This is a genomic window from Streptomyces sp. NPDC051776, from assembly GCF_040681345.1.
In the GTDB taxonomy this organism is placed as follows: domain Bacteria; phylum Actinomycetota; class Actinomycetes; order Streptomycetales; family Streptomycetaceae; genus Streptomyces.
Map to the genome: position 1 here is coordinate 1 of NZ_JBFAYQ010000044.1, position 54,736 is coordinate 54,736.

A 54,736-nucleotide genomic window follows, 5' to 3' on the forward strand; every position below is an offset into this window, starting at 1 on the left:
AACACCTCCACCGGCACCGACACCCACACCGTGCTCCCCGCAGGGACCACCACGACCGTCACCTCCGACCCCGACCCCACCGCCTTCGGACAGCCGCTGACGTTCACTGCGACAGTGGCCTCGGACATTCCCGGACCGGCTGTGCCAACCGGGACGGTCACGTTCGTCTTCGACGATGCAGCTGTCGTCACCGTGCCGGTGGTCACCGTGCCGGTCGACACCACAGGCGCGGCGGTGCTGACGCTCAACTCCCTACCGGTCGGCACGTATTCGGTGACCGCCACCTACAGCGGCGACTCCGACCACGCTGGTTCCTCCGGCACCGACACCCACACCGTGGGTCGGGCCCCCACGACGACCACCGTCGTCAGCGACCCGGACCCGACGAGCTTCGGCCAAACGGTCGTCTTCGCCACGGTGAGTTCCCCACTGGCGCCGGGAGGGGGATCACCCTCCGGTACCGTCACCTTCGCCATCAGCGGCGGCCCCACACTGACCGGAACCCTCGACGCGTCCGGCGTCGCGGTCGTCAGCGCCAGCTCACTCCCCGCCGGCGACTACACCATCGTCGCCACCTACAACGGCGACACCAACTTCGCCCCGTCCGGCGGTACCGACACCCACACCGTGGGCCGCGCCGCAACCACAACCGTGCTGGCGTCCGCCCCCGACCCGTCGGTCTTCGGGCAGGAAGTCGGATTCACCATCACGGTGACACCCGTGGCGCCGGGGGCCGGCGTTCCCACAGGCACCGTCACCATCAGCGGAAACGACGGCGGCTCCGTCACGTTCCCCCTGGACGCGGACGGGGTCGTCACCGGGACCCTCCCTCCCTTCGCACCCGGGTCCTACGTCGCCACCGCCACCTACAACGGCGATGCCAACTTCCTCCCCTCCAGCGGCACCGACACCCATGTCATCAACCGCACCGCGACCTCCACCGTGCTCGCCACGGCCCCCGACCCCTCCGTATTCGGCCAGGAAATCCTTCTCACCGCGACCGTCACCCCCATCGCTCCCGGCGCGGGCGTCCCCACCGGAACCGTCACGATCACGGAAAGCGGAGGCGGATCGATCGTCCTCCCCCTGGGCCCGGGCGGCGTCGCCTCCCTCACCGTCCCCGCTCTGCCCCCTCGTGCGTACGCGGCCACCGCGACCTACAACGGCGACAGCAACTTCGCCGGTTCGACGGGCGCGGACACCCACGTCATCCAACCCGCCGCCACAACCACCACCGTCGACTCCTCGCCCGATCCGACCGTGTTCGGCCAGCCCGCGACCTTCACCGCAACGGTCGCGCCCGTCGCGCCGGGAGCCGGAACCCCCATCGGCACCGTCACCTTCACCTTCGACGACACCACCACCCTCACCGGAACCCTCGACACGACGGGCACCGCGACCGTCAGCACCGACACCCTGACGCCCGGCACCCACACCGTCGAAGCCTCCTATGCCGGAGATACGGGCTACCTCGCATCCGACGGCACCGGCACCCACACCGTGGGTCAGGCAGCGACCAACACATCGGTCACCTCGGCACCTGATCCGTCCGTGTTCAGGCAGCCGATCACTTTCACCGCCCTTGTGACGTCCGTCGCCCCTGGGGCCGGGGTGCCCACGGGAACGGTGACGTTCATCATCAGCGGGGGCGGGGGCACGACCACCGTTCCGCTCGACATGGACGGAAGCGCCCGGCTCACCCTCGACTCCCTGCCCGCAGGCGGCTATTCCGTCACCGCCACCTACAACGGCGACGGCAACCATGCCGGATCCACCGGCAGCGACACTCACACCGTCAACCAGGCAGCGACCACGGTCAGCGTCACGGACGCGCCCGATCCCTCCAGGTCGGGGCAACCGGTCACCATCAGCGCGACGGTGGCCGCGGTGGCCCCGGGGAACGGTACGCCTTCGGGCACGGTCACCTTCGTCATCGGCGGCAGCGGCGGCGGCACCTTCACCGAAACCCTCGACGCGACCGGTACCGCCCAACTCGCCCTCAACACACTCGGGTTGGGCGGCCACACCATCACCGCTACCTACAATGGCGCTCCCGACTACGCCGTCGCCACCGGCACGGAGACCCACACCGTCGAGGTGGAGCCCTCCAACACCACCACTCTGACGTCCGGTCCCGACCCGTCCGTCTTCGGACAGCCCGTCACCTTCACCGCGACCGTGATCCCGGCACAGCCCGGCCCCGTCCCCACGGGGGTCACCACGTTCGTCGTAGCCGGTGCGGGCGGGGGCACCTTCACCGCGCCGCTCGATGCGTCCGGCAGCGCCCAACTCACCCTGGCTTCCCTCAGCGTCGCCACCCACGCCGCGACGGCCACCTACGGCGGCGACACCGACTACAGTTCCTCCACCGGCGCCGACACGCACACCGTCACCGTCGCGGACACGACCACCTCCGTGGGCTCCTCGCCCGACCCGACGGTGTCCGGACAGACGGCCACTTTCACCGCCACCGTCGCGCCCGTCGCGCCGGGAGCCGGAACCCCGGCCGGCACGGTCACCTTCACCATCGACGGCACCATCACTCTCACCGGAACCCTCGACGTAACCGGCACCGCCACCGTCGGCACCGACGCACTCACGACGGGCGCCCACACCGTCCAAGCGACATACAACGCCGCGGGGGACCCCAGCTTCAACACCTCCACCGGCACTGACACCCACACCGTGCTCCCCGCGGGGACCACCACGAGCGTCACGTCCGCCTCGGACCCCATGGTCTACGGCCGGCCGGCCACGTTCATCGCCCAAGTGACTCCCGTGGCACCGGGCGCCGGTGCACCCACCGGGACCGTCACCTTCACCATCAGCAACGGAGGAGGAACCGCCACGGTCCCGCTGGCCGTCGACGGTACAGCGACGCTGAGTCTCAACTCCCTTCCGGTCGGCACCTATTCGGTGACCGCCACCTACAGCGGCGACACCGCCTTCACAGGCTCCTCGGGCACCGACACCCACACCGTGGTTCAGGCCACCACGACGACCACCGTCGTCAGCAGCCCGGACCCGACGAGCTTCGGCCAGACGGTCGTCTTCGCCACGGTGAGTGCCCCACTGGCGCCCGGAGGGGGGCCGCCCACCGGTACTGTCACCTTCTCCGTCAGCGGCGGCCCCACACTGACCGGAACCCTCGACGCGTCCGGCATCGCGGTCGTCAGCGCCAGTTCACTCCCCGCCGGCACCTACACCATCGTCGCCACCTACAACGGCGACAACAACTTCGCCCCGTCCAGCGGAACCGACACCCACACCGTCAACCGCGCATCAACCACAACCGTGCTGGCGTCCGCCCCCGACCCGTCGGTCTTCGGGCAGGAAGTCGGCTTCACCATCACGGTGACACCCGTGGCACCGGGTGCGGGCGTTCCCACGGGCACCGTCACCATCAGCGGCAACCAGGGCGACTCCGTCACGCTGCCCCTGGACGCGGACGGGGTCGTCACGGGCACCATTCCCCCCTTCGCACCCGGGTCCTACGCCGCGACCGCCACCTACAACGGCGATGCCAACTTCCTCCCCTCCAGCGGGACGGACACTCAGGTCGTCAACCGCTCCGCGACGACAACGACGGTGACGTCCTCGCCCGACCCGTCGGTGTTCGGGCAGACGGTCACCTTCACCGCCACCGTCACGCCCGTCGCTCCGGGTGCGGGCACGCCCACGGGAACCGTCACTTTCACCGAGAGCGGCGGCGGCACCGTCACCGTCCCGCTGGACGCCGGCGGCGTCGCCACCTTCACCAGCGACGCCCTCGCCGTCGGCACGTACAGCGGCACCGCCACGTACAACGGCGACACCAACTTCATGCCGTCCACCGGTGCCGACAGCCACAACGTCGAACCGGCGGACACGACCACGACCGTCACTTCAGCACCCGACCCCACGGTCGTCGGGCAGAGGGCCACCTTCACCGCCACCGTCGCGCCGGTCGCGCCGGGAGCCGGAACCCCGGCCGGAACCGTCACTTTCACCATCGACGGCACCACCACGCTCACGGGTACGCTCGCGGGCGGCATCGCCACCGTCAGCACGGACACGCTCACACCGGGCGCACATGACGTCCAGGCCACCTATGTGGGCGCGGGCGACCCCAACTTCCACACCGCCACCGGCAGCGACACCCACACCGTGCTCCCCGCGGGAACCACCACGACCGTCACCTCCGACCCGGACCCCACCGCCTTCGGACAGCCGGTCACCTTCACCGCGCAGGTGACCCCCATGGCACCGGGAGCCGGAACGCCCACAGGCACCGTCACCTTCACCATCAGCGGCGGGGGAGGAACCGCGACCGTGCCCGTGGCTGCGGACAGCACGGCCCAGCTCACCCTGGACTCGCTGCCGGCGGGCAGCTATTCGGTGACCGCCGCGTACAACGGCGACGACGAATTCACGGCCTCAACCGGATCCGGCGTTCACGCCGTCAACCGGGCAGCGACGACGACCACCGTCTCCGGCACACCCGATCCGTCCGCCGTGGGGCAGCCCGTCACCGTCAGCGCGACGGTCTCACCGGTCGGCCCCGGAGCCGGAACCCCGACCGGAACCGTCACCTTCACCATCTCCGGCACCGGCGGTGGCACCTTCACCGAAACGCTCGACGCCGCTGGGAACGCCCAACTCATCACGAGCACACTCGGTTTGGGCTCGCACACCATCACCGCCGCCTACAACGGCGACACCGACCACCTCTCGTCGACCGGATCCGACACCCACTCGGTCGAGGTGGAACCCTCCAACACCACCACGCTCACCTCCGGTCCCGACCCCTCGGTCTTCGGACAACCCGTCACCTTCACCGCGACCGTGACCTCCGCCCAGCCCGGTCCCGTCCCGACCGGAACCGTCACCTTCACCATCGCCGGAACCGGCGGAGGCTCCTTCACCCGGCCCCTCGACGCCGCCGGAACCGCTCAACTCACCCTCGACACCCTCAGTGTCAGCACCCATGCCGCCACCGCCACTTACAACGGCGACACCACATACAACCGCTCGACCGGCACCGACACCCACACCGTCAACCCCGCCGACACATCCACCACCGTCACCTCTTCAACCGATCCGACGGTGTTCGGGCAGACGGCCACCTTCACCGCCACCGTCGCGCCTGTCGCGCCGGGAGCCGGAACCCCGTCCGGCACCGTCACCTTCACCATCGACGGCACCACCACCCTCACCGGTACGCTTGCGGGCGGCGTCGCCACCGTCAGCGTCAGCACTCTCACCACCGGCGGCCACACCGTCCAAGCGACCTACAACGCCGCGGGCGACCCCAGCTTCAACACATCCACCGGCAGCGACACCCACACCGTGGGGCGCGCCGCGACCACCACCACCGTCACCTCTTCACCCGACCCCACCGTCTTCGGACAACCCGTCACCTTCACCGCCCACGTGACCCCGGTGGCGCCGGGAGCCGGAACGCCCACAGGCACCGTCACCTTCGCCATCAGCGGCGGCGGGGGGACCACTACCGTGCCCGTGGCCCAGGACGGCAGGGCGCAGCTCACCCTCAACTCCCTTCCAACGGGCAGCCGTTCCGTCACCGCCACCTACAACGGCGACACCGACTTCACAGGTTCGTCCGGCACCGACACCCACACCGTGGGCCGGGGCGCAACCACCACCACCGTCATCTCCGCCCCCGATCCCTCGTCCTTCGGTCAGGCGGTCACCTTCACCGCCACTGTCGCTCCCATCGCTCCGGGCGCGGGTACCCCGACCGGTACCGTCACCTTCGCCATCAGCGGCGGCCCCACACTGACCGGGACCCTCGACGCGTCCGGCATCGCGGTCGTCAGCGCCGGCACCCTTTCCGTCGGCAACCACACCGCCACCGCCACTTACAACGGCGACGCCAACTTCAGCACCTCCACCGGCACCGACACCCACACGGTGGTTCGCGCCGCAACCACCACTACCGTCACCTCCAACCCCGACCCGTCCACCTTCGGCCAGACGGTCACCTACACCGCCACCGTCGCATCGAACGTGCCGGCGGCGGGGACCCCCACGGGCACCGTGACGTTCCTCTTCGACGGCGCCTCGCCCGTCACGGCCCCGCTCGTCGGCGGTGTGGCCACAGTCACCAATAGCGGTCTGGGTACCGGTCCACACACGGTCACGGCCAACTACGGCGGCGCCTCCGACTTCGCCGCTTCGAGCGCCACGGATACCCAGACGGTGAACCGAGCCGCGACCACCACCACGGTCGTCTCCTCACCCGACCCCTCTCTTCCCGGCCGGGTCGTCACCTTCACGGCGACCGTGACGCCGACGCCTCCCGCGACGGGAACGCCCACCGGAACGGTCACCTTCGTGATCGGAGGAAGCGGCGGTGGCACGTTCACCGCCGCCCTCGTCAACGGCGTGGCCAAGGTCACCAACCAAGGACTGTCCATCGGCGCCCACGCCATCACCACCACCTACAACGGCAACGCCCAATTCGCCCCCTCCACCGGCACCGACACCCACACGGTCAGCCCTTGACCGTATGGGAGTGGCTTGTTCGTAGCCGCCCCGTCCGCGCTTCGCGTGGGCGGGGCGGAGTGGTCCGCAAGCAATTGGGCTCTGCCAAAGGGCCGACTGCTCATGCGCTCGGAGGACTCGGAAGGCCCCAGGTTCGGTGGGCGCCCCGGGGAAGAGGCTGGGCCGTCAGGGTGAGGAACTAAGGAGGGAGGCCGCAGTGGCCGCGTACGACGGTGAGCCGTACGGCGACGGCCCGGTCGCCGGCGCCTGGATCCTGAAGGCGACGGCCTGTCCCACGGCAAGCCGGGAGGCGATGCGCTTGGGCCCCGGGGAACCGTCGGCGTCGGCCGACGGGCGGATGGTCGTTGCAGCACTGCTGGGCAGCCGGATAGGTCCAGCAGCTTGGCGAGGCGCTCGGCTGGGTTTCCCAGCCGAGCGTTTTGCGTGGCTGCTTTGAGTTCGGTCGGCCGCGGCCCGCCACGTGCTCGGGTGCGCGACTGCCCGGGTCGGTCAGTGACACCCCGGCATGGCGTGTTTGCTGGACGGATTCCTTACAACTCCCCGAACACCCCTCCCTTTTGGAGGGATGTTCGGGGAGGACCGCGCCTTATGGGGTGCGTCGGCGGAGCAGCCAGAAGGCGGCGGCAGTGGTCAGGGCGGTGATGGCCAGGACGATTCCGGTCGCCAGGAGGTTCAGCGGCCAGAAGTCGGCCGGCGGGTGGGCCTTGGCGCTGGTGGTGTGCGAGTTGGCCGGCCAGATGGATGTCCAGATGTCGTACAGGTACAGGCGGAAGGCCAGCATGAAGCCGCCGGCCACGCCCAGGGCGGGCAGCGTGCGGCGCAGCATCAGGCCGGCCAGGGCGCCGGCGGCCAGCCCGCACAGGACGAGGGACACCGCTACCGGCCCGCGGGGGATGAAGACCCGGTCCCAGTACCACGCGGTGACCAGAAGGTCGTTGTCGGCAGTCCAGACCCAGTTGAAGACCAGGACGAGGACAGCCGTTCCGGCGGCCAGCACTGCGGCAGGCACGGCGAGTTTCGCCGCCAGCCAACGGGTCGGCGAGAGCGATTGGGTCCAGGCGAGCCGCGCGGTGCCCGTCTCCAGTTCGCGGCCGATCAGCGCGGCGCCCGCCCAGGCGGCGACGGCGCAGGGGAGATAGGTAATGACCTCGCCGATGAGGTTCATGAGGTTGTTGACGCGGGTGATGAAGGGACCGGTATCGGGCCCCGGGCCGCACACATCGGCCGGCACGGCGAGGCATGCCGCGATCGCCTGCCGTTCCGAGTCCGCCTTGAACCCGTGCAGCCAGAGGAGGACGCCGATGGTGAGCACGAGCAAGACGCCCCAGACCAGCAGCGCCGGGCGGTGCAGGCGCAGTATCGCGCGCCCTGTGGCGGAGGGTTGGTGGCCCGGTGCCGGGGCCTGGGCGGTGAGGGCGGTCATTTTGGTGGTCTCCTTCGGGGTGCGGACTGCGGGACTACGGCGTCCCAGCAGGTGGGACGCGGCCGGGACCGGCAGGGCGGTGGGGGCGGTCACGGGGACCTCTTCCGGCCGGTGGTCGGCGTGCGTGCGGCCTGGGAGGCCGGTACGGGGGAGTGGGGGCTGCGCAGATGGGCGAGGAGCAGTTCCTCCAGGGACGGTTCGCTGCTCTGCCAGCCCTCGCGCAGAGGTCCGGCGGGGCGGATGAGGGCGGTGAACTGGCGTCCGGTGGTACGGGACTCCACGACGGTGTGCGGGGCCAGGTCGCGGACCGCGTCGGTGACCCCTTCCCGGGCGGGCCCGGTGACCAGGGTGTGGGCGGCCAGCAGGGCGTCGATGTCGCCCGCCAGGCGCACGCGGCCGCCGCCGATCAGCAACAGGTGGTCGCAGGAGCCTTCCAACTCGGAGATCACATGTGAGGACATCACGATGGTGGTGCCGTGCTCGGCGACCGTGGCCATCAGGACGCCCATCAGCTCGTGGCGGGAGAGCGGGTCGAGGTCGGCCATCGGCTCGTCCAGGAGCAGCAGTTCGGGCCGCTTGCCCAGTGCGAGGGCGAGCGCGACGCGGGTGCGCTGGCCGCCGGAGAGCGCGCGGATCCGCGTCCCGGGGTCGAGGTCGCCGCCGGCCGCGATCCGCCCGGCGGTGGCCGCGTCCCAGTGGCCGGGGTTGAGATCGGCGCCCATGCGCAGCGTCTCGGCGATCGTCAGCTGCGGGTAGAGCGGTTTGTCCTGGGCGACGAACCCGATGCGTGAGCGGGCCGCGGCCGGGTTGATGCCGAGTACGGTGACCGTGCCCTTGGTGGGTACGGCCAGTCCGGCCGCATGGGCGAGCAGCGTCGACTTGCCCGCGCCGTTGGGCCCGACAACGGCGCAGACGCGCCCGGCAGGGAGCTGGAAGGTGCCGTCGCGCAGCGCCCAGTCTCCGCGCCGGCCGAACCTCTTGCCGAGCGCGGCCGCCTCGATGGCGGTGTTGGTCATCCCTGTTGCCTTTCGGTGGTCGTGAAGTGTTCGCTGAGGACAGCGGCGAAGAGTGCCGCCACGTCCTCCCGCTCCAGCCCGGCGGCGCGGGCGCGCACCGCCCAGTCGGAGAGCTCGGCCCGCAGCGGGGAGTCCGTCGGGGCGGCGCCGAGCGCCTTGCGTACGAAGGTGCCCAGGCCGCGGCGGGCCTCGACCAGTCCTTCGCGCTCCAGCTCGCGGTACGCCTTCAGAACGGTGTTCGGGTTGACGGCGGTGGCCTCCACGACCTCACGTGCCGTGGGCAGCTGGTCGCCGGGCTGCAGCACGCCCAGCCGCAGGGCCTGCTTGGTCTGCTGGACGATCTGTACATAGGTGGCGACGCCGCTGCGCCGGTCGATACGGAATTCGACCACCCGGACAACCCCCCTTTCACTAATTGAGTAGTGAAAGGGTGGTGCGAGTGGGCGCGGCTGTCAAGGGGTGCGCCCGCTGGAGGCACCCGCTCGCGTCCTTGCGATTCCAGGCCACCGACGCCAACGGCGGATGGACCCGATCCGGAGATCCGGCGACGCCGCTTCAGCCGGCGCCGGCCGACCGCACCGCGGGTTACGAGCGGGTGTCCCCGCCCGAGGCCCGTCCCACCGAGAGCCGTTGCTGAGCTGCGCCGGGCACGGCAGCCAGGACGGCGCGGGCACACCCATGCAATGCGCTCGCGGCACGCACGGTCGTGTGCGCGGCGAGCGTGCTACCGGAGCCCGGCACCAAGGCCCGTACCGAACCTCAAGTGCGGGTCCTTGGTGGGGGATGCATGAAATGACGGCAGCGGTGCAGGCGGGAGACATGAGGTGCGTGGTCTACAACGAGCGGACGGGTGGCCCGGAGCACGTGGACTGCTGGCAGGGCGGTGGTCATGCAGCCGCTTTGGGTCGCCTGAAGGAGCTGGCCGAGGGGGAGTTCGCGTGGGTGCACTTGGACGGGCCGGACCCGCGTGAGCTCGAGGAGCTGGCCGGTTATCTCGGGCTGCACCCCCTTGCCGTCGAGGATGCCGTCCAGGCGTATCAGCGCCCGAAGCGGGAGCGGTACGGCGATGTGCTGGCGGTGGCACTGAAGACGCTCTGGTATCTCCCGGGCGGCCCGGAGGTGGAGACCGGTGATGTCATGGTCTTCACCGGGCCGCGTTTCGCGCTCACTGTCCGGCACGGTCCGGCCGACCCCACCGCTGAAGCGGCTCGACGACTCGAGGACGATCCCAGGATGCTGCGGTTCGGGCCGCACGCGGTACTGCACGCGGTCCTGGACACCGTGGTGGACTCCTACTCGGAGGTCGCTGTCCGGATCCGAGCGGATCTGACGCGGTTGGAGTGCCGCGTGTTCGCCCCGGGCCGCGAGGACTTCACCGAGGCGATCTACACCCTCAAACGGGAAGTCGTGGAGTTCCGGGACGCGGTGGAGCCTCTGGTCCCGGTGGTGCAGGACTTCGCCGGTCCCCGGGAGGGATGGCCCGAAGAGGCCCGGCCCTACTTCCGGGACGTCGCGGACCACATGCAGCGCACCGACACTGAGGTGCACTCGCTCGACGAGCTGTTGAACTCTGCCCTCGACGCCCATCTCGCACGCGTGGGTGCCTGGCAGAACGACGACATGCGGCGCATGTCCTCGTGGGCCGCGATCCTCGCCACCCCGACGCTGATCGCCGGCGTGTACGGGATGAACTTCGCCCACATGCCGGAGCTCGGCTGGGTGTACGGATACCCACTGGCGATCACCCTGATGGTCGTGCCCGCGGGCCTGCTGTACCGGGCATTTCGCCGTAACAACTGGCTGTGAATCACCGGGAGAGGACCCGCCGCCTCACGGGGCGGAAGCCGCATCGGACGAAGGTCCGGCTGCTTCGTCGTCGAGCCGGTCGAGGATGAGCATCGCCACGTCATCCACCAGGCGGCCATTGGTGTGGTGGATCAATTCCTGATGCAGTTGTTCCAGGAACTCCGATGGGGGGGAGGGGCGTACGGCTTCCATGGTCTCCGCGAGGTCGAAGAAATCGTTGGCAGGGTTGCGGGCCTCGATCACGCCATCGGTGTGCAGAAGCAGCCGGTCGCCTGGCGCAAACGGGTAGCTCTCCGCCTTGGCGGGGGGACCGGTGATGAAGTCTTCCAGGCCGAGGGGCGGCAGCGTTGTCGTTGGCACCAAGGCCTGCGCCTTTCCTTGGCGAAGCAGCATCGGAGGCGGATGGCCTCGGTTGACCAGGAGCACCTGGGGTGCGTCCGGTACCTCCGCCACGAGCACCGTGACGAAGGACTCCGCCACGTCTTCCCAGTTGGTGTCGTTGTCCGTGTCCGTGTCCGTGCCCGTGCCCGGCATCGTGCTTTCGCGTCGCAGGGCGGCGGCACAGTGGTCGATGACCCCGAGCAATTCATCCTCGTAGTGGGCGGCCTCCCGGAAGGCGCCCAGGACCACTGCGGCTGACCGGACGGCGGGCAGCCCCTTGCCGCGCACATCTCCCATGATCACCCGGATCCCGTAGCGGGTCTGCACCGCTTCGTACAGATCACCGCCGATCTGTGCCCCTGCCTCAGCTGCCAGATACATGCTTGCCGCCTGCAGGGGGCCCAGCCGCGCGGGTACGGGCCGCAGCAGGACCTCCTGTGCCGTCGTGGCGATCCGTCGGAGCTGGTTGAGCTCACGCTGTCGTTGCGTGCGCACGGCATTACTGGTCGTGACGCTGGCCACCGACACCACGAGCAGCCCCAGCAGGTTGCTGTAGATCTGCTGGCCGTCCCAGGCGTCGTGCAACGTGGCGGTTGTCACGCTGACGGCCAGGGCGCCGGCTGCTGCCGAGAGGGTGCCCTTGGGGCCCATCGTCAGGGAGGCCAATGCCGGCATGGCAGTGAGAAGAGGGCCCGTATACACCCAGTGTGCAGCCGAGAGCTCGACGCCGAGGCCGAGCAATATGATCACGAACGGCACATACTGTGCCAGTCGGAAGAGGACCCGGCTTGGTCCGCCCGCACCTGGTTGACGATCTGAGCGGAACAGAGACCGCATGGGTCCAGCCTGCCTCGCTGAAGTGGAGCGTTCCAGTCAGCGCTCTGCGGGGGCCCCGCAATCGACAGGTGCAGCTCTGGGTGACCCTTGGAAGGATCCGGAGAATCTTCGGGCACTCGGAGAACCCGTGGTTGATCACCCTGGGCAACCCTGTGACTTCGGGCGGCTCGTCGAACTTGCCCGTCGGTCCGAACCGGGGCCCGCCGCACATGCCGCTAGTGACCGATCAACGCCGCCGCGCCGCCAGCGGTGGCCCGCGCCACGCGGGAGGTGAGGCCGCGTTCGCCGAGGGTGCTCGAGGCAAGCGATGCTCCCCGGCCCCGCGCCGATGTGACCGAGGCGCTCCACGTCCTCGAGCGGGAGGTCGTCGTGCTCCGTGACGCCCGAAGCGCGGACAAACCCCTCCAAGCCAACGGACGGCGCGGCTCCGCCCAACTCCAGCCTCCGGTTTCGGCCGCGGCGTCGGCACCACGTATTCGACGAGGCCCGAACACCGCTGGTGAAGGGGGATTTTCGCCATGTGCCGAAGTCCTCGGCGGGGGCCGAATAATCGCCGTTCCCAACGTGACCGGTTCTGCCCTGATGCCGACCCACCGGCCAAGCCAAGCTGCGATGCGAATAGACCAGGTGAAACATTTGGGGGGCACATGACAGATTCCATGCATCGCGTCGTGGTCATCGGCGCGGGACACATGGGCACCGCCATCATCGCCGGACTCCGGGAGAAGGCCGGAGACTTACCACTCGAGGTCGTGGAGATCGCGCAGTCCCGAATGCGTGCGGTGCGCGAGGAATTCGGCATCATCGCCCGATCCCACTACACGTCCAGGCCTGGCGACACCGTCGTCCTGGCCATCCAGCCGCAGCAGTTCGAGGAGTTCGCGGCAGCGCAGGGGAGAGGCGCATTCGAGGGTGTCCTCGTCATCTCGGTCATGGCCGGGGTGAGCACGGCAGTGGTTGGGTCCCGCCTCGACACCGGGGGAATCGTGCGGGCCATACCGAACACCCCCTCCGAGGTTTCCCAGGGGATGACGGTGATGTGTCCGGGACCCGCCGTTACCCCGGGCGAGACCGGGCGCGCCGAGCGCGTACTGTCCGCGATCGGGCAAGTCCTCACTGTCGCCGACGAGGCGCTGATCGACGATGCCACCGCGCTGTGCGGCGGCGGCCCCGCCTTCGTCGCGCACATTGCCGGCGCCTTCATCGAATTCGCGGTGAAGGCCGGATTCCGGCCTGCCGAAGCGCGGCTGATGTCCTGTCAGGTCCTGCGTGGCACCGCTGACCTGCTTGGGTCGACCGGTCGTGAACCGGATCAACTGTGCCGGGAGGTGATGACGCCCGGCGGGACGACGGAGCGAGGAGTCTTCCACCTGCTCGAGCAGGGACTGCGGGATGTGCTGGTCGAGGCCCTGCGCCTGTCGGCGAACCGCTCCCGGCAACTCGGTGACCTTGCTCGAACCGACCCACCGGGCACCGTCCGCCCCGGCGGGTCGGACGCGTAGGGGGTGGGTTCCATGCTGGGTGTGAGAAACAGTCGGCGCATCGATGCTCCATCCCCGGTCATCGCCACCGAGGCGTTCTCACAGGAGTCCTGCAACGCGTCCTCGGAAGAGTCCTATTACGAGGCGTACTTCGGCCTGGGACATGTGCTGCGGCTGGTCGACCGCCCCGGGGTGTTCAAGCTCAGCCCGGCGGGGCTGGCCCTGGGCGACTACCTGGTCCGCAGCGTGGACCCGCGCGGCCTGCGGGGCCCCGTACTGGACATGGGCACGGGCAGCGGCGCACTGGCCCTGCTGCTCCGCAATATCGGTGTGCGATCCATTGTGGCCATGGATATTTCGGCCGCCGCCGTGAAAGCGGCCATGGAGAACGAACTGCTGAACTTCCCCGACAGCCGCATCGCCTTCCACGAGGGAAGTCTCTTCGAAGGTCCTGCTACGAACGGCCCGTTCGACCTCATCGTCTTCAATCCGCCGGGCTGGCGCACCCCCTCCGCCACCTGCCGCCGGGACCTGGCAGCCGACCGAGCAGCGGGCCTGGACCTGTCTGCGATGTTCTCGGGGGAGAAGGTCCTGCTGGAATTCCTTCTCGCGCTGCCGCGGCATCTGGCACCTGCCGGGCGCGCCGTGATCGGCCTGAACTCCCTGACCGGGATCCGCAGCGTCATGTCCGAGCTCATGGACCGCAGCGGAGGCAACACGGCCGTTGACCTTCGACTGATCGAGCGCCACTCATTCCCCCTGTTCCTGTACACCCGTCAGTGGCAGGCCTCGCGCGACATCCTGCTGGCGGAGTTCCAGCGCTGGAGGGAGAAGGCGGGGGCAGCATTCAGCATCACGGCCGACGGAACCCTCTACTGGTCGTACGAGATCGTCGAGTGCCGGCTGAAGCATCCCTACGAGGGGGCCCGTACATGCCTGCCCCGGCCCGAATGAGCGGCAGCGGCGGTCCCCGCGGGCAGGCCGCAGCCGGCATGGCCGCGATGGCTGCCGCGAATGTGATCCTCGGGGCGTCCTCCCTGTACTGGCACGGGCTGGCCGCGATCTCGCCGGCAACGCTGCTCGGGTACCGCATCCTGGCCTCACTGGTGGCCCTGATCGCGGCTCTCGCGCTGCTCGGCCGGATCCGGGCAGCGCTGGACGCTGCATCCGACGGCCGCCTGATGCTGGTGCACGTCACCGCCGCCGTTCTGGTCAGCGCCAACTGGCTCACGTTCATCTGGGGTTCGATTCACGGGCGGGTCATCGAGACCGGAGTGGGATATCTGATCGCCCCGGCGGTGACCATCGGCATGGGAAGCCTCGTCCTGCGTGAACGGCTCGGCCCCGTACGGGCGTTGTCGCTCGGCGTATGCCTCATGGGTGTCGGGCTGCTCATGCTGCGCAGCAGCGAGCTCGTCTGGTGGGTGTATGTCACGATCGGGGTGACCTGGGGGTTGTACACCTTCCTGAAGAAGTTGACGACAGCGGATCCGGTGACCGGGCTCACCCTGGAGACCGCTGTGCTCGCCGTCGCCACCGTCGGTGCCGTGGCCGCCACTTCCTACTCCCTCGCCCCGGGGGCGGCGGCCGATGGGGCGGACATCGGACTGCTGGCGGTCTGCGGTCTGGTCTCCGTCACTCCGCTGTGGCTGATCTCGTTCGGATCGAAGAAGATCATGCTGACCGTGGCCGGCTTCCTTCAATACCTGCTGCCGACAACGCAGTTCGTCATCGCCTTCACCTTCTATGGCCAGCGACCGTCCGGCAATTCCGTGATGTGCTTCGCCATCGTCTGGCTCGCCTTGATCTCCCTGGTCGTCGACTCCGTTCTGCGCGGCCGCAGAGCGGCGAACGGGCCGGAACGGCGCCTGGCCGCACCGGCCGGAGAGGAAACGCGCCTGTGAGCACGACCCGCTGTGACGTCCTGGTCGTCGGGCTGGGCGTCTTCGGTTCCGCCACCACCTGGGCCGTGGCGGAAAAAGGAGCGACGGTCCTCGCCGTCGACACCCACGGTCCCACCCACCGCTACGGTTCCTCGCACGGTGAGAGCCGAATTTTCCGCCGTGCCTACCGGGAAGGCGCGCACTACCTGCCGCTGCTGAATCGGGCGCACGAGCTGTGGTCCGAACTGGAACAGATGCACGGCGACCCCCTGCTCGTCCGCAGCGGGGGAGTCTTTATCGGCACCACCTCCAGCGGAGTGGTCGAAAACAGCCGCCGGACCGCGGAGGCCGGCGGGGTCCCCTACGAACTCTGGGCCGCGCCGGAACTCGCCGAACACTTCCCCTGGTTCACCGTCGACTCCGGGATGTCGGCCCTCTACGAGCCCGGCGCCTACGGCATTCTCGCCACCCGAGCCCGCCTCGCCATGCTCGATGCCGCCGTCCGCCGCAATGCCGTACTGCGTTTCGGCACGGAGGTCGCGGACGTACGGCCGGACCGGAGCGGAGCGACCGTCCGGCTGAGCTCGGGTGAAGAGATCTCGTGCGGGTCCGTGGTCATGGCCGCGGGACCCATGATGCGCGGGCCCCTGCCCACGGGCCTCGGAGGGTTGCTGGAGCCCGTACGGGTGCCGGTCTACTGGTTCCGCCCCGCCCCGAGCGTGACCACGCGGGGGTTCCCCGTCTTCCTGTACGAAGCACCCGAGGGCGGAGTCGTCTACGGACTCCCGGAATGGGGGGAGGAGGGGCCGCTGGTCAAGATCGGATTCCATGACCTCCAGCACCTTCCCGGTGAGGCAACGGAGTCGGCCGCGCCGGAGGTGCCGCGACATTTCCGTAAGGAGATCGAGGTCGCCGTGGCACGCATGCTGACCGGTATCCAGCCCGAAGCGGTGCGCTGGCGTACCTGTTTCTACACAATGACCCCGGACGAGGATTTCGTGATCGACCGAGTGCCCGGTTCTCCAGCCCTCGTCCGGATCTCGGCGTGTTCCGGACACGGCTTCAAATTTGCACCGTCCGTGGGGGAATGTGCAGCCGAGCTCGCGCTGGGTGAGACGCCCGGAATCGATCCGGCCCGCTTCTCCGCTGCCCGATTCGCCGCAACTCCACAAGTCGGCTGACGGCCCCATCTCGGCTCGGCGAGCCCGAACGTCCCCGGCGGCCGACCAGAACGCCCCCGGCGGCCGACTGGTCCCGGGCCACCTGGCCGCGCGCGCAGGGCCGCGCGTGTGTGGCCGCCGAGGAGGAGCCGTGTGCCCGCCACTGGACGCTTGCAGCCCCCGCTGACGTGCGCCAGCTGCACGCGGGACCGACCTCGGGTCCCGTGCAGGCGGGTGCTGCCAGTTCAATGGATCAAGCTTGCGATGATCCCGAGGAGATCGAGGTGCTGGGGCGTGGCCGGGGCCGGCGTCTCGGTCTCGGGCGGCGGTTGGCTCGGGCTGGGGGAGGCCGGCGGCGAGGTGGCAGTCCCTGTGGCCGTCGGGACGGGGGGACCCGAGGTCGCCGGATCCCCGGATCCGGCAGCAGCCTTCCGCATCTCGATGGCGGAGGGCCCATCGGACTGCACGCTGTTGTGGCGAGAACGCGTCAGCTCGTTTCTCTGCTGCCTGTCGTCCTTGAGGAGTATGGGTGGGGCGGGGCTCGGCATTCCCTGAGGGCCGTCGGTGAGGCGAGGGCTGCTGCTCGGTTCGCTCACGCCAGGAATGTCCGGTGATGGCGTGCCGTCGCTGGTCAGCATCCAACCGATGACAACGAGACCTACTGCCGCGGCAATCCAACAGGCTGCGAGCCTGCCGGCTTTTCCCACCAGGCGTGTTGATCTCCCGCGCGGGCGCTCGGTCCGTGGCCGTTCGGCCTGCGAGCGCGGGGGTTCGGGGGACGCGTGGGTCCCCCTCCTCGCCGCGGGGCTCGGTGCTACCCGCGGTCGAAACGGGTCCCAGGTCTCGACATCGGGGGAGGACGCGCGCGACGGCCCGTCGCGAGCAGTCTCCGCTACTGGTGCAGCGGGGCCGCTGGAGTTGCCTTGGCCCTGCTCGTCGCGGGCCCGGCGTAGTGGCCGCAGGTTTGTGGCCACGGCGGGATCGTGGGTGCTCGGTCGCGGCAGGGAGCCGGCTGCACGCAGTTCGGTTCGCGCGGCCTGCAGGGCATCCAGAATCCTCTGGAAGGAGTCCGCAGTCGAGCGTTCAGGGGGGTCGGATCCCGAATGACCTCCCCGAGGGTCCATGTGTTCGGTGGTGTGCAACGCAGTCCTCCACAACCGACACCCCCGAGTGGAACGAAGTCGGGCCACAGGGGGCGCCTATCGGCGGATGAGCGAGCACCAGCACGATGACTCGTACGCCTTGCACGGTGCCTCGGCGGGGCCAGGGCCGAGAGAATCATGTGGTTGTGAGCCGTGCGCAGCCGGTCGGAATGGGACCGTGCGCTACTCCGTCACTGAGGGTGGCGGGCATTGTGCGGGTGTGCAATCCGCAGACGCTGTTGCTTATAGGGTATTTTCCCGGCCCAGCCGGTGAGCCTTGGATCACGCGGAAATGCCTCAACGATCGCCGAGCTGCCGAGCCGTCAGATTTCGGGCTGGAAATACTGCCCGTGCCTGGAAAGAGCTGTCAAGGGAAAGGTTGCCCTGCCCCGGGGCCTTTAGTGCAATCATTGCGGAATCGAGCTGCCGGGCGTAGTCATGCAGTCGCCTACGGTCATTCCGTCCCACCCCCTGCAAATTGAACGGACGGTCGCCGGTGATCGCGAGAATCGCCGGTACTGCGGCCACCGCCCACGGGTGATCTGCAATGTGTCGAACCGAATCGTTCACAGCCACACCGAAGCGGGGGTCGAGGCGCTGCTGGGCACTCGCAAGGAACTCTCGGGCGATCATGGAGTCCGCCGCCATGACCAGGATGGCGTCCTCGCCATCCACCGCCGGCAGCACCCGGGCCAGGGCCTCCTGCCTGCGAGCCGCAACCCCGCCGGTGCCCGGGCGGGGTTCCTCGCCTGCAGGCTGCCGCGCCGCATCGTGTCCAGACGGTCAGGGTCCGTGACACGGTACGTCAGGGGGCACCAGTGGGTTGCCGGCTGCGTGGGCTCGGCCCGTTCGGCGTCCCGTGCGTTGGTGGGGCGTGCCGCCCCAGGCCTGGGGCGGGGGCATAAGTGGTGGCCAGGTAGTTCTGGAGCTCCACTGCTCGGAAGCTGTAGAGGGGCCCTTCCTGCCGGAGGATCTCGCACTCGTGCAGGAGGTTGAGAAAGCGGATGAAGCGCCAGGGGAGTCTCATCCGGAGTGCGAACCAGGTACTGCACAGGATGTAGTTGGGCCATGCCGTGTTGTAGGCGGCGACGACGATGCCGATGGTCATGCCGAACAGCAGGCCGTGAATCGGCCGCGCGGTGAAGGAGGAGTCGCCCACCCGGTCGATCCAGGGTTGGACCAGCCCGTCCAGGGCGATGAGTGCCACGGTGGCCGTCGAGGCGACACCGAAGAAGCAGAGCCAGGCCAGCGCTCGGTCGTGCTCATAGGTGCGCAGCGTGCTGGCGCTGGGCAGACGACCCGGCTGGTTGAGCCATGCGATCACTCCGGTCGGCAGCCCGATGGCCGGGCCGAGAATGAGGGCGAAGACAATGCCGACATGCACGCCGTGTCGGATGCCGTGGGTGGCCGCTCCCACGAAGGCCCCGCCCATCCCCGCCGCGGTGGCCGCGCACGTCGCGGCGAGCACGGGGCGCAGCGGTATGCCCAGGTTCTGGCGGATGTGCAGGCTCGCTGTCGAGGGCCGCAACGGTCCGCCGGGCCTCGTCAGGAGTCGCGCCGCAATGGTGGCAACGGCGGTGCCGGTGACCACAGCCAGGAGGACACCGGCCGGGGTCCTGCCGGGCGCGGAGCCGGGGGGAAGGACGGCTTTCACCGCGTAGACGGCGAATGCGCTGACGCTGCCGGTGAGGACGACGGCGGCGATGCAGGCGGGCAGGCGGCCGCACAACTGGGACTTGAAGAAGAAGACGAGGCCGATCGCCGCACCGATCTCGGCGGCGTCGACGATTGCTTTCTGGACGTCGAGCAGCCAGGTGCCGACCGCGAGCACGCTGATGGCGCTCGAGACGGCCGCGACGAGTGTGGCCGGGCGGGTGTTGACTCCTCTGCAGGCACCCAGGACGAAGCTCGTTACGGTGCCGATGGCGAAGCCCCGCGTCAGGCCGGGAGGCATGAGCAGACACAAACGGTAGGCGGGGGCGACGGCCAGGGCCGTCGCGGCGCCGAACACCACTGTCGGCACGCGTTCGTAGATGCGCCACCATGCCAGCGTGCGACTGGCTCCGGGTGCTCTGGACATCTCGAAGGCCACACAGGCGGCCCAGCGCTTGGCCCTGCGCAGCCTTCGGCTGCTCGTCCCGAGCCGGGACCGCAGAGCCTGATCGACGAAGGTGCGGTACAGCAGTCGCTTGCCGGCGTCCGTGCCCTGCCGCGTGACCTCGGTGAGGAATTTGCCGGGGACGTCCACGTCGCGCTCAGCGGCGCGGCACAGCAGATCCAGGTAGAGGGGTGTCGTGAGCATCGCGGTCAGCTCGGGATCCGCGTCGGTGCGCAGCGCAGAGCACAGGGCCCGCAACGGGGTCCGTACGGTGGGCGGAGCGCTGTTCAGCCGGGTGGTGAGATACGCGGCGGCATCCGTTCCGGTGAGACGTTCGAGGAGCAGGACGTGCGCCCCCCTGAGGGATGGCAGACGCGCCGATGAGCGGGTCAGGACGATCAGCGACTGCGCCCGGTCCACCGCTTCGTCGATCTTCATCAGCGCATCGGAACGCACAGGGCCGCGGATCTCGTCAAGTCCGTCCAGAATCAGGACGATCCGGTCGATGGCCAGGCGCTCCAGGAGCGTGTCGTTCCTGGGGTGCAGCGCACGCAGGGAGGGGTACGCGGCGGCGACCTGGCGGTCGAACCAGTCGCCGAACCTTTCCTCTTCGGGACTCCAGGAGGCGAGCGAGAGGTAGAGCGGGATTCGCGCGGGCTCCGTCTCCCCGCGCACGACCCCGGTGGTGAGCATGATGGCGAAGGTCGTCTTGCCGACGCCGGGGGGACCGTGGACCACGGCCCTGCTGAGGGTGCCGCCGACCAGCAGTCCAGCCACGTCCTTTGCGTACTTCTCCGAGGGCCAGACGGGGTGTCCGTCGGCTGGACTGGCCAGATAGCCGGAACCTGCGGCATCCCGCAACCGGATGGGCATCAGCTCCGGGCCGTCCAGCCCGCGGGCCCTGCGCTCCTTCCGCCAGAAGTCGTCGATGTCCGTGCGCAGATCGGGCAGGATCCCCTCCACGCTGGGGCCGGGGCCACGTACGGGGAAGAGCTGGAAGCCGCTGAGCAGCAGGACGAGGCCACAGACAAGGGAGGACAGTTGGTCCGACTTGTCCAGGCCATAGGTGAGGCTGTAGAGCAGCAGGCCGGCACCCGACAACGTGACGGCCCACTTGAGGCGGTTCTTCCATCGCTTGGCCCTGGTGGAGCGAGTGAACATTCGCATGCGGTGCCTTTCCGTCCTCCCCGGGAGTGCCGTTCACCGGCGAGGCTGATGCGTCTGCGGTCATGCGGCTGTTGGCCGTGGTTCGCGACCGCAGGATGGGGATTTTCCGGACCCCCTTCGAACAGGCGTCACGAAGACCGACGGTCGACCCGTTCGGCATGTTCCGTCCCTTACGGCGCTCTCGAGGCGTTGAGGGGGCGCACAGATGCATCCATCGGGACGGGGGCGTGCGCCGAGCGCCATTCGCCGAGTCGGCGTCAGCGCGGGCGCGCGGCACCTGCTTCGGCGCTGAACTGGGAGAACGAAACGGTTCCGTGGACAGGCGGGTCGGATCACCATGGGTCGGCAGCGACGTCCGTGACGATGACGCGGTCGCTGTCCGGCTGACGGTGGGCTGTCGCCGCCGGGGTGGGGGCCCACGCGAAGCCGCAGAAAGCACTCGCCGCGGCCGTACGTGTTGGGCTGCCCTGGGCTGTGTCGAGGTGCGCAGCCGTCAGTGGGTCCTGGCCGCCGCCATGCGCTCGGTATCGATCGACGACATGCGCACGGGCCGTGAACGCTCGCCGTACGACCACTGCCGCCTCGGCTCCATCACCGAGACCGTCGTCGACACCGTCGTGCTCCAGCTCGAGGCCGAGGGCGGCTCAGTCTCGATGACACCGTCGAGAAAAGGCTGCCGAGCGCGGTGCACGGCAACGGACATGGCGGCGGCCATGTCACGCTGCGACAGGGCGGCTCTGCACGTTGCGCACTTCGCCCGGCGCTCTCACCCGGAAGACTTGAGCGGGGTGGCGGCATTGACGCCGGGCAGGCGGCGCCATGCGCTGACACGGGCGCGTTCCAGCAGCGTCGGGTCCTCGCCCACGACCACGGGATGCCCGACCTGGCTCAGCAGGTCCAGGTCGGAGGCATGGTCTCCGTACGCGTGACAGTCCCCGGCAAGCAGCCCCCGATCACGCAGCACCGCCGTCACCGCCGCGGCCTTGCCCGCCCCGATCCGCACCTCGCGTACCTCTCCGGTGTAGCGACCGCCGGCGGTTTCCGGGACCGTGCCGAGCGCTACGTCCGCGTCGACGTACGCGGCGACCGGGTCCAGGCAGGCGGAAAAGGACCCGGAGACCAGCACGATCAGGTCCCCGCCCGCGCGGTGCCGGCGCAGCGCCCGCAGCACCGGCTCGTGGAACAGGCCGCCGGCGCGCAGCCCGTCGTCGAACCACCGCTGCCCGGCCGCCGCCACCTCTGCCACCCGGTGGCCCGCGAACAACCGGTAGTACGCGCGGTTGGACGCCGCCCGGCCGCCCGGCCCGGCGGCGGTGGCCCTCAGGGCGGACACCGCTTCCTCCGCCGCCAGGTCGGGGTGGCCGAGCCATCCGTAGTAGGAGCGCAGGAACGACAGCATGCTCTTGCGCGTAATCAGCGTTTCGTCGACGTCGAAGAAGGCCGCGCGGCCCCCCGGTCCCGCGGCACCCGTTTTCCGGTCCGACCGTTCGGCTGTCACCGGATTTGTCCCCTCCGTGTGATGTGTGCGCGTACGTCAGTAGCGCGAGCCGACTGCTTCCGGTACGCCGTCCAGCTCGGCCAGGTCTTCCTCGCCGAGCCGGAGGGCGGCTGCCTCGGCGTTCTCCCGCAGGTATCGGGAGTTCTTGGTGCCGGGGACGGGGATGACGTGCTCGCCCTGGGCGAGCGTCCAGGCCAGGGCAATCTGGGCCGGCGTGGCACCGTGCCGCCCGGCGACCGCGCGTACGACGTCGACGATGCGGCCGTTGGCCGTCAGCGCCTCGTCCTGGAAGCGCGGGCTTGAGGCCCGGAAGTCGCTCTGTTCGAACTGGTCGGGACTTGTGTATGCGCCGGTGAGGAAGCCCCTCCCGAGGGGCGCGAACGGAATGAAGGCGACATCGTTCCGCGCGCACCAGCCGACCATGTTCTCCGCCACGGGTAGCCCCTCCAGTTCGTCACCGGGTCGGCCCAGCGGTTCACGCGTCCACAGCGACAGCTCCGACTGCACGGCCGCGACCGGGTGTTGGCGGTGCGCCTCGGCGGCCTGCGCGATGCTCACCTCGGACAGGCCGAGCCGCCCGACCTTGCCCGCCTCGACGAGTCCGGCCATTGCGCCCCAGGTCTCGGCGAGCGGCACATCGGGATCGACGCGGTGCAGATACAGCAGGTCGACCACGTCGGTGTCCAGACGGCGCAGGCTTGCCTCGGCCGCCGCCCGTACGCGCTCGGGCCGGCCGTCCCGGTGCATGGCCCGGGTGGCCAGATCGTCCACCACGAGCCCGCACTTGGTGGCGAGCACCACCTCGTCGCGGCGCCCGGCGAGGCCCTTGCCGAGCAGCCGCTCGTTATGGCCGTCGCCGTAGACGTCCGAGGTGTCGAAGAACGTGACACCGAGGTCGACGGCTTCGGCGATGATCTGTACGGACGATTCGTCGTTCCGCTGCCCCTCGGCGTAGCCCCAACTCATGCCCATGCAGCCGAGGCCCAGGGCACTGACGAGGGGGCCGGAGGCGCCGAGCCTGCGCTGTTCCATGCTTTTCCTCACTCCTTCTCCGGTCGGTCCCGGTAGGCATCCGGGATGCGGCCCGGTCAGCCGGTCTCAGACCTTCCGGCCTCGGCCTCGGCCTCGGCCGCGTCCGACGCGCCGACGCGGGCGAGGGTCCGGCGCAGCCGTACGGGGTCCAGGTGCGGCTCGATGGCGGCGATGTGTCCGTCGGGCCGTACCACGACCGCGCGCGGGGCCGGACCGAGGAGCCTCCTGAGGGCCGCCCATGCCGAGACGTCCCGCACCGGATGATCCGGGGCCAGTGCCGCGCGCAGTGTCTCGCAGCGCTCCTCCCACCGGACGCCCCGGGCGCCGCCCGCCCAGGCCAGGATGGTCAGGCGATCGTCGGCGATGGTGGGCCACGGGCTGTGGTCCACGTCCTCGTCGCCGTCGGGCACGAAAACGGGCAGCCGCTCGCCGACGCCCAGGGGGCGCAGCCGCCAGCTGATGTCGGCCTTGACGTTCTCCCTGTCCGAGGCGTAGTTGACGGTCAGTTGGCTCATCAATGGCGCCACCAGGCGCTGGAACGCACCGATGACGCCCGCCCCGCGCACGAGGGTGTCGCGCAGCGCGACCTTCGCGGGCTGCTGGACGAGGCCCCAGGATGTCTGCTTGGCGGTCACGAGGGAGACGCGTTCGGCGGAGTGGCGGCGCTCGGGATCGTAGGAGTCCAGGACCCGTGCATCGAGGGTGCCGTGCACCACACCGCCCAGTTTCCAACCGAGGTTGACGGCGTCCTGGATCCCGGTGTTCATACCTTGTGAACCGGCAGCACTGAAGATGTGCGCCGCGTCGCCGACGAGGAAGCAGCGGCCCGAGCGAAAGGAGGCAGCGGTCCGGCGACGCGCACGGAAGACCGTCGTCCACTTCAGCTCGCCCAGCTTCGCCGGGAAGGGCACGACGCGGTCCAGGTTCTCCTGGAACAGCTCGCGTGGCGGCTCGTCCTCGTCGTTCCACACCGGGACGCTGCACGCGACGCGGAACGTGCCGTCGCCGAAGGGGGCGAGCCCCATGGCGCCACCCGCGTTGTAGCAGTACACCATCTCGTCGGGCGGCAACGGGCCCTCCAGCGGACCGTCGCCGATGGCGAACAGCACATCGGCGCCCTGCCCCTGGAACTCGATGCCCAGCAGCCTGCGCACGGCGCTGTGCGATCCGTCGGCGCCGATCAGCCACGAGGCACGCACCCCCTCCGTGGTGCCGTCCGCGTGCCGCAACGTCGCCACCGGCAGATCGCCGGAGTTGTCGAGCCCCACCAAGGAGGTCTCCGACTCCACGTGGCCGCCGAGTTCGACGAGCCGTTTGCGGAGGACATCCTCGGTCTTCCACTGAGGGGTGCACAGCCCGAACGGGTACGGGGTGTCGTCAAGCCGGCTCATCTCGATGGCGCCGATGCGGCGGCTGCCGGAGTAGTAGGAGACGGCGTCGATGTGCTTGCCGGTACGGGAGAGTTCGTCCGCAACACCGATCCGGCGCACCAGCTCCAGGCTGCGCGGCCACATGATGACGGCGCGGGAGTGGACGGTCGTACTGGGCGCGGCGTCGACGATCCGCACCGGGATCTGCTGGCGCAGCAGGTCGCAGGCGACGATCATGCCGACGGGTCCTGCGCCGACGACCAGGACGGGCTCGGAGTCTGTCACGCGGTGCTGTCCGGGGCTCATCGCCCTCCCCTTCCACTGGGGTCCGCTGTGTCGATGTGAGTGGGGCGGGTACGGGGTCGCCGGGCAACCGCGCAGGACCAGGTGAATCCGCCGCCGGCGCTGAGGACCACGGCCGTCTCGCCGGGAGCGAGTTCGTGCCCGGCCCCGGTGCCGGCCCCGTCTCCGGCCAGCAGGGCGAGGTTGGCTAGCATGTCGCCGGCTCCCAAGTGGCCGGTGTCGTGGCCGACATCCAGGGCGGGGGCGTCGGTGACCTGGGCGACGGCGGGTAGGTACGCGGCCTCCAGCGCCGTCCGGCCGAGCCGCGGCAGCAAGACCGCACGGAGACCGGACTCCAGGTCCACGCCCGCTTCGTGCAGGGCCTGCCGGATGACGGACGGGACGCGCTGCTGCACAGTCTTCGCGAAGTGCTCCTTGCCGTTGTCCTGCAGGAACGCCTTCTTGGTACGGCGAATGTCGATCATGTCGCTGTGCTCGCGTGGCGCCGGGCTGAAGGGATCCCTGCCGCGGTGCATGGTCTCCATGACGGGCGAGGCCGCAGTGACGAGGGAGAGCAGCTCCAGTGCGTGGCCACTCTTCGGCGGGGCGGAGTGCAGCACGGCGGCGGTCCCGGCGTCGCCGTACCAGAGGCCGTAGTCGCCGCGCCAGCGGTCGAAGCCGGGCGCGCAGAAACGGTCGCCCGTGGTGACCACGGCCGTGCCGGTCGATGGGTCGGCCTGGAGCCGTGCTGCGGCCAACTCCAGTCCGCAGGCGCCGCCGTTGCACATCTGCTGCACCCCGACCGGCAGCGCGCCGAGTGCGCCGGTGCGGTGCGCGATGTAGTGCGCCGGCGACCAGAAGTCGTGGCCCTGGTGGTAGGTCCAGGCGTGCACGAGCAAGCCGACCTCCCCAGGATCCTCGCCCGTCGCCGCCAACGCGCGGTGTGCCGCGAGGACCGCCATGTCCGGCGGGGCGCACGCGTGCGAAACGGGCAGTTGCCGGTATCCGGTCACCGGCACGTCGTCTTGGGCGAGCCGCCCGGAAGACACGGCCTCCGTAGCTGTCTCGACGGTTTCGGGGAGCCAGGTGGCGACGGCGCCGACGTACAGCGGTCGGTGGAGTTTCACCGGTCTGTGTCCCGATGTGCGCCCGGTTCGGTCGGGGTGAGAGTGAACTCGGCCGTGGCGAGCGTCTCTTCTCGCTGCTCGAAGGTGACCCGCAGGCGCTGCCCCGCCCCCTCCGCACCGGAGTCCGCACCGGTGCCCGGCCGGTGGGCGGTCAAAAGGAGCGGACTGTCGAGTTCCGCGTAGGCGTGAAAGGAAGCGTCCAGGCCGGTCAGCGTCCACCACGTGCCCGGCCTGTGGCCCCATTCGCCCGCGGCGAGCAGGCTCAGTTGCCGACCTGCCTCCATGAGGACCATGCCGGGGATGTGGTCCAGCGGATGGTCGAAGAAACTGGGGTGTTCACCGGCGGGACGCAGTCGCGCGCTGACGCTGTCGCGGTCGACCACCGGGTCGAGCAGGATCACGTTCTCCTCCCGGGCCCGTCCGACGCGGAGCGGGGGGACGGGTGTTCCGTCCCGGTGGTGCCGGAAGGCGTCCGAGGTGGGCGGCGTGCTGCCGCGGCGCCGGCTGCGCATGGCCGCGTAGGTGCCGCCGGGCAGATAGGCCACGCGCAGCCGAACCTCCCCGCTGTGTCTGCCGGCGACGTACAGGCCCATGACGTACGTCGTCGCCAGCAGCGAGTCCTCCCGCCACCGCGAGTCATGCGTGGTGACGTCCATCGTGACCTCGACGGGACCGGATCCGGGCCTCGGCCATATGCCGCCGGGGGACGCGCGGTCGCCCGAAGCGTCACCGGACAGCTCCATCGACCAGGACTGGAGGACGAACACCGTGTCGCGTGGCGCCCCGAAGTGCGCGTGGACGGCGTGGGTCTCCGCCTGCCGGCAGCATTCGAGCAGCAGCAGCGGGTCGACGGGGCCGACGGCCCCGGGCGCGATGTGATCGGTCCAGTAGGCGTGCGACGGGGGGAGTTGGGCCGCTGCCACGAAATGTTCGCCCGTCACCTTCCTGCTGTCCGTCAGAAACAGCTCGGACAACGCCTCCCGGTGCACCAGATCTTTCGGGACGGTGCGCGAGAAATCGAGGCCGGAGAGCAGGTCTCGCACATCGGCCGACTCAGCGGCGACTGTCACTCCTTCTCCCTTCCCTTGAGGGTGTGAACGTGGTGTCTGGCTTGCGATGACGATGCTGACGGACGGCGCTGTTCTCCCGCTCACATTGCCCTCATTTTCGGCGTGAGCGACCCATTACCCACTCCTGTGCGCCTGATGAAAGGAACTCAAGTGAGGTCATGCACGATGAGATCTCGTAAGCCTCTGAAGTCCCGCAACACGGCCAGAGAAAGGAATCCCGATGAATTTTTCGGGGAGCGGCGCACAGCACACCGGGCCAGCCCCGGCGGGGAATCGCGGGAACGCCCGATGAGCCGCGCCGCAGTACTCGCCGGAGTGGGCGCTTGGTTACCGGAGACCGTTGTCACCAACGACGAGCTGGCCCGCCACCTGGACACCACCGACGCGTGGATACGCACGCGCACCGGGATACGGCGGCGTCGCGTCATCGGCCCGGGTGAGTCGACGGGCTCCCTCGCCGTGGAAGCGGGGCGGCGCGCGCTGAAGTCGGCCGGTACGGACGAAGCCGGGGTGGTCGTCGTCGCCACCAGCACACCGGACCGGCCGTGCCCGGCGACCGCACCCGAGGTGGCGAGCCGGCTCGGACTCACCGGGGTTTCCGCCTTCGACATCGCCGCTGTGTGCACCGGTTTCGTCTACGCCCTGGGCACGGCCGCCGCGCTCATCACATCCGACACCACGGACTCCGTACTGGTCATCGGCGCGGACGCCTTCAGCACCATCCTCGACCCCGAAGACCGCACCACACGCGCGGTGTTCGGGGACGGCGCGGGAGCGGTGCTGCTGCGCTCGGGGGAGCCCGGTGAACCGGGCGCGCTGGGCGGGCTGCACCTCGGCAGCGACGGGACCCGCAGCGAACTGATCGAGGTTCCCGCGGGCGGTTCACGTCAGCGTGCCTCGGGCGTACCCGCGGCCGAGGCCGGACCGTATTTCGCCATGCGGGGGAAGGCCGTCTTCTCCGAGGCCGTACGGAAGATGGCCGATGCCGTCGAAGCGACCGCCCACAGTCTCGGCTGGGCGCCCGGCGACATCGACCGATTCGTCCTGCACCAGGCCAACGCCCGCATTCTGGCGGCCGTCGCGGACCGCATGGGGATGCCCGCTGAGCGTTTCGTCTCGAACATCGAGGACGTCGGCAACACAGTCGCCGCGTCCATTCCGCTCGCTCTGGCGGACGGCGTCGCCGACGGCGCGCTACGCGCCGGACAGCACACCGTGCTGGCCGGTTTCGGCGGAGGCCTGACCTGGGGCGCCGTCGGTCTCGTCTGGCCGGACGTCACCCCCGTCTGAGCCGGTCGTCACGGCCGTCTGAGCCGGTCGTCAGGGCCAATGGAACACCGGACAACACTCATACGTGACCACGTGACCACGTCACAGCGTGACCACGTCACAACGTCACAACGTCACCACGTGGCCGAGTCACCCGAGTCACCACCTCGTGATCAATTCACCCCCCAACTCGAGGAGTATCCATGCAGGTCATCGAGGAACGCGTCGCCGAAATTCTTTCCGGCCAGTTCAAGGTGAAGAAGGACGTCATCACTCCGGACGTCACCTTCCGTAAACTCTCCTTCGACTCTCTCGTGCTCATCGAGCTGAGCCTCGTCCTGGAAAAGGAGTTCCAGGTGGCCCTGGAGGAAGGCGATCTCACAGACAGGCTCACCATACGCGACGTCGCCGATCTGCTCTCCGACAAGGGGGCAGTGGTCTGATGCCGGCTGGAATTGCTGTCACCGGCCTCGGGCTTGTGACCCCGGCCGGAATCGGTGTGGCGGAGAACTGGGAGCGCCTGCTGTCGGGCCGTTCCTGCGCCACCCACGACGAGGCCCTGCGCGGACTGCCGGTGGACTTCTCGGCACGCGTCCCGGATTTCGACACGGAGGCGCTCCTGGGCGGATTCTCCTCCTGGCAGCACGAGCGGTTCGTGCAGCTGGCGCTCGCCGCCTCCCGAATGGCGGTCGAGGACGCGGGATGGGGCACCGGCACCTGGGACGGCACCCGCGTGGGCGTCGTGCTCGGCAACTCGCTGGGCGGCGCCGCGACACTCGAGGAGCAGTACGACGTCCTCCGCGAGGCGGGACCCGCCCGCGTCTCCCCGCTGACGATCACGAAGTACATGCCGAACATGCTTGCCGGCTACATCGCGATCGACTGCCACGCCACCGGGCCCAGCCTGGTCGTCGGCACGGCCTGCGCGTCTGGTGCGACGGCCGTCGGCGTGGCCCGTGACCTGCTGCGCTCCGGCGCGTGCGACATCGTGCTGGCCGGAGCGAGCGAGTCCGCGCTCACGCCGACGGTGATGGCCGGACTGACGAAGATGGGTGCGCTGTCCCGGCACCGCGAGGCGCCCGAGTACGCCGGACGTCCCTTCGACGCGGAGCGGGACGGCTTCGTGGCGGCCGAGGGCGCCGCCGTACTCGTCCTCGAACGCGCCGAGGACGCGCAGGCGCGCGGCGCCACGGTCCGCGCTCTCGTCCAGGGATTCGGGGCAGCCTCGGACGCCCACCACGCCACCGCCCCCGAACCCGAAGGCCGGGGCATCGAGCAGGCGTTGCGGCTCGCGCTGGATGACGCCGACGTCTCTCCCGGGGACGTCGACCACGTCAACGCGCACGGCACTTCCACCCCCATGAACGACGTGATCGAGGGCCGCATGATCGGCCGAGTCCTGGGCCCGCGCCCGGCCGTCACTTCTACGAAGGGCGTGACCGGCCACGCCTTGGCCGCCGCCGGTGCCCTGGAGGCCGCGTACACGGTGCTGGCCGTGCAGCACGGCACCGTACCGCCCACGGCGAACCTCAAGAACCAGGACCCGGAGATCGAGCTGGACGTGGTCTGCGGCGAGCCGCGCCGTACCCGCATCGAGGCGGCCGTCAGCACCTCACTCGGCTTCGGCGGCCACAACGCAGCGCTCGTCCTCACCCCCGCGTGACCGCGAAGCACGCCCGACAGACATGGGAGGGAACCACGATGAACCGCTCGGTCTTCGTCACCGGCGGCAACAGGGGGATCGGGGCCGCCGTCGCCGCCGCGTTCACGGCCACCGGTGACAAGGTCGCTGCCAGCCATCGCTCGGGTGGTCCGCCGAAGGGGGTGCTGGGGGTACGAGCGGACGTGACGGCGTCGGGCGAGGTGGAGAAGGCCCTGCGCGAGGCGGAGAAGGCGCACGGGCCGGTGGAGGTGGTGGTGGCCAACGCCGGCATCACCGGGGACCGGCCCGCACTCCGTATGTCGGACGAGCAGTTCGAGGAGGTGCTCCGCACCAACCTCACGGGCGCCTTCGCTACCGCACGTGCCGCGCTGCGGAGCATGCTCCCGGCCCGACGCGGCCGCATCGTCCTGCTCTCCTCGGCGCTTGGCTTCCTCGGCTCGCCTGGGCAGGCCAACTACGCGGCCTCCAAGGCCGGTCTGGTCGGCATGGCCCGCTCGTTGGTGTGGGAACTGGGTGATCGCGGCGTCACGGTGAACGTGGTGGCCCCCGGCATCATCGAGACGGACATGACGGAGCTGCTGTCCGAGAAGCGCATGGCCGAGCTGATGCGGATGACGCCGCTCGGCCGCCCGGGCAGGGTCGACGAGGTCGTGGCCGCCGTCCGCTTCCTGGCGAGCGAGGAGGCCGGCTACATCACCGGTGCCGTGCTGCCGGTCGGCGGAGGCATCGGCATGGGGCTTTGACGTCCCCGAACTACCGGGCACCTGAAGCACGTGGCCACTGACAGGCGGAAGAGAGGAACCACAGCGTGTCTGCGAGCGCGGCCGCCGGCGGCTGGACGGATCTGCTGCGGCCGGCCGGCCCAGCGGCGCCGGCCGCCCGCGTACTCGTCTTTCCGCACGCGGGCGCCGGTCCGCTGCGTTATCGCGCGCCGCTGTCGCGGCTGTCCGACGATGTGGAGCTGGTCGGCGTCACCCTGCCGGGGCGAGGACGACGAGTCGTCGAGCCGCTGTCGACATGCGCGGCCGAAGCGGCCGAAGGCGTGTTGCGGGAGCTGCGCCGTCTACCGCCGGCACCGACCGTTCTCTATGGGCACAGCATGGGCGGGCTGCTCGCCGTCGCCGTCGCCGACCTGGCCGGGGACGACCCCGCCGCTGTCAACTGCGGTGCCGTGGTGGTGAGCTGCGCGCCGCCCGGGGCGCGTACGCCTTTGCCGCTGGAAGACATCCTCGCCATGCACGGTCTGCCGAGGGGGGCGCTCCGCGAATGCGAAGGGCGCAGCGATCGCGGTGACAGTGGCGACGCCACCGGATTCGACTGGGACGCACGAGTGCTGGCTCATGACCTGTCTCTGTCCTTGCAGGCGTTGACGGCGGTGCGCGGAGCGCGCCTCACAGTGCCGCTGACGGCTCTCGCCGGCCACGACGATCAGCTGGTACCCGCTGAGGACGTGCCGCGGTGGGCGGCCTTCACCCAAGCTGCCTACCGTCAACGTCTGGTGGCGGGCGGGCACTTCTTCCCCTTCGCCCCCTCCGGTACGGACGTACTGCTGGCCGAGCTCGATGCCGCCCTGCACGCGGCCGTCACGTCCGGATGCCGCCCTGCGGCACCGCGGGTGTGAGTGAATCGTCCGAGACCAGGATCGCCTTCTGCAACTCCCGCAGCCGCGCGGAGGGTTCGAGGCCGATTCCTTCGGCGAGTGCGCTGCGCAGTGCCTGGTAGACCGAGAGGGCGTCGTTCCGCCGCCCCGTACGGTTGAGGGCGATCATCAGGCACTCGTGGAACATCTCGTCGTAGGGGTGCAGCGCCGCCAGTGCGCGCAGCTCACCGACCACTTCGTACCTGTGCAATCGCAGGTCGAGGGAGATCCGCCTGCGCAGCATCGCCTTGCGGCTCTCTTCCAGGCGCATCACGTGGGACTGGAGGATCGGCCCGGTCGGTAGGTCGGCCAATGGCTCGTCACGCCACAGGTCGAGCGCGCACCGGACCAGCGCCGACGCCTCCGCGAGGTCGCCCGCTGCCTCTGCCGCGTCCGCCTCGGCCGCCAGTGCGTGGTAGCGGCGGACATCGAACTGATCGTCCTGGGCAGCCAGTCGGTAGCCCGTCTGTTCCGTGACGAGGATCCGCTTGGCGGTGGCGCTGCCGGTGTCGCCGGGCAGTGTCTTCCCCAGCTGTTTGCGGATCTGCATGACGTAGTTCTGCAAGCTGGTGGTCGCGCTCCTGGGGGCCCGCGGGCCCCACACCTCGCGCTCCATGGCGTCGGTCTGCACGACCCGCCCCGGGTTGAGGACCAGCAGGGCAAGCACCTTTCTGGCCTTGGGCGCTGCCGGCACCACGGATTCACCGTTCATGGTGACACGCAGCGAACCCAGCACGTTGGCGATCATCAGTCCTCCTCCTCAACGCTCCGCGATCCGCGGCCCGTTGTCTGCCGGACATGACTCTCGAGATACGTATAGTCAAGTGCATCCTTGAATGCAAGTCCACAATTGCCTCTGAGTCTCCATATCGGAACCTCCCCTTAAGTGAACAAAAGGGACAGAATGTCATTGTTGATGGGTGCTCAGACCTGCAATCAGCCAGAACATAAGTGCACTTGAGGCAAAGTTTACTCACTGTGCCAATCTTGAACTCGAGTGATTGGCAGCATGGGGAGCGACATGTCCACGTCGTGAAGAGGGACTCGATGCAGTACGGACAACAAGAAGCCCGGAGCGGCCTCGCGGTCATCGGCATGGGGTGCAGGTTCCCCAACGCACCGGGGGTGGAAGGGTTCTGGGACCTGCTGGTGGGGAACGAGGAAGCCGTCACAGAAGTCCCCGCAGACCGTTTCGACATCGACCGGGTTTACGACCCCCTGCCCGGCGCACCGGGCAGGACCGCCTCCCGGCACGGCGGCTTCCTGGACGATGCGTTCGGCTTCGATGCCGCCTTCTTCGGGATCGCGCCGGTCGACGCCGAAAGCATGGATCCGCAGCAGCGCGTGCTGCTGCACGTGGTCTGGGAGGCGCTGGAGGACGCGGGGTTGACACCGGACCACCTGGCCGGGAGCCGGACGGGCGTCTTCGTCGGGCAGGCGACGTCCGAGTACGCCGAGCAGGCCGGGGCCGAGCAGGTCCAGCCCGGCGGAGCGGGGCAAGGACCGGGAGGAACGCCGGGGCAGGCGCTGCGGGACGCCGTCGGACAGCGCATCAGGGCCGCCACCGCGGGGCGCGTCTCGTACGCGCTCGATCTGCGCGGTCCCAGCTTGGTCATCGACACGGCCTGCTCGTCCTCACTGGTTGCCGTGCACGCGGCGCGGCAGAGCCTGCTCACAGGGGAGAGCGACCTGGCCATTGCCGCCGGCGTCAACCTCCTCCTCTCCCCGCGCGACGCGGTCGCCTACTCCGAGGGCGGCATGCTGTCCCCCGCCGGACGCTGCCGCTTCGGCGAGGCCGCCGCCGACGGCTTCGTCCGCAGCGAGGGCGTCGGCACCGTCGTCCTCAAGCGGCTGGACGACGCGCTGCGGGACGGCGACCCCGTGCAGGCCGTGGTGCTCGGCAGCGCCGTCACCAACGACGGCCGCGCGAGCGGCCTGATGCTGCAGCCGTCCGTGGACGGCCAGGCAGCCATGGTGCGCGAGGCCTGCCGGAGTGCGGGAATCCGCCCGGACCAGCTCGACTACGTCGAGGCGCACGGCACCGGCACTCCCGTCGGTGACGAGGTCGAGCTACGCGCCCTGGCCGAGTCCGCAGGGGACGGTCGCGACCCCGAACGGCCGCTGCTGACCGGCTCGGTGAAGACCAACATCGGTCACGCCGAAGCAGCCGCCGGCATCGCCGGACTGATGAAGGCGGTGCTGACCCTCCGCCGGGGCGTCATACCGGCCTCGCTCCACCTGGAGTGCCCGCATCCGGTGCTGGCCGAGGAGGGACTCCCCATCGAGATCGTCACCGAGAACCGTCCGTTGGCGAGAGCGGCCGGGGACGCGCTCGTGGGCGTCAGCTCCTTCGGCCTGTCCGGCACGAACGCTCACGCGATCATCGGTGAGTACGTCGCGCCGTCCACGGCTCAGCACACGCAGGCATGGTCGCACACGACCCCTCACATACCGGCCGCGGGGAGGGCCGCCGGTCCACAGCTGCTGGTGCTGAGCGCTCGCTCGTCCGCCGCCCTGCGCCGGTTGGCCGGCCGGTACTCGGATCACCTGGGTCCGAGCGGGCGGGGACGTGTCAATTCACTCGAGGACATCTGTGCGACCGTCGCCACCCGACGGGCCGCCCACCCCCACCGGCTGTGGGTCGTCGGTGACTCACACGACGACGTGGCGCACAAGTTACGTGCTCTGGCCGAGGGTGAGGTCATCTCCGACGGTGGTGTCGACGACGCCGGTTACGGCCCGGGTGGCTACGCAGCCGAGAAGCCCACCGCCTTCGTGTTCGCGGGACAGGGCTCGCAGTGGGCGGGTATGGCCCAGGACCTGCTCGCTGTCTCCCCGGCCTTCCGCGGCGAACTCGACCGCTGCGACCAAGCGATCCGCGCCGAGCTCGGCTGGTCGGTACTCGAACTGCTGGCGGACCCCCCTGAGGACCTCCCCACCGGCGTGGCCACGGTGCAACCCGCCCTGTGGGCCGTGCAGGTGTCGCTGGCCGCCGCGTGGAGGGAGTTGGGCGTACGACCGCGGCTGTGCATCGGGCACAGCATGGGTGAGGCGGCAGCCGCGTACGTTTCGGGCGCCCTGACACTGCCGGACGCGGCCCGCGTCATCTGCCGCCGCAGCGAACTGATGGAACGCGCCGCCGGGCGCGGGGCGATGCTCGCGGTCGAACTCTCGGCCGAGCAGGCGCAGGAGACCGTCGCACGCCACGACGGTGCCGTCTGCGTGGCCGCCGAGAACGCGCCGACCTCCTGTGTGCTCGCCGGGGACTCCGCTGCGCTGGACCGGATCGCGGTGGAGCTGGAGGGGCTCGGCGTGCTCAGCCGCAGGGTCCGCGTCGACGTCGCATCGCATTCCCCCCACATGGAACCGCTCCGCAACGAACTCTCCGAACAGCTGCCCACCCTCGCACCGACCGAGACGACTGCCGGCACGAGCATGCTCTCGACCGTACGCGCCACCACCGTACGGGGCCCCGAACTCAACGGCGCCTACTGGGGGGAGAACCTGCGCCGCACCGTTCGCTTCGCACCCGCGCTGCGTGCTGCGGCCCAGCATGGCGACAGCGTGTTCGTCGAGGTCGGTCCACACCCACTGCTCCTCACGGCGATCGAGGACACGCTCGCCGAGGCCGGACTCGACGGCACCGCGGTGGGCACCATGCGGCGGGACGAGGACGCCCGGATGGGGATGCTGCGTGCGACTGGCCGGATCTTCGCCGCGGGTGGCGCGGTCGACTGGAGGCGGTGGTACGGCGACAGGCACCGCGGTGTGCCGCTGCCTGCCTATCCGTGGGAGGCGGTGCGCTACCGCCGTGCGGGCGCGGGTGCCGGCACGGCAACAGGCGGTCATGCGGGTGTCGACTCGGGCGGGATCGAACGGCAGGTGCGGCCGGTCGACACCAGCGCCTGGCGTACGGACGCCTGGGCGGAGGGCGTCTGCGTGCGGGACGTGACTCCCGTACCGCCGGTCGTCCACTGCGTCACGCTGCTGGAGGCGGCGCGGGAGGTCGTGCGCGAGGGGCGGGCCGGGAAGGACGGGCCCCTGGCGCTGGAGGACGTACGGCTGGAGGCCGGCGAGCCGCTGACGCCGGACATGCTCGGCAGTGCGGACGTGCGGGTGACCTTCGAAGGCGACGCGGCCGCGGTCGAGTTCCGCGCCGACGAGGAGAACGAGTGGCGGCGGTGCGTCACCGCACGCCCGCACCATCTCCCGTCCGAGGGGCCGGAGGAGGAGCCGCAGAAACTGCTGCGGACGTTGGACTTCGCTCTGGAACGATGCCGGGAGTATGTGTCGGAGGACCGTTTCCATGCGCGGGCCGCCGCGCGCGGCGTCGTCGTCGGGGAGCCGTTCCGTGCGGTGGAGCAGTTATGGCGCGGCGACGGCGTGGCGGTGGCCCGCATGCGGCTGCCGAAGGTACCGGGGCCGGCGGCCTGGGAGGCGGCGCTGCTGCCGTTGCTGGCCACTGACGACGAGCTCGGTGTGCCCGGGTCCTTCGCGTCCGTGCAGCTGTTCACGGAACTCCCGGATGCCTTCTGGACGCTGTGCCGGGTCAATCGGGCGGAAGCGGATGGCCTGCGGCGTGCCGACGTCCTGCTCATGACGCAACTGGGGCGCGCGGTCGCCCGCTTCGACGGGATACGACTGCAACGGGCGGCGCAGACGGCACGCAGCACTCGGTACGCCGGTCCGCATGCAGGCGCCTCCACGACTCCGGCCGACCAACGCTGCCCGCGGAGGGATCTGGTGGCGGCCGCAGCCGCCACCCTGGGCATGCCGGCGCGCGACCTGGATCCGCGCAAGCCCCTCCGCGACCTGGGGCTCGACTCGCTGATGGCGTCCCGGCTGCGACAACGGCTGCGCCGCGAGCACGGCATCGAGATCACGGCGGGGCAGCTGCTGAGCGGCGAGAGCGTAGAAACCCTCACCCGGAGCCTGGTTGCGGGGACACCGGCATGAACGACACGGCGCCGCAGGGCAGTTCGATCCCACGAGCCGCCCGCTTCCGAGTGAGTGTAGAGCGAGAACTGGGACACATTCTTGGACTGTGGTATAAGGAAACGGGGGCAGGCCAGGAGATTACCTCACCCGAAGGAGCCCGCTCTGCTTGGTGGTCAGCTTCGACCACAGTCGACTGGAGGCGGAGAGAGATCATGGAGTCACATGCACCCGCAGTGCCGCCCGTGGGCCGCCGGGAACGCAACAAGCAGCGCGTCAAGGAAAGGCTCTACACGGCGGCGCTGGAACTCTTCCGCGAGAGGGGTTACGACCAGACCTCCATCGATGACATCGCCGAACGCGCCGACGTGGCCCGTGGCACCTTCTTCAACTACTTCCCGCGGAAGGAAGACCTCATCGGCTCCTGGAGCGAGCGACGGCGGGCCAAACTCATCACGCAGCTGGCCGAGACCAAGTCGTACGGTTCCGGCGCCATAACCCAGCTGAGACAGTGCATGTTCGCGCTGGGGCGAATCAACGAGCAGGAGCGCGAGCTCACCGTCGCCATGCTGACCGCGTGGGTGAAAGCCGGGCGTCCGATCCAAGAAGAGCCGTACATGGCGGACATCTTCGCGGGCATCATCAGGGCCGGATGCCAGAGCGGCGAACTGGCCGACGGACTGTCACCGGACCTCATGGGTGGCATGCTGCGTGACCTGTATCTCGGCTCGCTCTACCGCTGGTCCCGGAAGGGACCGGAGCAGGAGCCCGGCGCACTGAGCGCTGAACTCCTCACGATCATCGACCACTTGCTCGCCGGTGTCGGGAAGCAGCCGGTCCGGAGCTGAACCACGGAGCCCGCCGTGTGCCCCGCGGCGGGCTCCACGCAACCGGTTCACGCCGCTACGTCCGAGGCCCGCCCTCAGGCCCCGCGCAGCTCCTGGGGGAGGCGCCGCATGGCCGGGTCGAGGAGGTGCAGGGGCGTGTGGTCGGCGTCCGCCGGGTTGAGGTCCGTCGCGGGCGGCACCAGCGCGTCGATCCGGTCCAGGGCATCGTCCCCCAGCCTCACCTCCGCGCCGGCGAGCAGGTCCTTCAACTGACCCACGGTGCGCGGGCCGATGATGACCGAGGTGACGGCCGGGTGCGACAACACGAATGCCAGCGCCAGGTGCTGGAGCGGGTGGCCGCACTCGGCGGCCAGCGCGACCAGATCCTCGACAATGTCGAGCTTGCGCGCGTTGCCGGCGAAGGACTGGTCGAACTTGTGGTGGATCAAGTCCCTTCGGAACGAGCCCAACTCACCGATGCCGTCCGCCCCGCCCTTGCGGAAACGGCCGGTCAGCCAGCCACTGTTCAGCGGGCTCCACGTCAGGACACCGAGCCCGTGGCGGTGCGCTGCGGGCAGGACGGACCGCTCGACGCCCCGCATGAAAAGGGAGTACGGGGGTTGTTCGGTGTGGAAGGGCACGTGGTGGCGGCGTTCGGCCGTCCATCGGGCCTCGACGATCTGGTCGGCGGAGAAGTCCGATGACCCGATGGCCATGACCTTCCCCTCCCGTACCAGGTCACTGAGAACCGACAGCGTCTCGTCGATGTCGGTCGCCGGATCGGGCCTGTGCACCTGGTACAGGTCGAGGTAATCGGTACCGAGGCGGCGCAGGCTGCCCTCGACCGCCCGCCTGATCCAACGCCGTGAGTTTCCGCGGTGATTCGCGTCCCCGCCCATCGGGAAGTGCACCTTGGTCGCCAGGACCACGTCCTCGCGGCGGCCCTTGAGCGCCTTGCCGACGATCTCCTCGGTCTCGCCCGCGGCGTACATGTCGGCCGTGTCGATGAAGTTGATCCCGGCGTCGAGCGCGGTGTGCACGAGCCGTACGCAATCCGCGTGGTCGGTGTTGCCCCACGAGCCGAGCATCATCGTGCCGAGACAGAACCTGCTCACGGAAATTCCGGTGCGCCCCAGAGTCGTCCTGCGCATAGAAGTCCTCGTACTCCGATCGGTTCGGGAGATCCGGAAGAAGTTGCGCCGAGTCTGACACGCCATGACACCCCTGCGTGCACTCGCATGAGCGGCACGTGAGCGAGGTGTGAGCAGCGTCGTTCAGCATGGCATGTGGAAGGAAGGCGCTCGAGGGCTCGACTCGTGCTCGGTCCGACTCGACCGAAGCCGGAGCCGAATCCGGGCGCCGCGAAGCTCCTAGTCGTTTGGGAATCTCATGCAACGCGCAGGGACGCTGCTGCTGTCGCTCGTGGCGGTCTTTCTCGTCCCCTTCACCCTGACAGGCGCCTCTGTCGCGCTGACCGACATCGAGAGCCAGTTGCACGCGAGCCTCGCCGCCACGCAGTGGGTGGTGAACGCCTACAGCGCCACCTTCGCCGGCTTCATGCTGGTCAGCGGTGCTCTGGCGGACCGCTTGGGGCGGCGCCGGGTCTTCGCGTCCGGGGTGGCCCTCTTCGCGCTGTGCGCGGTGATCAGCTCGTTGGCCCAGAACATCGCGGTGCTGGACGTGGCCCGGCTCGTCTCGGGGATCGGGGCCGCCGCGACCACGACGGGCGCGAGCGCGGTGCTCGCCGAAACCTTCACCGGGCCCGCTCGCGCCAGGGCGTTCGGCCTGTTCGGTACCACGATCGGCGCCGGGTTGGCCGTCGGGCCCACGCTGACAGGCCTGTTGGTCCACAACTGGGGATGGCGGGCCGCCTTCGCCCTGCCCGGCGTCATCGGCCTGCTGTGCCTGCTGTTCGTTCGTACGCTGCCGGCTTCCCGCCCCGAAACCGGAGGCGGCCGCCTCGACCGGGCCGGCGGCACCCTCTTCACGCTGGCGCTGCTGACACTGATCTTCGGGCTCGTCGAGGGCCCGGATAGGGGGTGGGGCAGTCCCGCGGTGGCGGGGGCGCTGGCGGCTTCGGTGGCGCTGTTCGCGGGGTTCGTGGCTGTCGAGCGGCGCGTCGGCGAACCGCTGCTGGACCTACGGCTCTTCGGCACAGGTCGCTTTCTGGGCCTGTGCCTCGCCGTGGTCGCGGTCGTCGGGCTCTTCGGCCCGCTGCTGACGTATCTGCCGGCGTACTTCGCCGCAATCGCCGGCATGGGCGCCGGTGAGGCCGGACTGTCCATGATCGCCCTCACCGGTCCCGTACTGGTCGTGCCGCTCGTGTGCGGAGCGCTGGTGCGCTGGATTCCCGGGCCCGTTCAGGTGGTGGCCTCCCTCGTGCTGGTGTCCGCCGGCGCCGTCTGGCTGGCGACCGGGGCGTCGCTGTTCCCGGCGCTGGTGGTGACGGGCGTCGGCGTGGCCGTCGCGCAGGGGCTGCTGGACGGGCTGGCAGTCGACGCAGTGCCCGCCGAGCACGCGGGCGCCGCCGCGGGGGCCTTCAACACCGCCAAGCTGACCGCGGAAACCCTCGGCATCGCCGTCGTGGGCGCCGTCCTCGCCGCCCGTACGGGAGGCCGGCTGTCCGGGCCGCGCTTCCCCGAGGCTCTGCACCTCACGCTGTGGTGCTTTGCCGGGTTGAGCTTGGTGGCCGCCGCCGTCAGCGCCGTGCTGTTGCGTTCGCGCCCCGCGTCGCCGGCGGCACCGGCGACACAGCCGGCACCCGCGTCGGCCGACGAACGCGAGCGAGCGGCTGCCGGCTGAACCGCCTTACCGGCCAACGCTTTGTCTGCTCCACACTTTCCCCTTTCCTTTGTTCACCCGATGAGGAGTGACATTCTGTGCGCGCTGTGACGATCTCCCGCTTCGGTGACGCCGAGGTACTGGATTACGCCGAGGTCGAGCCCCCGACGCCGGGACCCGGTCAGGTCGCCATCGACGTGACCCACGCGGGCGTGAACTACGCCGAGATCCTCTTCCGCCAGGGTGCAGTGGACGTTCCACTGCCCTACGTGCCGGGCATCGAGGCCGCCGGACACGTCCGCGCGCTCGGTGACGGCGTCAAGGACCTGCGGGTCGGGCAGCCGGTGACGGCGCTGACCATGACCATGGGCGGCGGCTACGGCGAGGTGGCAGTCACCGACGCCCACCTGGTCGCCCCGCTGCCGGACGACGCGGACCTCGCCCTGATGGCCGCCGTACCGTCCAACAGCACAACGGCATGGCTGGTACTCCGCGAGGTGGCGCGACTGCGCAAGGACGAGCGGGTGCTCGTGCACGCCGCAGCAGGCGGCGCGGGCAGCCAACTCGGCCAGGTGGCCAAGCTGCTGGGCGCCGGCCAGGTAGTGGGCACGGTGGGTTCACCGGAGAAGCTGGAGAAAGCCGCCGCCTTCGGCTACGACAACGTCGTACTCCGCAGTGAACTGCTGGCCTTTTCAGAAGAGTTGACCGAAGGATGCGGCTTCGACGTGGCCGTCGACCCGGTCGGCGGCACGGCCCGCCGGGAGAGCTTCGACACGCTGGCGCAGGGCGGGCGTCTGATCGCCATGGGCAACGCCTCCGGCGCCGACACCGTTCACTTCGACGCGAACGAGCTGTGGTTCAGCGGCAAGGGCGTGCTCGGCTTCAACCTCGGCGCGTTGAGCGGCGAGCGCCCCTCAGCCGTGACGCCGGTGCTGCGGCGCGTAGTCGACGCCGTGCTGGACGGTGGGCTGCGTGTGGAGGTGGGTGAGGTGCTGCCGCTGAGCGACGCGGCGCAGGCTCACCGCCGCATCGAGAGCGGCCGCAGCACGGGCAAGCTGGTGCTGGCGATGCCGTAACGGCCTGGCTGCAGGACGGGCCGGCGCGGGGCCGGGCGGACCGAGGGGGACGGCTTGCCAGAACCGCCTGAGGCTTGCGGGATCGCAGGCAGCTCGGTGCGGCGGTTGTCGGTGGCCGACCCGGGAAGGACGTGCCACAGCCGAGGCGTGCATCCTCGACGCCCCTCGAGCCCGACCACAACTACATATGGGCCCTGATCGCTTCGTGCCACAGCCTGCCCCTCCAGACGCCTCGGTCGTCCTCTTCCCCCGTGGCGGATGGCCGGGGCCTCTTCCGTCGGAAGAGCCGGCGCCACTCACGCTGATCGTCGCCCTCGTCCTCTAACGGTTCGGCCGCCGTACGGCAGCCGAGTGCGGGAGACGCGCGGGGCCCGCTGCCTCGCGCAGGAGGAGGCGCACGCGTGACGGTGGTGCGCCTGCCGAACGCCGGAGACGGTCGGTGAAGTGGCCGTGGCTGGAATAGCCAAGTGATGTGCCGAGGTCGGCGAGATTGTCGGCGCCCTCGGCGAGGGCCCGTAGGGCGGCGGCAACACGCAGACGTTCCCGATAGGCATGCATGGTCACTCCGTGCACCGCGCGGAAGGCTCTCGCCAGGTGGTACGGCGAACATCCGGCGGCTGCCGCGGCGGCGTCCAGCAGCCTGGGCATCGGCTCGGCGTAGTGTTCGGCCACGAAGGCGGCTGCGGTGTGGGCGGCCTTGTGCCGCGAGGGAGGCACCGGTGCGGTCCGGCGGTCGGCGGCCTGATCTGCGCAGGTGATGTTGCCCAGGTAAATCATCGCCAACTCGCGGATCGCATGGGGATCGTCGCCATGGCGCAAGGCCGAGGCGCGGAAGAGCAGCGTGTCCAGCAGATGGCGCGGGGGCATCACGAGGCGTCCCGTGCGTGCGAGCGGGTGTCCGGTGCGAACGATCTGCGCCCAGTACTCGGGATCCAGTCCAATGACCACGCACTCGTCGCCCCCGCCCACCGGGTGGCCGAAACGGTACGGCTCCCCGGGCTCGAGCAGTAGCGCGCAGCCCGGTTCCGCGACGTGCGTGCTGCCGGCCGTCACGCACGAGAACACTCCCCGCAGGGGGAACGCGACGCGGCGCAGGCCGTCGGTCTCCTCCGCACCCGGGGGAGAGACCGCCGCACTGCACCGCACGTCCGCAACCCGTACACCGTCTACGTCGGTCAGCGTCCTGACCGAGAGCGGCTCGGGCTGGAATCCGGTCACTCGTGCACGATACCGGCCGCAACCGGAGAACGGCCCTTCCCGAATGGTCCGCATACCCGCCGCAACCGGAGAACGGCCCTTCCCGAATGGTCCGCATACCCGCCGCAACCGGAGAACGGCCCTTCCCGAATGGCCGGCTGGATCCCTTGCCGCGGACATCATGCCGGCCGCTTCAGCTCCCACCGGAGGGCCGGCGGAACCGGCGGCACGCGCAGGATCCTGAAAGCGCCCCCGGCACAGGGCGGAGATCATCGTTCCGCAGCCGGTGAGGAAATCACTGGAGATCGGAGCGATCATGGAGTCCAGCGGCGCGGTCGAGCGCATCCTGGGGAACCCTTCCGAGTTCTTCAGAATTCAAGAGCAGCGCCTGCGTGCGATGGGTATCGACATCATGGGATATGCGCTGAGCCATCTTGCCTTCCGGACGGAGACGAACGAGGAGTACGTCAAGGTCCGGGGCGAATTGGAACGGTGTGCCGTATCGAATGTGGAGAATATCTGGAACGGCCGACGGATATCGAAAATCATCCTGTCCGAGCCCTTGCGTCCTGTGCCGGACGTCGAAGTCTCCATGATCGAGTTGATCCCCCCGACTCACCAGCGCACCTACAAAATGGGGCTCGAGCACCTCGGCGTGGTGATCGGCGAAGAGCTGGAGGCGTTCGCAGGCGCGCACCGAAAGAACATGACCGGCAGGCAGAACCAGGGGCCGTACTGCCGGCCGTACTACATCACCTTCCCCGACCACACCAACGTCAAGTTCTACGTGCATTCGCTGCATGACGTCTGCGTCCTCGAAGGCCGTACTTTCGACGGATTCCACCATGTCCCGGACTGACGCCGCACAGGGGACTCCACGTCCGGATACGGGCGGTCTGCTGGACCTGACGGAGCAGGTGGCTGTCGTCACGGGCGCCTCCCAGGGCATCGGCTCGGCCGTCGCCCGCCGACTCGCGGCAGCCGGCGCGTCAGTCGTCGTCCACTACCGGGGAAACCGCGGCGGCGCGCAGGCGACCGTGGCCTCTATCGAGGCGGCGGGCGGCAGGGCAATGGCCGTGCGGGCCGAGTTGTCGGATCCCAACGAGGTGCGCACCCTCATGATCAGCGCCACTGCCCGGTGGGGACTGCTGAACATCGTCGTCAACGCCGCCGGGATGTTCCCCACCAAGGCGTTGACGGCGCTCGAACGGTGGGAGTGGGACGCGATGTTCACGAGCAACGTCACGTCGGTCCTGCACTGCACCCAGGAGTCGGTCGGTCCGATGCGCGAGGCGGGCGGGGGAGCCATTGTCAACATCGCCTCCATCGCGGCCCTGAGTCCCGCTCTCCGGCACAGCCACTACAACAGCTCGAAGTCGGCCGTCGTCATGCTGACCCGGTCCAGTGCTCAGGAGCTGGGGCCGCTCGGCATCCGGGTCAACTCCGTCTCCCCGGGACTGATCAACAGGCCGAATCTGGAGCACGACTGGCCCGACGGCGTGGCCCGATGGCGAGCCAAAGCCCCTCTCCGGCGCGTGGGTGAACCGCTGGACGTGGCGGACGCCTGCCTCTTCCTGGTCTCGCCCGGCTCCCGGTGGATCACCGGCCATAACCTTGTTGTAGATGGCGGCATGCTCTGCGCGCCCATCCACTGACCCTTCCGCCTCCGCCTGGGGCCAGGGAGAGGCATGTCGTGTGGGCCGCATGCGAGACGCGGATCGGCTCGCACAGTGGACGAGAGGAGTCGGGGTGGAGGAGCGGTGGTTGAGTATCGCGGTGGCGCAGCCGCGGTGCGTGGCTCACGACGTGACGGCCAATGCGAAGGCGCATGCGGAAGCTGTCCGGGCGGCGGGTGCGCGGGTGGTGGTGTTTCCCGAGATGTCGCTGACGGGGTACGAGCTTCAAGCGGCACCCATCGCTCCGGACGACGAACGGCTGGCTCCCATCGTCGCCGCGTGCGCAGAGGCCGGGACGCTCGCCCTGGTCGGCGCTCCCGTGCCCGGACCGCACATCGGCATCCTCGCGGTGCACGGAAAGGGCGCTCACGTGGCCTACGAGAAGGTCTGCCTGCACGGCCGTGAGGCCTTCCACTTCATGCCCGGTGAGCCCGCGGTGATCGAAGTCGACGGCTGGCGGATGGGGCTCGCCGTCTGCCGTGACACCGGTGTCCCCGAGCACGCCGCGCGGACCGCCGCACTGGGCATGGACGGCTACGTGGCAGGGGTCCTCCACGCCGACCACGAAGCCGAGGTCCACGGTGAGCGTGCCCGCCGGGTCGCCGCCGACCACGGTGTATGGATCGCCACGGCGGCCTTCGCGGGCCCGAGCGGCGGGAGCTTCGATCGCACGTCCGGCCGCTCGGGCATCTGGTCGGCCGACGGAGAGTTGCTCGCCGAGGCGAGCGCCGACCCCGATGACGTCGCGCGGGCGGTCGTCGGCAAGAGCTTGCGTTGATGCGCGGTTGTTGACGGTCGACGTCCCGGCGTGTGTGCCGGCGTTGGTGGTCGGGCTGGGGCCCGCAGTGTTCAGGGGGCGCTGGTGTTGCGGTGAGCGTCCCCTGCAGCCGCACCAGTCGTCGCGCGGCCTCATTCGAGCCAACTCGATGGAGTGGTGGTGCCCTCCAGGGGCTTCTCGACTGTGGAGCTTGCTCGTAACGTTCCACGCCGTACGCAGCACCCGCTGTGATCGGCATGTGCGGGGCAGGAGTTGGGAGAGGCGACGACGTGCACGGCGAATCCGACTGGAGTGAACGAGCCATCTGCCGGGCCGGAGACCCGGACGAGCTGTTCGTGGAAGGCGCACTACAGAACCGGGCCAAGGCCACCTGCGTGGGCTGCCCCGTGCGGACCGAGTGTCTCGCCTACGCCCTGGACCACCGCGTCGAGTTCGGTGTCTGGGGTGGCATGACCGAACGCGAACGACGCGCACTGCTGCGCCGCCGCCCCACGGTGACGTCCTGGCGGCGGTTGCTGGACACGGCTCGGGCAGAGCACGGGAAAGCCCGGCCGGGAGCGGCCGAGCCCGGGATGGCCTTCGAAGCCGGCTGATTGCCGCGCCTAGGTCGGGAGGTGGGAGGGCGCGGAGGCGCCGCGAGCGGTACTCGGCACACCGAATGTGGTTGGCGCTGCTGGAGAGAGCATAGGGGCGTCGTGCGGGCACCGGCCAGGCCCGTCGCGTCCGGACCGGACGGCGCCGCCAGTGCCGTGTGTGCCCCATCAACGCCGCCTGGCCACCGCGGTGGCGAGTTCCACGCGGGAGGTGAGGTCGAGTTTGCCGAGGATGCTTGACACATGCGATTGCACCGTCCGACGCGAGATGAGCATCCGGTCGGCGATGGCCGGGTTGGAGAGCCCTTCGGCGACCAGCGCCGCGATCTTGTCTTCTGTGTCGGTGAGGGCGTCCCACCCGCTGACGGGTCCTCGACGGCGGTCCGAGCGCCTCCTGGGCAGGCCCGCGGCTTCGAGCCGTTCTTCCGCGCAGCTGATGGACCACTCGGCGCGCAACTGGCCGTAGACGTCGAGGGCTTGGTCGAGCTCGGTCCGGGCTTCTTCCAGGCTTCCGGCGGCCGCCAGCACCGCGGCGTAGTCCTCCAGGTACTGCCCGCGTGCGAGCAGCCATGGGGCCTCCCGGAAGTAGTCCGCCGCCGAGGCGAGGATCGCCGGATCGCCCTCGAACAGGCCCCGACAATGAGTTCGTATGGCCTGGGCTCGCGGTGTCGCGGCTTCCGCGTCATCCCTCGGGTCCACTTCGGCGACCACTTCCCGTGCCGTGTCGAATTCGCCGAGAGCAATGGCCAGCCGCACCAAGTCAGCTGCTCTCGAGAGCAGTCCCGTGCCTCTGAACGGGCCGAAACCGCGACGCCATCCTTCCAGCAGGTCCGCGAGGGCCTCGTGCCGGTCACCCTGCGACTCCAGGCGCAACTCCCGTGCCCAGTGCGGTAGATACTCGAGGTACGGGGTGGTTGTGGAGGATGTGGTCGCGGCGTCGGCCGCCGCGAGCCGCTCGTCGGCTGTGGCGAAGTCGCCCCGGAACCCGGCGATCAGCGCCATCAGGCCATGGATGGCTCGCGGCGTGCTCAGGTAGTCCGGCAGTTCAAGCCCTACCTGGGCCTCCGCCCATGCGTCATCCCACGCGCCGGTGTGGAACATGAACTCGGCTCTGGTGGCGTGGCAGAGCGTGAGCAGCATGCCGCCGCTGCGCTCACCGAGATGAAGGCCGGCCGCGATGGCCTGGTGCGCCTCGGTGGTTCGGTCGAGTTCGAACAGGCTCCGCCCGCGGATGATGTGCAGCCCGATCAGGTGCTGCGTAGAAGCCGCCTGTCCGGGGGTGTTCCGCGCGCCCTGGTCGGCGGCCTCCAGGGCGCCCCTGTGGTCGCCGCGGAACATCCGCACGATCGAGATCGTCAGGTGAGAGTCCACCATTGCCTGGTACTCCCCGTGCTCGACCACGGTCGCTCGCACCTCTTCCGCTGTCGCCACCGCACGGTCGAACTCGCCGAGGCGGAACAGGCACGTGGAAAGAAAGGCCTGGTACTGCCGTGTCTGAGAGGGTGACAGCGTCCCGGAGCGCAGGGCGTCCTCGGCCCTCTTGACGGCACGATCCGGCCTGCCGCACGCGACGTCCGCCTGAGCCAGGACCCAGTACATCTCGCTCCGCAGCGCCGGCTCCTGAAGGTGCGGCAGGGCCCGCTCGGCCTGCGACTGCACATCCGGAGCACGGCCGGCCCACAGCAGAGCCGACGCCAGCAGAACCTCCAGCCGGCCGGCCCGCTCGCTTCCGGGTCTCACATCATGGAGAGTTTGTTGCAGCAGCTCGACGGAGAGGCTCGGCGCGCGCAGGGTGAGCGTCGCGGCATGGTCGGCCACCCAGTTGATAACCACCTCATCCTCGGCCGCCGCCGCGGCCTCGCCGTCGGGACCGGCGCCCATCAGCAGATGCTCCGCGACGCGTTCCACCGCGCCACCGCTTCTGGCCAGCGCACGGCCCACAGCGCGGTGGGCCGGCGCGTGCGCCGGGATCGACTCGTACAGTGCCTGCCGAATCAAGTCGTGGCGGAAGACCAGCCGTTCGGCCCTCTCCCGCAGCAGGCCGTAACGCACGACCTCCAGGACCGAGGGCACCAGGTCCGCCGCCGGCTTTCCCGTCACGGTCGCCAGTTCTGCGACAGTGAAGCCCGAGCCCAGCAGGGACGCCGTGCGCAGCAGCTCCAGCGCCTCCGGGGAGGCCCAGTCCAGCCGGCCCACGATCGCGGAAGCCAACGAGCCGGGAACGGTCCCGGCCTCGGTTTCCACCAAGGCGTCGGCGATATGGATCGCACGCTCCCGCTCCAGGGCGCCCAGAATCTCGGTGACGAAGAGCGGGTTGCCCGTCGCGTCGCGCAGCAGGTGAAGCAAGGTGGGGCCCGCGGGCGCGCCGAGCAGATCGCGGGCGACCTGGGAGATCGCATGCTCGCTGAGCGGCCCGACCTCCAGGAGCACGGCGCCGCGGCCGACGAGGCTGTGGCGCAGCTGAACCAGTTCCCCGCCGACAACGGGGCGCATTGCCGTGATCAGCACCAGGGGCAGGCTGTGGAGGGACTTACCGAGCTGGTGGAGCACGGTGAGCGTGCCGGCATCAGCCCACTGCAGATCGTCCAGCAGCACAGCAACGGGGCCCTGGGAGCACCAGTCGTCGAGGAGGGCGAGGATGGCCTCCACCTTCGCGAAGTCCGCCTCCCGTCCCGGAATGACATCGGGTCGGCCCTCTCCGCGGATCTGCCTGGCAAGCGCACGCAGCTGCGGGTCGGCCCAGGCTGTGTCGATGCCCAGGCACCGCCCGATCGCAGCGAGCGGAAGACGCTGCTCCAGTTCCTCAGCCGATCCGAACAGCACCCGCAGTCCGGTCTCCCGTGCACGGAACGCCGCCGCCCGCAACAACGCGGTCTTCCCGATCCCCGGCTCGCCCTCCAGCAGGACAGCTCGACCGAGCCCGGACGAAGCCCTTGCGATGGCGAACTCCAGCTCCTGCATCTCCAGGGAACGCCCTGCCAGCCCGGTTGTCGCCACTCCCATGCACCACCAACCGATCTGTGTGCAGATGCCGGACCCGGCACCGCGCTGTCACAGACCGAGCCGACCCGCCACGCCATTATTGACATGATAAAACCCCCACGGCCGGGCGGCCTCAGCAGCCAGGGCAGTCGGCGATCGATGGTGCCGAACCGGGTGTTCCATGCCCGCTGCCGGTGGCCGTTCCGGGAGGTGACTCCGGCTCGACCTGCCGCAACTCGGCGCCGCATGCGGCATCGGTGCCCGCGGTAATCGCCGCCTCGGCGAACATCTTCACTCGCATAATGCATTCCCGCCTTTACTCTGAGTAATTGACCTGCGGTAGGTGTCCCCCTAGCCGCCCCGGACTGGACACGGTCTTTGAGGACCTACAACGCCTTTGAGGACCTGCAACGCAACGGGGTCTGCGCGCCAGGTCCCGGTCCTGCCGTCGCGGTGCCCAGTACAGCCGGTGCCATCTCTCGCCCTGGCACCGAATTGCCCGAGGTGGAAACGCTGTCCGGCTCGCATATTCGGTGCAGGTTGCCACCCCGCCTGGTCGGTGCTGAGGATGCGCTGATGAACGTGGCCGACCGGTTCGACCTGGACGAGGAACCCACCAATGAGTCCACTCGGCTGGGCCGACACCGCTGGACGATCGAACGCACCATGTCCTGGCTGAGCGGCTGCTGCCGCCTGCACCGCCTGCTACCAACGCGATGCCGAACCTTCCCGGCCATCAGCGGCCATCGCCCGAACCCTCATCTGCTGTCGCAGACCCGCCGAATGAGACGACGTCGTCTTAGCCCGTCTGGGGGCGCGGGTGAACACCTGCGTGACGTGGGCTTCTTGACTCTCGTTGGCCGGGCATCCGAGGTTCCGCCTGACAAGGAGTGGTGAGATGCGCAAGGTGGCGGCCGCGACAGCGGTGGTCATGGCAATGGCCGGTGTGACGTCCTTCGGCGCGGGCCTCTCCTTCGCAGACGGAGGCCGGAGCGGGGCCACGGCCACCGGTGGCTCCACTGCAGGAGCGGACCTGTTCCAGCAGAACAGTGCCCAGGAAGGCCGACTGAACAGCTGGTGCGGTCAGCCGAGCGATGTATTCATCTCGCCGGCCGGAGCGCGGATGAGAGGGAGGTGTCTCAACCATGACGGGTCCTTCAACGCGTTCGCTCACACTCGGTCCAAGGGCGCCCACGTCGAAGGCGGCTCCACCATCGCCACCGTGGAGCAGCAGAACATCGCGCAGAAAGGCCGGCTGAACGATGCGTGTGCCAATCTGAACGACTCCTCGCCCACAATCCAGGGTGGGCGGGTGGAAAGTGACTGTCGGAACCATGACCGTTCCCTCAGCAAGCAGGTGTTGGTCAAGGGTGGCGGCGCTCGCATCAGCGGCGGCTCCAGCCTGGTCGAAGCCGTGCTACAGCAGAACATTGCGCAGCAGGGCCGGCAGAACAACGCCTGCGCCAATGCTGTCTTCTCCAACTTCGCTGTGTCCGATGGCCGGCTGGACAGTGACTGCCGTAACCACGACGGTTCCCTGAGCAAGCAGGTGTTGGTCAACGGTGGCGGTGCCCACGTCGAAGGCGGCAGCGCAGAACTCGATGTGCACCACCAGAACATTGCGCAGGACGGCCGGCAGAACAACGCTTGCGCCCATCTCATGAACGAAGACTTCACGGTGACCGGCGGCCGTGCGGAAAGTGACTGCCGCAACCACGACCTTTCCCTCAGCAAGCAGGTGTTGGTCAAGGGCGGCGGCGCCCACGTCACCGGCGGCTCCAGCACCGTTCAAACCGTTGAGCAGCAGAACATCGCGCAGGAGGGGCGGCAGAACAATGCCTGCGCCAACCTCAACGACGCTGACTTCGAGGCCACCGACGGTAAGGTGGGCGGTGACTGCCGTAACCACGACCGTTCCCTGAACAGGAGGGTGTTGGTCAACGGTGGCGGCGCCCACGTGGAGGGCGGCTCCAGTACGACCCTCGACGTGACTCAGCAGAACATCGCGCAGGAAGGGCGGCAGAACAACGCCTGCGGCAACCTCAACGATGGTGACTTCACGTTGACGGGTGGCCGGGTGGCCGGCAAGTGCGGAACCACGGTCCGCTCCTACAGCAATCACGTGCTGGCCAAGGGCGGTGGCGCCCACGCCGAAGGCGAATCCGGGGCAGCCGATATCATCCAGCAGAACATCGCGCAGGAAGGGCGGCAGAACAACGCCTGCGGCAACCACAACGATGCTGACTTCACGTTGACAGGCGGCGGCCGACTGGCCGACAAGTGCCGAACCACTGACCGTTCCTTCAACAAGCACGTGGAGGTCAAGGGCGGTGGCGCCCACGCCGAAGGCGGATCCAGCTCTGGCGAGGAGGCGGGGGCGTTCCAGTCGAACATCGCGCAGGAGGGTCGGCAGAACAACGCCTGCGGCAACCTCAACGATGCTGACTTCACGTTGGCGGGCGGCCGGGTGGCCGGCAAGTGCCGAACCACGGACCGTTCCTTCAACAAGCACGTACGGGCCAAGGGTGGTGGCGCCCGCGCCGAAGGCGGCTCCGCGACACTGTCTTTGGAACAGCAGAACATCGCGCAGGAAGCTCGGCAGAACAACGCCTGCGGCAACCTCAACGAACCCGAAGCGGAAACACCCAATGTGAGTGGCAGTCAGGTGTCCACGGAGTGCGGTAGCAAAGACCGCTCCTTCAATAAGCACGTGCTGGTCAAGGGCGGTGGCGCCCGCGCCGAAGGCGGCTCCACCACGGGCGGAGACGTGAACCAGCAGAACATTGCGCAGGAAGGTCGGCAGAACAACGCGTGCGGCAACCTCAACGGGGGCTCTGTCACGTTGACCGACAGCCGGGTGAAGAACCGGTGCAAGAGCGCCGATGAGTCGACCAACGTGGGAACCAAGGAGGCCGGGGTCGGCGCACTGGCCGAAGGCGGATCCAGCACAGCCGACCTGTTCCAGCAGAACACTGCCCAGTCCGGGCGGCAGAACAACAACTGCGGCAACCCCAACAACCTGACCCTCACCGCCACCGGCTCCCGCAGCACCACCCAGTGCATCGCCGTCGACCGCTCCACCAACATCGGCACGATCAACCGGTGAACCGGACCGCTCGCCGCAGTGCACGGCATCAGCACCCCGCCGAGCGTTGAGGCCGGGTTGCCCGAAGGTGCCCGCCCGGCCGCTGTCCGTGCCGGGCCGCAGGTGCAGTTCCAGACCGGTGGCACGCTCCACACCGCCGTCTTGACCCTGCACGTCAGCTCACACGGTCGGGGCGCTGCCCACCGCGGCGGCGCCCCGCCCCCGTCCTCAGCTGGGCCCAGCACGGACCTGCCCCGGCCGTGGCCCGCATCCTGCCCGGAAGGTTTCACAGATGCACGCCGTACTGCACGCGCTGTCGATCACCGGGTCCATGATCTGGGAGATCACCTGGGCACTGATCCTGGGATTCGCCCTGTCCGCCGTCGTCCAAGCCGTGGTCCGCAAGGCCAGCATCGTCAACCTGCTCGGTAACGACCGGCCCCGCACCCTCGCCGTCTCCGCTGGCCTGGGCGCCGCATCGTCTTCCTGCTCCTACGCCGCGGTGGCACTGGCCCGCTCACTGTTCCGCAAAGGTGCTCACTTCACCGCCGCGATGGCCTTCGAAATCGCCTCCACCAACCTCGTCGTCGAGCTCGGTGTCATCCTGGCGCTGCTGATGGGCTGGCAGTTCACGGCCGCCGAATTCATTGGCGGCCCCATTATGATCATCGTGCTGAGCATCCTGTTCCGGCTGTTCTTGCGCGACGACCTCCTGCACCGGGCACGAGAACAGGCCGAACGCGGACTGACCGGCTCCATGGAAGGTCACGCAGCGATGGACATGTCCGTCTCCGGCGACGGCTCCTTCGCCCGGCGTCTGTTCTCCCGCGAGGGTTTCACCTCGACCAGCCACGTGTTCGCCATGGAATGGGCAGCAATCCTGCGCGACCTGGTCGTCGGGCTGCTCATCGCCGGCGCCATCGCCGCCTGGGTCCCGGATACGTTCTGGCGCACGTTCTTCTTCGCCGGGCACCCGCTCGCCGCCAAGCTATGGGGCCCGATCGTCGGCCCGCTGGTGGCGATCGCCTCGTTCGTGTGCTCCATCGGCAATGTGCCGTTGGCGGTGGTGCTGTGGAAGGGCGGCATCAGTTTCGGCGGGGTGGTGGCGTTCATCTTCGCCGACCTGCTGATCCTGCCCATCCTCAATATCTACCGGAAGTACTACGGCGCGAGGATGGCCGCCTTCCTCTTGGGCACCTTCTACCTCGCCATGGCCATCGCCGGATACATCGTGGAGTTCACCTTCGGCGGCCTTGGCCTGATCCCCGACCAGGCCACCGCGAAGGTTCCCACGGAGGGCTTCAGATGGAACTACACCACGTGGCTCAACCTTGCCTTCCTCACCATCGCGGCCGTGCTCGTCATGCAGTTCCTGCGGACCGGAGGGCTGGCCATGCTCCGCATGATGGGCGGGTCGCCCGAAAGCGACCAGGGCCACGCCGACCACACACAACACGAGCACGACACGGCCAACCCCCACGACGGACAAAACTGAGGACGTTGCTCATTTCCCTGAGCCGGATGGCGCGTTGGAGGGAGATCGCCGGTGGCGGCCATGTCCGGAAGAGGAAGGCACCGCTAATGACGTGCGTCAAACGTCGAACCCGATACCTCCCTGGGGAAATGATGCAGCTGGTGAAGATCAGGAGCGCCGTGTTCGTGGCCATGCTGGTAGACGGTTTGTGACCCACGTATTCCGGGATCGCCCACGCCGACAACCCCGGCGCCGCTGCCGTTGGCGGCTCCAGCACGACTGGTGGCCTGATCCAGCAGGACACCTCGCAAGAACGCGCACAGAACAACAACTGCAGCAGCCCCAATTTCCTTGCCCAATCGATGACGTTGACAGCAAACCGGACAGGTGGTCGCTGCGCGACGGGTGATGCTTCCTTCAACAAACACACTTGGGACGAGGGTGGCGGCGCCGACACTTTGGGTGGCTCAGGGCTGGTCACCACTCTGTTTCAACAGAACACCCAACGAGGACTGGTCCCACAACAAACACACGCTGATCAAGGACGGCGGTGCTGAAGCAACTGGCGGCAGCACGACCGGGATCCAGCAGAACACTGCGCAGGACGGACGGCAGAACGCCAACTGCGCCAATGCCCACGGCACCCTTGTCAGCGTGGCGGGCGGGCGAGCAAACGGTCACTGCGACAACAAGGACAGTTCTCACAGCAAGCACACAACGATCAAGGGAGGCGGTGCCGAGGCATCCGGTGGCTCCAGCGGCACCGGATTGGTTCAGCAGAACACGGCACAGGCAGGGCGCCAGAATGCCAACTGCGTCAACCCCAATAACGCTGTGATCAGCTTGACCGACAGCCGATCGGAAGCCCGCTGCATGACTCTCGACCATTCGAAGAGCGTGCACGCAGCCGAGTTCGGCAGGGGCGCTGAATCGGCGGGCGGATCTGCTCCTCTCGGTTTCCTGGCTCTGCAGAACACGGCGCAGACAGGGCGGCAGAACGACAATTGCGCCAACCCCAACGGTCTCTCCCTCACTGCCTCCGGCAGCCACCTCCGGACTCAGTGCTCGACCGTGGACATCTCCAAGAACATCCACGCCGTCCGCAAGTAGGCGCGGCATGATCCGGAATCGGCCGCCGCTATGCAGTCGATCGGTGCATTCGACCAGTCGCGCCGGTGGCGCGGCACCCGCGGTCGCTGAAGTACATCTTCCGCAGGCCTTCTCGATGTTGGGCAACTGCTCGACTGCCAGGTGTTGCAGCTTCCAGGCAGCCCGCGCCAATGACGACTGCGGTTTCAGCTCTCGTCGAACGCCTTCAACGCGGCCTCCCACTCCGGGTGTTCGGCCAGTGCACCCGGCCGCCCAAGGTTGGACAGCCACGCCCCACGTGCGTGTCCTCGGTGCTGCTGTGTCAGGCGGTGGTGGTTGGGGTGGTGACGGCGATTGGTGTGTCGATGTTCGCGTGTCGGCGTCTGCGGTAG

Annotated in this window: 39 protein-coding genes and 1 pseudogene; 23 read left to right on the forward strand and 17 right to left on the reverse strand. The window is 69.3% G+C overall.

The genetic code is table 11. The features are described 5' to 3' along the window. The first annotated feature begins 30 nt into the window (after positions 1-30). Positions 31-6,507: an Ig-like domain-containing protein gene (locus tag AB0M26_RS25965; RefSeq protein WP_365264432.1), complete on the forward strand. Its 6,477-nt coding sequence runs from the start codon at positions 31-33 to the stop codon at positions 6,505-6,507. 586 nt (positions 6,508-7,093) lie between these two features. On the opposite strand, the gene AB0M26_RS25970 is transcribed toward AB0M26_RS25965, so the two are convergent. The 3 genes from AB0M26_RS25970 to AB0M26_RS25980 form a co-directional block, all read right to left on the reverse strand. Then, positions 7,094-7,930 (reverse strand): hypothetical protein, encoded by an 837-nt coding sequence (locus AB0M26_RS25970; protein ID WP_365264435.1) that lies wholly within the window; start codon positions 7,928-7,930, stop codon positions 7,094-7,096. Between the two features lie 89 nt (positions 7,931-8,019). Further along, positions 8,020-8,946: an ABC transporter ATP-binding protein gene (locus AB0M26_RS25975; protein WP_365264437.1), complete on the reverse strand. Its 927-nt coding sequence runs from the start codon at positions 8,944-8,946 to the stop codon at positions 8,020-8,022. Further along, entirely contained in the window at positions 8,943-9,338 is a 396-nt protein-coding gene (locus tag AB0M26_RS25980) for a GntR family transcriptional regulator (RefSeq protein ID WP_365264439.1), read from the reverse strand. The genes AB0M26_RS25975 and AB0M26_RS25980 overlap by 4 nt, the downstream gene beginning before the upstream one ends. A gap of 400 nt (positions 9,339-9,738) precedes the next feature. On the opposite strand from AB0M26_RS25980, the gene AB0M26_RS25985 reads away from it, so the two are divergent. Further along, on the forward strand, positions 9,739-10,752 hold the full coding sequence (locus AB0M26_RS25985) for a magnesium and cobalt transport protein CorA (RefSeq protein WP_365264441.1): 1,014 nt from the start codon (positions 9,739-9,741) through the stop codon (positions 10,750-10,752). A 24-nt stretch (positions 10,753-10,776) separates the two neighbouring features. On the opposite strand, the gene AB0M26_RS25990 is transcribed toward AB0M26_RS25985, so the two are convergent. Continuing rightward, positions 10,777-11,970 (reverse strand): PP2C family protein-serine/threonine phosphatase, encoded by a 1,194-nt coding sequence (locus tag AB0M26_RS25990; RefSeq protein WP_365264443.1) that lies wholly within the window; start codon positions 11,968-11,970, stop codon positions 10,777-10,779. A gap of 647 nt (positions 11,971-12,617) precedes the next feature. Here AB0M26_RS25990 and proC point away from each other — a divergent pair. The 4 genes from proC to solA are packed head-to-tail and all read left to right on the forward strand — an operon-like array spanning position 12,618 to position 16,515. Then, positions 12,618-13,472, forward strand: coding sequence for a pyrroline-5-carboxylate reductase (gene proC / locus AB0M26_RS25995; protein ID WP_365264445.1), 855 nt, complete (start codon positions 12,618-12,620; stop codon positions 13,470-13,472). Positions 13,473-13,484: 12 nt separating this feature from the next. Next, entirely contained in the window at positions 13,485-14,405 is a 921-nt protein-coding gene (locus AB0M26_RS26000; protein WP_365264448.1) for a methyltransferase, read from the forward strand. Next, entirely contained in the window at positions 14,384-15,355 is a 972-nt protein-coding gene (locus AB0M26_RS26005; RefSeq protein ID WP_365264451.1) for an EamA family transporter, read from the forward strand. The genes AB0M26_RS26000 and AB0M26_RS26005 overlap by 22 nt, the downstream gene beginning before the upstream one ends. Next, complete coding sequence (solA, locus tag AB0M26_RS26010) at positions 15,352-16,515, forward strand: N-methyl-L-tryptophan oxidase (RefSeq protein WP_365264453.1); 1,164 nt, start codon at positions 15,352-15,354, stop codon at positions 16,513-16,515. Before AB0M26_RS26005 ends, solA begins: the two co-directional genes overlap by 4 nt. Positions 16,516-17,933: 1,418 nt before the next feature. Here the strand turns inward: solA and AB0M26_RS26015 are convergent. The 8 genes from AB0M26_RS26015 to AB0M26_RS26050 all read right to left on the reverse strand — a co-directional run bounded on the left by AB0M26_RS26015 (position 17,934) and on the right by AB0M26_RS26050 (position 27,280). Then, a complete protein-coding gene (locus tag AB0M26_RS26015) occupies positions 17,934-18,323 on the reverse strand; it encodes a hypothetical protein (protein ID WP_365264456.1) in 390 nt (129 codons plus the stop codon). 118 nt (positions 18,324-18,441) lie between these two features. Beyond that, a complete protein-coding gene (locus tag AB0M26_RS26020) occupies positions 18,442-20,901 on the reverse strand; it encodes an NACHT domain-containing protein (protein ID WP_365264458.1) in 2,460 nt (819 codons plus the stop codon). A gap of 493 nt (positions 20,902-21,394) precedes the next feature. After that, entirely contained in the window at positions 21,395-21,616 is a 222-nt protein-coding gene (locus AB0M26_RS26025; protein WP_365264460.1) for a hypothetical protein, read from the reverse strand. Between the two features lie 51 nt (positions 21,617-21,667). Beyond that, the gene (locus AB0M26_RS26030; RefSeq protein WP_365264463.1) at positions 21,668-22,399 is read right to left on the reverse strand and encodes an HAD-IB family hydrolase; all 732 of its coding nucleotides are present in this window, start codon (positions 22,397-22,399) and stop codon (positions 21,668-21,670) included. Positions 22,400-22,435: 36 nt separating this feature from the next. Further along, the gene (locus tag AB0M26_RS26035; RefSeq protein WP_365264465.1) at positions 22,436-23,431 is read right to left on the reverse strand and encodes an aldo/keto reductase; all 996 of its coding nucleotides are present in this window, start codon (positions 23,429-23,431) and stop codon (positions 22,436-22,438) included. Between the two features lie 56 nt (positions 23,432-23,487). Further along, positions 23,488-25,107, reverse strand: a complete 1,620-nt coding sequence (locus AB0M26_RS26040) for an FAD-dependent monooxygenase (protein ID WP_365264467.1) — start codon at positions 25,105-25,107, stop codon at positions 23,488-23,490. Continuing rightward, the gene (locus AB0M26_RS26045) at positions 25,104-26,210 is read right to left on the reverse strand and encodes a ketoacyl-ACP synthase III family protein (protein WP_365264470.1); all 1,107 of its coding nucleotides are present in this window, start codon (positions 26,208-26,210) and stop codon (positions 25,104-25,106) included. Before AB0M26_RS26045 ends, AB0M26_RS26040 begins: the two co-directional genes overlap by 4 nt. Next, positions 26,207-27,280 (reverse strand): ScbA/BarX family gamma-butyrolactone biosynthesis protein, encoded by a 1,074-nt coding sequence (locus AB0M26_RS26050; protein WP_365264473.1) that lies wholly within the window; start codon positions 27,278-27,280, stop codon positions 26,207-26,209. Before AB0M26_RS26050 ends, AB0M26_RS26045 begins: the two co-directional genes overlap by 4 nt. 288 nt (positions 27,281-27,568) lie before the next feature. On the opposite strand from AB0M26_RS26050, the gene AB0M26_RS26055 reads away from it, so the two are divergent. The 5 genes from AB0M26_RS26055 (at position 27,569) to AB0M26_RS26075 (ending at position 31,833) form a co-directional block, all read left to right on the forward strand. Continuing rightward, positions 27,569-28,570 carry a beta-ketoacyl-ACP synthase III gene (locus AB0M26_RS26055; protein ID WP_365264475.1) on the forward strand — a complete coding sequence of 334 codons (1,002 nt, stop codon included), beginning with the start codon at positions 27,569-27,571 and terminating at the stop codon, positions 28,568-28,570. 182 nt (positions 28,571-28,752) lie between these two features. Beyond that, positions 28,753-28,992 (forward strand): acyl carrier protein, encoded by a 240-nt coding sequence (locus AB0M26_RS26060; RefSeq protein WP_365264477.1) that lies wholly within the window; start codon positions 28,753-28,755, stop codon positions 28,990-28,992. Then, complete coding sequence (locus tag AB0M26_RS26065) at positions 28,992-30,212, forward strand: beta-ketoacyl-[acyl-carrier-protein] synthase family protein (protein WP_365264479.1); 1,221 nt, start codon at positions 28,992-28,994, stop codon at positions 30,210-30,212. Before AB0M26_RS26060 ends, AB0M26_RS26065 begins: the two co-directional genes overlap by 1 nt. 38 nt (positions 30,213-30,250) lie before the next feature. Then, complete coding sequence (locus tag AB0M26_RS26070) at positions 30,251-30,955, forward strand: SDR family oxidoreductase (protein WP_365264482.1); 705 nt, start codon at positions 30,251-30,253, stop codon at positions 30,953-30,955. A gap of 65 nt (positions 30,956-31,020) precedes the next feature. Further along, positions 31,021-31,833 (forward strand): alpha/beta fold hydrolase, encoded by an 813-nt coding sequence (locus AB0M26_RS26075; protein WP_365264484.1) that lies wholly within the window; start codon positions 31,021-31,023, stop codon positions 31,831-31,833. On the opposite strand, the gene AB0M26_RS26080 is transcribed toward AB0M26_RS26075, so the two are convergent. Beyond that, on the reverse strand, positions 31,796-32,599 hold the full coding sequence (locus AB0M26_RS26080; RefSeq protein WP_365264487.1) for an AfsR/SARP family transcriptional regulator: 804 nt from the start codon (positions 32,597-32,599) through the stop codon (positions 31,796-31,798). The genes AB0M26_RS26075 and AB0M26_RS26080 overlap by 38 nt on opposite strands. 299 nt (positions 32,600-32,898) lie before the next feature. On the opposite strand from AB0M26_RS26080, the gene AB0M26_RS26085 reads away from it, so the two are divergent. After that, entirely contained in the window at positions 32,899-36,807 is a 3,909-nt protein-coding gene (locus AB0M26_RS26085) for a beta-ketoacyl synthase N-terminal-like domain-containing protein (RefSeq protein WP_365264489.1), read from the forward strand. Between the two features lie 194 nt (positions 36,808-37,001). Next, positions 37,002-37,634 (forward strand): TetR/AcrR family transcriptional regulator, encoded by a 633-nt coding sequence (locus tag AB0M26_RS26090; RefSeq protein ID WP_365264492.1) that lies wholly within the window; start codon positions 37,002-37,004, stop codon positions 37,632-37,634. Positions 37,635-37,708: 74 nt separating this feature from the next. On the opposite strand, the gene AB0M26_RS26095 is transcribed toward AB0M26_RS26090, so the two are convergent. Continuing rightward, positions 37,709-38,764, reverse strand: coding sequence for an aldo/keto reductase (locus tag AB0M26_RS26095; RefSeq protein WP_365264494.1), 1,056 nt, complete (start codon positions 38,762-38,764; stop codon positions 37,709-37,711). A 238-nt stretch (positions 38,765-39,002) separates the two neighbouring features. On the opposite strand from AB0M26_RS26095, the gene AB0M26_RS26100 reads away from it, so the two are divergent. Together AB0M26_RS26100 and AB0M26_RS26105 are read left to right on the forward strand one after the other, a co-directional pair. Then, the gene (locus AB0M26_RS26100) at positions 39,003-40,415 is read left to right on the forward strand and encodes an MFS transporter (protein ID WP_365264496.1); all 1,413 of its coding nucleotides are present in this window, start codon (positions 39,003-39,005) and stop codon (positions 40,413-40,415) included. 77 nt (positions 40,416-40,492) lie between these two features. Further along, the gene (locus tag AB0M26_RS26105) at positions 40,493-41,470 is read left to right on the forward strand and encodes a zinc-binding dehydrogenase (RefSeq protein ID WP_365264498.1); all 978 of its coding nucleotides are present in this window, start codon (positions 40,493-40,495) and stop codon (positions 41,468-41,470) included. 321 nt (positions 41,471-41,791) lie between these two features. On the opposite strand, the gene AB0M26_RS26110 is transcribed toward AB0M26_RS26105, so the two are convergent. After that, the gene (locus AB0M26_RS26110; RefSeq protein ID WP_365264501.1) at positions 41,792-42,688 is read right to left on the reverse strand and encodes an AraC family transcriptional regulator; all 897 of its coding nucleotides are present in this window, start codon (positions 42,686-42,688) and stop codon (positions 41,792-41,794) included. Between the two features lie 295 nt (positions 42,689-42,983). Between AB0M26_RS26110 and AB0M26_RS26115 the strand changes: the two genes are divergently transcribed. The 4 genes from AB0M26_RS26115 (at position 42,984) to AB0M26_RS26130 (ending at position 45,714) form a co-directional block, all read left to right on the forward strand. Beyond that, positions 42,984-43,526, forward strand: a complete 543-nt coding sequence (locus AB0M26_RS26115; protein ID WP_365264503.1) for a VOC family protein — start codon at positions 42,984-42,986, stop codon at positions 43,524-43,526. Next, positions 43,513-44,322, forward strand: a complete 810-nt coding sequence (locus AB0M26_RS26120; protein ID WP_365264505.1) for a glucose 1-dehydrogenase — start codon at positions 43,513-43,515, stop codon at positions 44,320-44,322. The genes AB0M26_RS26115 and AB0M26_RS26120 overlap by 14 nt, the downstream gene beginning before the upstream one ends. Positions 44,323-44,431: 109 nt before the next feature. Continuing rightward, positions 44,432-45,121 carry a carbon-nitrogen hydrolase family protein gene (locus AB0M26_RS26125; RefSeq protein ID WP_365264508.1) on the forward strand — a complete coding sequence of 230 codons (690 nt, stop codon included), beginning with the start codon at positions 44,432-44,434 and terminating at the stop codon, positions 45,119-45,121. A 269-nt stretch (positions 45,122-45,390) separates the two neighbouring features. Next, positions 45,391-45,714 (forward strand): WhiB family transcriptional regulator, encoded by a 324-nt coding sequence (locus AB0M26_RS26130; RefSeq protein WP_365264510.1) that lies wholly within the window; start codon positions 45,391-45,393, stop codon positions 45,712-45,714. 168 nt (positions 45,715-45,882) lie between these two features. Here AB0M26_RS26130 and AB0M26_RS26135 read toward each other — a convergent pair whose 3' ends face one another. After that, positions 45,883-48,711 (reverse strand): AAA family ATPase, encoded by a 2,829-nt coding sequence (locus AB0M26_RS26135; protein ID WP_365264512.1) that lies wholly within the window; start codon positions 48,709-48,711, stop codon positions 45,883-45,885. Positions 48,712-49,329: 618 nt separating this feature from the next. Here AB0M26_RS26135 and AB0M26_RS26140 point away from each other — a divergent pair. The 4 genes and pseudogenes from AB0M26_RS26140 to AB0M26_RS26155 form a co-directional block, all read left to right on the forward strand. After that, positions 49,330-49,483, forward strand: a pseudogene (locus AB0M26_RS26140) (IS5/IS1182 family transposase); the annotation flags it as partial. Positions 49,484-49,594: 111 nt separating this feature from the next. After that, entirely contained in the window at positions 49,595-51,802 is a 2,208-nt protein-coding gene (locus tag AB0M26_RS26145) for a hypothetical protein (RefSeq protein WP_365264514.1), read from the forward strand. A 271-nt stretch (positions 51,803-52,073) separates the two neighbouring features. Continuing rightward, on the forward strand, positions 52,074-53,276 hold the full coding sequence (locus tag AB0M26_RS26150; protein ID WP_365264516.1) for a permease: 1,203 nt from the start codon (positions 52,074-52,076) through the stop codon (positions 53,274-53,276). Positions 53,277-53,717: 441 nt separating this feature from the next. Next, on the forward strand, positions 53,718-54,365 hold the full coding sequence (locus AB0M26_RS26155) for a hypothetical protein (protein WP_365264519.1): 648 nt from the start codon (positions 53,718-53,720) through the stop codon (positions 54,363-54,365). Between the two features lie 185 nt (positions 54,366-54,550). Here AB0M26_RS26155 and AB0M26_RS26160 read toward each other — a convergent pair. Next, positions 54,551-54,736: hypothetical protein (locus AB0M26_RS26160; RefSeq protein ID WP_365264521.1), on the reverse strand; the 186-nt coding region annotated here is incomplete at its 5' end.

Bases quoted from the DNA above. Each gene is read 5' to 3' on its own strand.
- AB0M26_RS26060 (WP_365264477.1), top strand. From the start codon at position 28,753: ATGCAGGTCATCGAGGAACGCGTCGCCGAAATTCTTTCCGGCCAGTTC.
- AB0M26_RS26035 (WP_365264465.1), bottom strand. From the start codon at position 23,431: ATGGAACAGCGCAGGCTCGGCGCCTCCGGCCCCCTCGTCAGTGCCCTG.
- proC (WP_365264445.1), top strand. From the start codon at position 12,618: ATGACAGATTCCATGCATCGCGTCGTGGTCATCGGCGCGGGACACATG.
- AB0M26_RS26070 (WP_365264482.1), top strand. From the start codon at position 30,251: ATGAACCGCTCGGTCTTCGTCACCGGCGGCAACAGGGGGATCGGGGCC.
- AB0M26_RS26090 (WP_365264492.1), top strand. From the start codon at position 37,002: ATGGAGTCACATGCACCCGCAGTGCCGCCCGTGGGCCGCCGGGAACGC.
- AB0M26_RS26055 (WP_365264475.1), top strand. From the start codon at position 27,569: ATGAGCCGCGCCGCAGTACTCGCCGGAGTGGGCGCTTGGTTACCGGAG.
- AB0M26_RS26005 (WP_365264451.1), top strand. From the start codon at position 14,384: ATGCCTGCCCCGGCCCGAATGAGCGGCAGCGGCGGTCCCCGCGGGCAG.
- AB0M26_RS25975 (WP_365264437.1), bottom strand. From the start codon at position 8,946: ATGACCAACACCGCCATCGAGGCGGCCGCGCTCGGCAAGAGGTTCGGC.
- AB0M26_RS26100 (WP_365264496.1), top strand. From the start codon at position 39,003: ATGCAACGCGCAGGGACGCTGCTGCTGTCGCTCGTGGCGGTCTTTCTC.
- AB0M26_RS26080 (WP_365264487.1), bottom strand. From the start codon at position 32,599: ATGATCGCCAACGTGCTGGGTTCGCTGCGTGTCACCATGAACGGTGAA.
- AB0M26_RS25970 (WP_365264435.1), bottom strand. From the start codon at position 7,930: ATGACCGCCCTCACCGCCCAGGCCCCGGCACCGGGCCACCAACCCTCC.
- AB0M26_RS26065 (WP_365264479.1), top strand. From the start codon at position 28,992: ATGCCGGCTGGAATTGCTGTCACCGGCCTCGGGCTTGTGACCCCGGCC.
- AB0M26_RS26115 (WP_365264503.1), top strand. From the start codon at position 42,984: ATGGAGTCCAGCGGCGCGGTCGAGCGCATCCTGGGGAACCCTTCCGAG.
- AB0M26_RS25985 (WP_365264441.1), top strand. From the start codon at position 9,739: ATGACGGCAGCGGTGCAGGCGGGAGACATGAGGTGCGTGGTCTACAAC.
- AB0M26_RS26000 (WP_365264448.1), top strand. From the start codon at position 13,485: ATGCTGGGTGTGAGAAACAGTCGGCGCATCGATGCTCCATCCCCGGTC.
- AB0M26_RS26145 (WP_365264514.1), top strand. From the start codon at position 49,595: ATGCGCAAGGTGGCGGCCGCGACAGCGGTGGTCATGGCAATGGCCGGT.
- AB0M26_RS26150 (WP_365264516.1), top strand. From the start codon at position 52,074: ATGCACGCCGTACTGCACGCGCTGTCGATCACCGGGTCCATGATCTGG.
- AB0M26_RS25990 (WP_365264443.1), bottom strand. From the start codon at position 11,970: ATGCGGTCTCTGTTCCGCTCAGATCGTCAACCAGGTGCGGGCGGACCA.
- AB0M26_RS26020 (WP_365264458.1), bottom strand. From the start codon at position 20,901: ATGCGAATGTTCACTCGCTCCACCAGGGCCAAGCGATGGAAGAACCGC.
- AB0M26_RS26120 (WP_365264505.1), top strand. From the start codon at position 43,513: ATGTCCCGGACTGACGCCGCACAGGGGACTCCACGTCCGGATACGGGC.
- AB0M26_RS26025 (WP_365264460.1), bottom strand. From the start codon at position 21,616: ATGGCCGCCGCCATGTCCGTTGCCGTGCACCGCGCTCGGCAGCCTTTT.
- AB0M26_RS26085 (WP_365264489.1), top strand. From the start codon at position 32,899: ATGCAGTACGGACAACAAGAAGCCCGGAGCGGCCTCGCGGTCATCGGC.
- AB0M26_RS26040 (WP_365264467.1), bottom strand. From the start codon at position 25,107: ATGAGCCCCGGACAGCACCGCGTGACAGACTCCGAGCCCGTCCTGGTC.
- AB0M26_RS26095 (WP_365264494.1), bottom strand. From the start codon at position 38,764: ATGCGCAGGACGACTCTGGGGCGCACCGGAATTTCCGTGAGCAGGTTC.